The sequence below is a fragment of the Pseudomonas sp. A-RE-22 genome (assembly GCF_019956035.1).
GTDB lineage: Bacteria > Pseudomonadota > Gammaproteobacteria > Pseudomonadales > Pseudomonadaceae > Aquipseudomonas > Aquipseudomonas brassicacearum.
In genome coordinates this window covers 1-55,033 of sequence record NZ_JAHBCZ010000007.1, presented here as the reverse complement: position 1 = coordinate 55,033, position 55,033 = coordinate 1, and the positions used below count along the sequence as shown (strand labels likewise).

Here is a 55,033-nt window from a genome sequence, read left to right as displayed (position 1 = left end):
ACGATGAAGTCCTTGCTCACGCCATCGAGAATGGCCTTGGCGCGCTTCATGTCGCCGGTGGCTTCCTTGATACCGATGATGTTCGGCACCGTGGACAGACGGATCACGGTCTCGGCCAGCATGTCGCAGGAGGTACGACCGGGAACGTTATAGAGGATCTGCGGGATGTCGACGGCTTCGGCAATGTGCTTGAAGTGCTGGTACAAGCCTTCCTGGGTCGGCCTGTTGTAGTACGGGACAACCAGCAGGCAGGCGTCGGCACCGGCTTCCTTGGCGTTGCGGGTCAGCTCGACGGCCTCGCGGGTCGAGTTGGCGCCGGTGCCGGCGATGACGGGAATGCGACCGTTGACCTGCTTGACCACGGCACGGATGACTTCGATGTGCTCATTGACGTCGAGGGTTGCCGACTCGCCGGTGGTACCGACGGCGACAATGGCATGGGTGCCGTTCTCAAGGTGGAAGTCCACGAGTTTGCTGAGGCTGGCCCAGTCAAGATGCCCTTGTGCATCCATGGGTGTGACCAGTGCCACCATACTGCCCGCAATCATGAAACCGCTCCTGCCGGAAAAAGAGAGCGGTAATGGTACTGGCGCCAAGATGCTTGTACAAGCGAACTACCATTCCCCTTGGCGATGGTTTTCGCTACCCTTCAGGCTTTGATCGGTACCGACAAGCTCATACGCCGGTTTCCAGCCTCCGTTTTCGTCGCCGCAAGCCCCGATCCCGGGTTTGTCCTGGTGCGTTCCTGCTGTCGCGGAATGCAGCGCAACCCTGGGCACAAGGCTTGAGCCGTTCGTTTTTCCGGGCCTGGCGCTGTGTCGAGCGGCAAAAGTACCGACCGCTCATCGCTTTAGGAATGCTGCATGTCCACCCCCACAGTCCGCGAACAATTCCTTGTTATCAGTGCCCTTGGCGCCAACCCCATGGAGCTGACTAACGTCCTGTGCCGCGCCAGCCATGAAAATCGCTGCGCCGTCGTGACCTCACGCCTGACCCGTCATGGCGAATGCAGTGCGCTCGTGCTCGAGATCTCCGGCAGCTGGGACGCCCTGGCTCGCCTGGAAGGCAGCCTGCCGGTGCTGGCCAAGAAGCATGCCTTCACCGTCAACGTGGTGCGTAGCGCCGCGCTGGAGAACCGTCCCCAGGCCCTGCCCTACGTGGCCTATGTGAGCTCGGCCTACCGTCCGGACATCATCAACGAGCTGTGCCAGTTCTTCATGGACCACCACGTCGAGCTGGAAAACCTGACCTGCGACACCTACCAGGCCCCGCAGACCGGCGGCACCATGCTCAATGCCACGTTCACCGTGACCCTGCCCGCCGGCACCCAGATCAGTTGGCTGCGCGATCAGTTCCTGGATTTCGCCGATGCGATGAACCTGGATGCCCTGATCGAACCGTGGCGCCCACAAAACCCAATGTAAGGAAGCGTTCATGGCCGTTGCAGTCGACCAGCCGGTTACCGATTTCCAGGCACCCGCCACCAGCGGGCAGACCGTCAGCCTCGCCGCCCTCAAGGGCAAGCAGGTGGTGATCTACTTCTACCCCAAGGACAGCACCCCGGGCTGCACCACCGAAGGCCAGGGTTTTCGCGATCAGCATGCGCAGTTCCAGGCAGCCAACACCGAAGTGTTCGGCGTCTCCCGGGACAGCCTCAAGTCCCACGAGAACTTCAAGTGCAAACAGGAATTCCCGTTCGAGCTGATCAGTGACAAGGACGAGGCCGTCTGCCAGCTGTTCGACGTGATCAAGCTGAAAAAGCTCTATGGCAAGGAATACCTGGGCGTTGATCGCAGTACATTCCTGATCGACAAGAACGGCGTGCTGCGCCAGGAATGGCGTGGCGTGAAGGTGCCGGGGCATGTGGATGCGGTGTTGGCGGCGGCTCAGGCACTCAACAAGGCCTGAATCTTTCACTGCCTGTCCTGGCCCCATCGCGAGCAAGCTCGCTCCCACAGGGATTTGATTAACACCCTCAATCCAATGTGGGAGCGAGCTTGCTCCGGGCGGCGTTCCGACGATGGGGCCATAAGCCTCACCCTATTACTCAAACTACAACAATGGCGCCACAATCGGCTCCTTGCTCGGCCACGCATCCAGCACCGCCTTGAACAGCGTCGCCAGGGGAATCGCGAAGAACACCCCCCAGAACCCCCACAGCCCACCAAACAGCAGCACCGCACAGATGATCGCCACCGGATGCAGGTTCACCGCCTCGGAGAACAGCAGCGGGACCAGCACATTGCCGTCCAGCGTCTGGATGATCCCGTAGACCGCCATCAGATAGATGAACTGATCGCTCCAACCCCACTGGAACAGCGCAATCAAGGCCACCGGCACTGTCACCACCACGGTGCCGACATAAGGCACCACCACTGAGATGCCCACCAGTAGCGCCAGCAACGCGGCGTAATTGAGCCCCAGGGCGACGAAGCCGATGTAGGTCACGCCACCGCAGATGAAAATCTCGATGACTTTGCCGCGAATGTAGTTGGCGATCTGCCGATTCATCTCCTGGGCCACCCGGGTAATCAGCGCCCGCTCACGAGGCAGGTAGCCACGGACCCAACGACCGATCATTTCCCGGTCCTTGAGGAAGAAAAACACCAGGATCGGCACCAGCACCAGGTAGATCATGATGTTGACCAAAAGCGGCAGGCTGGACAGCGAAAACGTCAGCGCCCACTGGCCGAACTTGCCGATCTGGCCGCGTACGACTTCAATGGCTTGCAACACCTGCTCATCGGACACCAGGTGCGGATAACGCTCGGGCAACAGCAACAGCACGGACTGCCATTTGGCAAGCATCCCCGGCAACTCGTTGAAGAGTGTCACCAACTGGTGCCAGAGCAGCGGCACGATCACGATTATGAACACCAACAACAAGCCCATGAACAGGGCAAACACCAAGCCCACCGCCACCGCACCCGGCAACCGCAAGCGCTCCAGGGTCGTGACCAACCCTTGCATCAAGTACGCCAGCACCATCCCCGCCAGCACCGGCGCCAGCATGCCGCCCAGGGTGAGCACGGCGGTAAAGGCCAGGAATAGCAGCACTGCCAGGACCACAGCCTCTTCATCGGAGAAGTAGCGCTGGATCCAGTCGCGTAACACTTTGAACATTAAAAATCCTTAAGAGACGCTGTCGGTTTTCAGGCCTTTTTCAGCCAGTAACGGTAGACGCCGTTATCGTCTTCTTCACACAGCAGCGTATGACCGGCCAATCGGGCGAAGGTGCGGAAATCACGCTGGGAGCCTGCATCCGTGGCGATCACCTTGAGCACACTGCCGCTGGCCAGGCGATTGAGTTCCAGCTTGGCCTTGAGCAGCGGCAACGGACAGTTCAGGCCGCTGGCGTCCAGTTCGGCATCGTGGGCTACAGCATCAGTCATGGGTTCACTCCGCGGCAGATCGTTGAGCGGCCTAGAATATCTGGTCCCGGGCCCGGTGTCCGGCTACAGTAAGGTCTTTGTCGACTAAGGCTTCGTGCATGACATTTCTGCGCCCCACCCTGCTGACGCTCGCTTGCCTGCTTGCCTCACCGGGCTTCGCCGACGACCTGCCGTCACTTGGCGACGCCAGTTCTGCCATCGTCTCGCCAGAACAGGAGCACCAACTGGGCCGCGCCTGGCTGGCCCTGCTGCGCAGCCAGGTTTCACAGCTCAACGACCCACAGCTCAAGGACTACGTCGAATCCAGCGTCTATAAACTGGTGGAAACCAGCCAGGTCAACGACCGACGCCTGGAATTCATCCTGATCAACAGCCCGCAGCTCAACGCCTTCGCCGCACCTGGCGGAATCGTCGGGGTCAACGGCGGCCTGTTCCTCAATGCACAGACCGAAGGCGAATACGCCTCGGTCATGGCCCACGAACTGGCGCACTTGTCACAACGCCACTTCGCCCGTGGCGTCGAAGCCCAGCAGCGCATGCAGGTGCCAATGATGGCCGCGCTGCTGGCCGGCATCGTGATTGCCGCCGCCGGTGGCGGTGACGCCGGGATCGCGGCCATCGCCGGGACCCAGGCCGCGGCCATCCAGGAACAACGGCGTTTCTCGCGCCAGAACGAACAGGAAGCCGACCGCATCGGCATCCAGAACCTGGAAAAGGCCGGCTACGACCCGCGGTCCATGCCGACCATGTTCGAACGCCTGATGCGCCAATACCGGTTCGACGCCAAGCCTCCGGAATTCCTGCTGACTCACCCGGTGACCGAATCCCGGATCGCCGACACCCGCAACCGCGCCGAACAGGCCAAGCCGGGCGGTATCGAGGACAGTGTGCGCTATCAACTGATCCGCGCACGGGTCCAGTTGATCTATGAAGAAACCCCGGGCCTGGGCGCCAAGCGTTTCCGAGCACAGCTGGATGAGAATCCGAAGAACGACGTGGCGCGCTACGGCCTGGCGATCGCGCAGATCAAGGGTGGCCAGTTGAATGAAGCACGGGAGAACCTCAAGCCGTTGCTGGCCAAATCGCCCAACGAGATCATCTACAACCTCGCCCAGGTGGATCTGGACATCACCAGCAACAAACTGGCCGACACTCAATCGCGCGTCGACCGGATGCTGAGCCAATACCCGGGCAACTATCCGCTCAACCAGGTACGCGTCGACCTGCTGCTCAAGCAGAACCGCCCCGCCGATGCCGAGAAGGCCCTGGAGAACCTGCTCAAGACCCGCCCGGACGATCCGGACGTCTGGTACATGGTGGCCGAGACCCGCGGGCTGTCGGGCAACATCATCGGCCTGCATCAGGCTCGTGCCGAGTACTTCGCACTGGTGGGCGACTACCGTCAGGCCATTCAGCAGCTGGACTTCGCCAAACGGCGCGCCGGCACCAATTTCCCCCTGTCGTCACGCATCGATGCACGACAGCGGGAACTCATGGAGCAGGAACGCATGGTCAAGGACATGATGGGCTGAGTATTTGCCAGACAATAAAAAACCGCCTCTCTCGAGGCGGTTTTTTTTCAGCCGCTAACCGGTCATTCGGCCAGCTTGAAGGTGATGAAGCTTGCACGTCCCTGGCGCAGGACACGCATCGAGACCGAACGATTCTTCGGCAACGCCTTGGCGATGTCGGTGAACTCCTTGGCGGACCCGATGGCCTGGTTGTTCAGGTGCGTAATGATATCGCCCGGCTGAAGGCCGATCAGGGCGGCAGGACCATCCTGCACCTCCTTGATCACCACACCGCCCTGAAGCTCCAGGGTGCGCTTCTGCTCTTCGGTCAGCTCGGCCACAGCCACGCCCAGACGGTTGCTGCTGCGCTCGACGCCAGACTTGGGCAGCGAATCCAACTCCTTGCCTTCTTCAGGAATGGCGCCGACGGTCAATTCTACGTTCTTGCGCTTGCCCTCACGAATCACTTCCAGATTGGCCTTGGCACCAGCCTTGAGGGCACCCACCAAGTGCGGCAGGTCGGCGGACATCACGATCGGCTGACCATTCATGCTCAGGATCACGTCCCCCACTTGCAGGCCGCCCTTGGCAGCCGGGCCACCTTCCTGGATCTGCGCCACCAGCGCACCGGCTGGTTTTTCCAGCCCGAACGACTCGGCCAGGTCCTTGTTCACTTCCTGGATGACCACGCCCAACCAGCCACGGCTGACCTTGCCTTCGCTTTTCAGTTGGTTGGACACGTCCATGGCAACGTCGATCGGAATCGCGAAGGACACGCCCATGAAGCCGCCCGAACGGGTATAGATCTGGGAGTTGATGCCGACAACTTCACCCGCGAGGTTGAACAGCGGGCCACCGGAGTTACCCGGGTTGATCGGCACGTCGGTCTGGATGAACGGCACGTAGTTTTCGTTCGGCAGGCTGCGACCGATGGCGCTGACAATACCCTGGGTCACGGTGTGGTCGAAGCCGAACGGCGAACCGATGGCCACGACCCATTGGCCGGCTTTCAGGTCCTGGGATTTGCCCAGCTTGAGCACGGGCAGGTCCTTGCCTTCGATTTTCAACAGCGCCACGTCGGAACGTGGATCGGTGCCGATCAACTTGGCCTTGAGCTCGCTGCGATCGGCCAGGCGTACCAGGATTTCGTCGGCATCGGCGATCACATGGTTGTTGGTCAGAATGTAGCCATCAGGCGAAATGATGAAGCCCGAACCCAGGGATTGCGCTTCGCGCTGGCGACCGCCACCGGGCGAACGGGGTTGTTGCGGCATGCCACGCTCGAAGAACTCACGCAGCATCGGCGGCAAACCTTCCAGGTCCGGCATCTGCTGGTCCGAGACGCGGCGATCCGGCAGCTTCTGGGTCGTGCTGATGTTCACTACAGCGGGCGAAGCCTGCTCGACCAATTGCGTAAAGTCGGGCAACTCGACCGCCACGGCAGGAACGGCCTGGCCGAGCACAAGCACGGTGGCAAGGATAGAAAAATAGGTTTTCAAGCGTGGTATCGACATACGGCTCCCGTTACGACGAGCATGGTTAAGCGATATGGAACAAGGCATACCAGGAAAAGATACGCCGGTATTTTTGTTCCGGAAACAGACAAGGCCAGGGCCGAGCGGCTCTGACCTATAGAAAAAAAGCTGGGTTTTTGCAAATGAAAATACTGACAGGAAGTTTCGGCATTTCGATCAAGCCCTGGCATCATCAGCCTCTCGCGCAATCGAACCACCCATGCAGCCAGCAGGTTATTGAGTCGCCGTGACGTCGGAGCGCATGGAAAGCGCAATCCGTTCCGCCGTGCCTATAGGAATCTCACCAACCACCGTGACCATCATTTCGCCCTGGGGCGTCGTGAGCCTGCGGGAGACGGCAGCCGTCGGGCCGAGCTGAGTACGAGTATCGGTGGCATTGGCACCGTTCAGCGGCTCCAGGAACACCGAGAAGCGCGCCAGGCCATCGTCGTACATCAAGCTGTTGACCTGGACCTGGGTGTCCGGGTCCTTGCGCACGGCACTGCTGGACAGTTCGAAACCAGGCGGAAGCCAGTCCGAGTGCCAGGCGGCCTTCACCGCGACGACCTTGGCGGGATCCTGCGCGACAGCCTTGCATTCGGCGCTGGCTTGCAGATCACCGTCTGTCGGCGCGGCGACATTCAAGCGGGTGAACTGGAAACGTTCGAGCAACTGGCCCTTGTCGTTGAGCAACAGGGACTTGAGCGGCAAGCCGGTCTCTTTGTCCAGGTGCAGCTCAAAGCCATAGCGATGCTGGTCCTTGGGCGTCAACGCCACAATGACCGCTTGACGCCCGGCCACGCGCGACTTGCCAATGACGGCCAGGTCATACCAATTCTTGAGTTTTTGCGGATCGAGCGTACGTGAGGTGCCGTCAGGCGTATTGCCCAGCCCTGCGATCAAGGAGCCACTGACGCATTGAGTATGCCCATCAATGCGCAGGACTTCCTGTGCCGAGCCGTCGAGCTGGAGTAACCGCTCGCGGACTTTGCCATCCTGGACGCGATGCCAGATGTTATGGGTAGAAAAACTACCGTTGCGCTCGTAAACGAAAGTGCCCTGGAAGCTCTGCTGTTGCTCGGCTTGACTCAGGCGGTTCAACCAATCCTGAGCCTCATCGGCATGGGCTGGAATTGCACACCAGCCACCAAGCAGAAGCATGAATAGAGGTATGGCGCGCAATGGTTTTCCTTAATTAACGGTTTTCCATGCTGGCTGCACGGGCGTAAGGCAGCGCGCTTTCAGTACCTTTCAGGGCAGCTTGCTGAGCATGCTGACGCAGGTAGTTGGGCAGACGCTGATCATGCCAGCCAGGTTGGCCTTGCAGAACACCATTGACCATTGGGCCTGCGGTTTCCGAGCCTTCGCTGTAGCCGGCCAGTACCGCTGGACCCTTGACCTGTGGAGCGGTCAGGCCTGGCTGGTTGGACTGCTGCGCCATCTGCACGCCAGCAATCTCATCCTGGTTGTACAGGCGTACACCGGCCAGTACGGCCACGGTGACCGAAGCGGCTACTGCCAGGCGACCCAGGCTGCGCCATGGTCCGCGAGAAGCTTTTACCGGTACGGCTTCGTCAGCCAATGCAGCGGAAACGGCCGCAGCGATGTCCAGGCGTGGAAGCAACAAGTCCTTGTGCATCACGGCCCGGGCGATCTGGTAACGAGCCCAGGTCTCACGGGTTTCAACATCGTCGAAGGCATTCAATACCCGACGCAATTCCAGTTCGTCCGCTTCGTTATCCATCACTGCGGACAGCGATTCCTGCAGGGCTTCACGACTCATGGCGTTCCTCTCTTGGCTGTCGCCGCTGTCTCTAGTTTTCCTGCAACAAAGGTTGCAGGGCTTTATCAATGGCCTCCCGGGCGCGGAAGATCCGGGAGCGCACGGTGCCTACAGGACATTGCATGACGCTCGCAATGTCTTCGTAACTCAGACCGTCGAACTCACGTAAAGTTAAAGCCGTACGCAAATCTTCGGGCAGTTGCTGGATGGTTCGATGGACGGTGCCTTCAATCTCATCCCGCAGCAACGCACGTTCCGGTGATTCGAGATCCTTGAGGCCATGATCGCCATCATAGAACTCGGCATCTTCAGAACTTACATCGCTATCCGGCGGCCGACGGCCGCGTGAAACCAGATAGTTTTTCGCCGTGTTGATGGCGATGCGGTAAAGCCACGTATAAAACGCGCTGTCCCCGCGAAAATTTCCAAGTGCGCGGTAGGCCTTGATGAAGGCTTCCTGAGCGACATCCTGCGCTTCATGGGTGTCGTGCACGAAACGCACGATCAACCCGAGAATTTTGTGCTGGTATTTAAGCACTAGCAGATCGAAAGCTCGCTTGTCGCCGCGTTGGACGCGCTCGACCAGCTGCTGATCCTCTTCCTGGGTTAGCATGAACACTCCTCGATAAGCTCGAAGGAGGCTTGCATTACTAATTGACCGGGCTTGCAAACATAGACTCGGGCTTTTCGCAAAAGTTCTCCCCCTTCCAAGCAAGTTTCCGGCGCGCTCTGATCTCGGCACGCACGAAAAACGCAGCAGGAGATTCCCCGGCTGCGCGAATAATCTGTCACCGGGCCTGACGGCAGAGACTCCAATCGAAATCTTGCACCAACCCGACGCTGCTCCCTTTTGCAGACAACCGTCTATTGAACGTAGGCGCTTGGCAAAAGTTCCCACTATTTATAGCGCTGCACACTGAATACCAGGCAACCGTGACGAGATAAACAGCGTTCTGTCCTCGAAACGGCGGCCTTATCGACGTTGTACCAAAAACGGCGATCCGACGAAGCGTGTCGCTTTTCTGTCACGCTGGTTTCACATTGCCATGAATGCCCGGCTATTGTGCCGATCCCCCCCTCTATATACTAGTGGGCTGCGTGGCTGCCTGACCCGTTGAACCGGTGTCTTGCGCCAACCCCGACCCGGGTCGCCTTGAGCGGAAACCATTCGAATGAGCCAACAGTTTCAACACGATGTTCTGGTAATCGGCAGCGGAGCCGCCGGATTGAGCCTTGCACTGACTTTGCCTGCGCATTTGCGCATTGCAGTACTGAGCAAGGGCGACCTGGCCAACGGTTCGACCTTCTGGGCCCAGGGCGGTGTCGCAGCCGTGCTGGACGATACCGACACCATTGAATCCCATGTCGAGGACACCCTCAACGCCGGCGGTGGCCTTTGCAATCCAAAAGCGGTGCGTTTCACCGTGGAACACAGCAGGGAAGCCATCCAGTGGCTGATCGATCAGGGTGTACCGTTTACCCGTGACGAACAATCGGGCACCGAAGACGGCGGTTTCGAGTTCCACCTGACGCGCGAAGGCGGTCACAGCCATCGGCGCATCATCCATGCGGCCGACGCCACTGGTGCGGCGATCTTCAAGACCCTGCTCGCCCAGGCGCGACTGCGGCCGAACATCGAACTGCTGGAACAGCGCGTCGCGGTCGACCTGATCACCGAAAAACGCCTGGGCCTGGACGGTGATCGCTGCCTCGGTGCCTACGTGCTCAATCGCGGCACCGGTGAAGTCGACACCTACGGCGCACGTTTCGTCATCCTGGCGTCCGGCGGCGCAGCGAAAGTCTATCTGTATACCAGCAACCCCGACGGCGCCTGCGGCGATGGCATCGCCATGGCCTGGCGTTCGGGTTGCCGGGTGGCGAACCTGGAGTTCAACCAGTTCCACCCCACCTGCCTCTATCACCCGTTGGCCAAGAGTTTCCTGATCACCGAAGCCTTGCGTGGCGAAGGTGCCCACCTGAAGCTGCCCAACGGCGAACGCTTCATGCAGCGCTTCGATCCGCGCGCCGAACTGGCACCGCGCGACATCGTCGCCCGGGCCATCGACCACGAAATGAAGCGCCTGGGTATCGATTGCGTTTACCTGGACATCAGCCACAAGCCCGAAGCGTTCATCAAGAGTCACTTCCCGACGGTGTACGAACGCTGCCTGGAGTTTTCCATCGACATCACAAAGCAGCCGATCCCGGTGGTGCCGGCGGCGCATTACACCTGCGGCGGTGTGATGGTCGACCAACAGGGCCGTACCGACGTGCCTGGGCTGTATGCCATTGGCGAAACCAGCTTCACCGGCCTGCACGGCGCCAACCGCATGGCCAGCAACTCGCTGCTGGAATGCTTCGTCTACGCCCGCTCGGCGGCGGCAGACATCCTGGCGCAATTGCCGCAGATTGCCGTTCCTGCCGCCCTGCCCTCGTGGGACGCCAGCCAGGTCACCGATTCGGACGAAGACGTGATCATCGCGCACAACTGGGACGAACTGCGGCGATTCATGTGGGACTACGTGGGCATCGTGCGCACCAACAAGCGCCTGCAACGGGCACAACATCGGGTGCGCTTGCTGCTGGATGAAATCGACGAGTTCTACAGCAACTACAAAGTCAGCCGCGACCTGATCGAGTTGCGCAACCTGGCCCAGGTGGCCGAACTGATGATTCGCTCGGCCATGGAGCGCAAGGAAAGCCGGGGGCTGCATTACACGCTTGACTACCCGAACCTGCTGCCCGAGGCACTGGACACTATCCTGGTGCCGCCCACCTACGCCGACTGAACCTGAGCTGTACCCGCAGGCGCCGATGGATATCCGGCGCCAGCGCGTCGCGCGGCACACACAGCGAGCGGACCCGCCGTTCCCCCTGCACGCGAAAGCGCAGCACGACGATCATCGGCAGCGCCAGGCTATCGGGGCGCAGCTGCACAGCCCGCCACCCGTCGGCCCGACTCCAGAGTTGCCAGCCAGCGGCATTTCGACGCAACCGGGAAATGGCCCGGCGATGAGTCAGCAATAAATGTCGGGGAATCACCCAGGCGCCATGGGCTAGGCACAATGCGACGCCAAGCACCGCGACCCCGGAGGGGACGGACAACAGGAACAACGACCCCAGGGCGAACACCTGGGCCAGCAGATAGGCTGCCAGCAGTTGCCCGGAGGCCTGCCAGCGGCATTCGAAGCGATTACTTGGGTTGGACACGGTCCAGAATCATCCGGACCATGCGCTGCAACTCAGGGTCTTCGGATTCGCTGCGCTCCATGAACCAGCCGAACATGTCCTGATCCTCGCATTCGAGCAGGCGGACATAACACGCGCGGTCCACTTCATTGAGATGGGGATAAACCTCTTTGACGAATGGCACCAGCAACACGTCCAGCTCAAGCATGCCGCGGCGGCTGTGCCAGTAGAGGCGATTCAGTTCAACATCTTCGACCATGGAGCGCTCCTCAAATAGAGCGCAAGTATACAGGCCCCGCCGCAGCGGAACAGACAGCTTTGGCAGGGCACCATCGATCCTTTGTGAACTACCCATTTCAAGGGCGCCCCCTTATGATGTCTACCAGACCTTTTACCCTGCGATGACCCATGGCTGATTCCGCTTTTTTCTGCACCCTGTCCCACGAAGGCGTCCTTGCGGTCCGCGGCGTGGATGCCGGCAAATTCCTGCAAGGCCAATTGACCTGCAACCTCGACTACCTGAGTGACAGCCGGGCCAGCCTCGGCGCCCGCTGCACCCAGAAAGGCCGGATGCAATCGAGCTTCCGTATCCTGCTCGAAGGCGACGGCGTGTTGATGGCCATGGCCGCCGAACTGCTTGAGTCGCAACTGGCCGACCTGAAAAAATATGCCGTGTTCTCCAAATCCAAGCTCACCGACGAAAGCGCGGCCTGGGTTCGCTTCGGCCTGGAAAACGCCGACAAGGCGCTGGCCGGCCTGGGCCTCGAACTACCGGGGGACACCGACAGCGTGGCTCGCCATGAAGCCTTGATCGCCATCCGCGTATCTCCCGGCCGCGCTGAACTGTGGGCGCCCGCCGAACAGGCCCAGACACTGCGAACCCGCCTGGGCACAGAACTGGCCGAAGCGGATCTGAACCCCTGGCTGTTGGGCCAGGTCCGCGCCGGAATCGGCCAGGTCATGCCGGCCACCCGCGAGCTGTTCATCCCACAGATGCTCAACCTGCAAGCCATCGGCGGCGTCAGTTTCAAGAAAGGCTGCTACACCGGCCAGGAAATCGTCGCCCGCATGCAATACCTGGGCAAGCTCAAGCGACGCCTGTACCGCCTGCAGTTGGACGCCAGCGAACTGCCAGAGCCTGGCACCGCGCTGTTCTCCCCCACGCATGGCAGCTCCATCGGCGAAGTGGTTATTGCCGCCCGCGACGAGGGGAATATTGAACTGCTTGCGGTATTGCAGGCCGAAGCAGCAGAAGACGACAATTTGCACCTCGGTAGCCTGGAAGGCCCAAGCCTTCAATTGTTGGACCTGCCTTACGAACTGGATCGCGACCGCGAAATCCAGCGCTGATCGCAGCATTTGCCGCAATACCCTAGAGAACCGAAATGAGCGATTTGGCGGATAAGGTCCAACGGGATTTGGTGCAAGCCATCGATAACGATGACTTGGTTCTGCCAACATTACCGGAAGTGGCCCTGCAGATTCGCCGGGCCGCCGAAGACCCGGAAATCAGCGTCAGCAACCTGAGCAAAGTGATCGGCCGCGATACGGCTCTCTCGGCACGCCTGATAAAGGTGGTCAACAGCCCACTGCTGCGCGCCACACAGGAAGTCACCGACCTGCACACGGCCATCACTCGATTGGGCGTCAACTACAGCAGCAACCTGGCCATCGGCCTGGTCATGGAGCAGATTTTCCACGCCCGCTCCGAAGTAGTGGAGCTGAAGATGCGCGAAGTCTGGCGCAAGAGCCTGGAGATCGCCGGCGTCAGCTATGCGCTGTGTCGCGGTTACACCCAACTCAAGCCCGACCAGGCCGCGCTGGGTGGGCTGGTGCACCAGATCGGCGTGCTGCCGATCCTGACGTATGCGCAAGACAACAATGAATTGCTGTCGGACCCGGTCAGCCTCAACCACGTCATCGAAACGATTCACCCGGTGCTGGGGGACAAACTACTCAGCGTCTGGGAGTTTCCGGAGCGGTTGGTGAAACTGCCGGGGCTGTATCTGGATTTCACCCGGGACTCCAAGCAAATCGATTATGTCGACCTGGTGCAGGTCGCAGCGCTGTATTGCTACAAGGACACCGACCATCCCCTGAGCAAGGTTGACGTGTTCGGGGTTCCCGCCTTCAAGAAACTGGGCATCGACCCGGAGAACAAGGCACGGTGTGCGGATATCGAAGAAGCGCGGTCGATGTTCTATTAAGCAGGTCGGACACCTACGAACGCGTAGTCAAGCCTGAATTTGTGACCTGTGGCAACAGGATTTGTGGGAGCAAAGCTTGCTCGCGAAACAGGCGCCTCGTTTTATATAAAGACCGTGTCGCCATCATCGCGGGCAAGCCTTGCTCCCACAGGATCAGTCTGCGCCTGGGATAAAACTCACCCGCACCTTCAACCCGCGCTCCTGCCCGTCGTGCAAGGTGATCTGCGCCAGGTGCGCACGGCAGATTTCGCCGACGATCGCCAATCCCAGCCCCGAACCCGCCACTTGCTGGTTGCGTCGATAGAAGCGCTCGAACACCCGGTCCCGCTCGTGCAGCGGAATGCCGGGGCCATCGTCCTCGACCTCCAGCACGGCCGGCGCAGAAACCCGCAGGATTACATTGCCACCCGACGGGGTATGGGCCAGGGCGTTGTCCACCAGGTTGCTCAACAACTCGTTCAACAAGGTCGGCTCGCCCCGCAGCCATACCGGTTCGTCGGCTTCCAGGGCCAGCGCCACCCCTCGGGCATGGGCCAGCGGGGCCATGGCCATGCCCAACTCACGGGCCAACTGACTGAGATCAAGCAACTGCGCGCCGCCCTCGGCAATGGCCCGGGCGCCGTTTTCCACACGCGCCAAGGACAGCAGCTGGTTAGCCAGGTGGGTTAGCCGGTCCGTGCCTTGGGCCGCCGTTTCCAGGGTTTCACGCCAGGTCGCCGGTTCACTGGCACGCAAGCCCAGCTCAAGACGCGCCTTGAGCGCGGCCAAGGGCGTGCGCAGTTCATGGGCGGCATCGGCGATGAACTGCGCCTGACGCTCGAATTGCCCGCGCAGGCGCTCGGTGAAATGGTTGAGGGCCCGCACCAGCGGCCATAATTCGTGCTGCACTTCCACCAGCGGCAACGGCCGCAGATCGTCCGACTGGCGCTCCTCCACCGCCGTGCGCAAGCGCTCCAGCGGGCGCAACGCCGCGCTGACCGCAAACCACACTAACAGCAGCGCGCCCACGGCCAGCATGCCCAGGCGCAACAGCGTGTCGGCCATCAGCCCACGGGCCATGCTGACCCGCGCCTCTTCAGTCTCCGCCACACGAATTTCCGCCATGCCGTTCATGTTCGGCTCGCTCACGGCCTTGAGCAGGCTGACCACTCGTACATTCTGTCCCTGATAGCGAGCGTTGTAAAAACGTGCCAAGGCTGGGTAATCGTCCGTGCGCGGCGTGCCGGGCGGCGGGCCGGGGAGGTTTTCGTAGCCGGAAATCAGCTTCTTGTCGATGTCATTGACCTGATAATAAATGCGTCCGGCGCTGTCGTAGGCGAAAGTATCCAGGGCCACGTAGGGCACATCCGCGCTGAGGCTGCCGTCACGCGCCGAAAGGCCCGCGGCGATGGTCCGGGCCGAGGCCAGCAGGGTCCGATCGTAGGCGGTGTCTGCAGCCTCGCGACCGTTCCAGTAGGCGCTCAAGCCGCTGGCGAGCATCAATACCACCAGCAGCAGCGCGAGGTTGCGAAGCAGCCGCCAGCGCAGGCTGTCGGGCTTATGCATTGCGATTTTCCAGCAGGTAGCCCAGGCCGCGGAACGTTACGATCGCCACCGCATGACCATCGAGCTTCTTGCGCAGGCGATGGACGTAGATTTCGATAGCGTCGGGGCTGGCCTCTTCGTCCAGGCCGAACACTTGGGCCGCCAGTTGCTCCTTGCTCATCACCCGCCCCGGCCGGGCGATCAACGCCTCCAGCACGGCTTGCTCGCGGGACGTCAGGGTCAACAGTTCATCGTCGAGGGTAAAGCGGCGGGTGTCCAGGTCATAGACCAGCCCGCCACAGCGCTGCTGGCGTTCGCCGCCCAGCACGCTACGGCGCAACAGTGCCTTGACCCGGGCCTCCAGCTCAGTGAGCTCGAATGGCTTGGCCAGGTAATCGTCGGCGCCGAGGTTCAGGCCATGGACACGGTCCTTGACGTCGCTGCGAGCGGTCAGCATCAGCACCGGCAAGGTCTTGCCACGGGCCCGCAGACGCGCCAACACCTCGAAACCATCCATGCGCGGCAGCCCGACATCCAGGACCGCCACCGCGTATTCCTCGCTGCTCAAGGCCAGGTCAGCCGCGACGCCGTCGTGCAGCACGTCCACGGTCAAACCGGTGCTCTTGAGCGCCTGGGCAACGCTTTCGGCGAGCTGCAGATGGTCTTCGACGAGCAGGACACGCATGGGTTATTCCTCGATTCAGGGATGGCCGACACCATTCTTTGGCGCGGAGTTTACAGCCGCATCCGCCACTGTGAAGGCAAAAAACACGCTGAAAGCTTTTGAAAGGTTAGCGAAAGGTTGGGCCGTTAGAGTCCTCCCACGGACAGTTTCGGCTGCCGTCGCGACGCACATCGCGAACGAAAAACGCCTCGAAGCGTTTTCGCCAAATAAGAACAATAAAGCGGAGTACCACCATGCTGTCCATGCAGCTCCAGGCCCCAGCGCCTGCTCGCCTTTCCCGCTTCAACCAGACCGCCCTGGCCAGTGCCGCCGCCCTCGCCGGTTTTTCACCGATGAGCCAGGCTGCCTTCATCGAAGACAGTACGGCAACCTTCGAAACCCGCAACATGTATTTCAACCGCGACTTTCGCGACGGCACCAGCGCGCAGCAATCCAAGCGTGACGAATGGGCCCAGGGGTTCATGCTCAACCTGCAGTCGGGTTACACCGAAGGCACCGTGGGATTCGGCATCGATGCATTGGGGATGCTCGGGGTCAAGCTCGACTCCAGCCCGGACCGTACCGGCACCGGCTTGTTACCCACCCACGATGACGGTCGCGCCGCTGACGAATATTCCAAGCTGGGCCTGACCGGCAAGGTGAAGATCTCCGCCACCGAGCTGAAAATCGGCAGCCTGATTCCAGAACTGCCAACTCTCAAGCCCAACGATGGGCGCATCCTGCCGCAGACCTTCGAAGGCGGCTTGTTGACCTCCAACGAAATCAAGAACCTGACCTTCACCGGCGGTCGCTTGAACAACGCCAAGGATCGCGACGACACCAACTACGAGGACATCGCCCTCAACAACAAGAACGGCCGCTTCACCGGCAGCGTGGCCGGCGAACACTTCAATTTCGGCGGCCTTGACTACAAGTTCACCGACAAGATCACCGGCCGTTATCACTTCGCCCAGCTCAGCGAAGTCTACAACCAGCATTTCCTCGGCCTGGTCTCCTCCCATGCCATCGGCCCCGGTACGTTCAGCACCGACCTGCGCCTGGCGATCAGTGATGACCAGGGCGCGGCCCGCGGCGGCCAGATCGACAACAAGTCCCTCAATGGCTTGGTGAGCTACGCTTTGAGCGGCCACAAGATCAGCGCCGGTTACCAGCACATGTCCGGTGACAGTGCCTTCCCCTATGTCGATGGCAGCGACCCGTACCTGGTGAACTTCGTGCAGATCAACGATTTCGCCGAAGCCGACGAGCGTTCCTGGCAGGCGCGCTACGACTATGACTTCGGCAAGCTGGGGATCCCGGGACTGAGCTTCATGAGTCGCTACGTGAGCGGCGACAACATTTCGCTGCGCAATGGCGACAGCGGCAAGGAATGGGAACGCAACAGCGAGATCAAGTACGTGGTGCAAAGCGGCACGTTCAAAGACGTTGCCGTACGCCTGCGCAACGCGACCTACCGTTCCAATTATTCAGCCCGCGATGCCGATGAAATGCGTCTGCTGGTCAGCTATAGCGTCGCACTCTGGTAACCGAAGGCTGCCGGAGCCGCGAGGATCCGGCAGCACCCAACTGGCAACACACAACAACAACTCCTGTGGAGACGATAATGAACCTATCACTGCGTAAAGTAGCCCTGGCCGCCGGATGCCTGATGTTCGCCGGGCAGTTGCTCGCCGCTGATCCATCCAAAGAGCCCAAGCGCCCCGAATGCATCGCCCCGGCAGCACCGGGCGGCGGTTTCGACCTGACGTGCAAACTGGCGCAAAGCGCGCTGGTCAACCAGAAACTGCTGACCAAACCCATGCGGGTGACCTACATGCCCGGCGGTGTCGGCGCGGTGGCCTACAACGCAGTGGTCGCCCAGCGTCCGGCCGACGCCGGTACGCTGGTGGCCTGGTCCAGCGGTTCGCTGTTGAACCTGGCGCAAGGCAAGTTCGGTCGTTTCGATGAAAACGCCGTGCGCTGGCTAGCGGCCGTTGGTACCAGCTACGGCGCCATTGCAGTGAAGAGCGATTCGCCCTACAAGAACCTCGACGATCTGGTACAGGCCCTGAAGAAAGATCCAGGCTCGGTGGTGATCGGCTCCGGCGGCACCGTCGGCAGCCAGGACTGGATGCAAACCGCCCTGATCGCCAAGGCTGCCGGTATCGACCCGCGCAAACTGCGCTACGTGGCACTCGAAGGCGGCGGTGAAATCGCCACTGCCCTGCTCGGCGGTCATATTCAGGTCGGCAGTACGGACATTTCCGACTCCATGCCGCACATCCAGAGTGGTGACATGCGTCTGTTGGCGGTGTTCTCCGATAAACGCCTGGACGAGCCGGAAATGAAAGACATCCCGACCGCTCGCGAACAAGGCTACGACATCCTCTGGCCAGTGGTCCGTGGCTTCTACCTCGGGCCAAAGGTCAGCGACGAAGACTACGCCTGGTGGAAAGACGCGTTCGACAAACTGCTGGCTTCCGAAGAGTTCGCCAAGTTGCGCGACCAGCGCGAGTTGTTCCCGTTCGCCATGACCGGCCCGGAACTGGACGCCTATGTGAAGAAACAAGTGGCTGATTACAAGGTGCTGGCCAAAGAGTTCGGCCTGATCCAGTAACCGTCTCTGTTCTCGCGGCGGCGCTGGCACTGTCGGCGCCGCCCAGGAGTTAGTCATGCTCACCATCCAACGTATTTTTGCCGCGGTGCTGCTACTGGTCTGTATCGGCCTGGCGCTGATGGCTTGGCCCTATCAAGCCGCCTTTTCCTACGAACCGGTCGGCCCCCGCGCCTTTCCCTTGCTGATGCTCGGGCTGATGGGGCTGGCATTGCTGTACATGCTGTTTCGCCCTACGCCCATCGTGCACAGCGACGAAGACCCGCACCTGGACCGCGAAACCTTGCAGAAAATCGGTATCTGCGTGGTGCTGCTGCTGGTCTTCGCCGGGACCTTCGAACCCTTGGGCTTCATCCTTGCCAGCATCCTGATCGGCGTGCCGATGGCGCGCCTTTACGGCGGTCGCTGGGTGCCGAGCGTGGTGATCATCAGCCTGATGGCCATCGGTCTTTATCTGTTGTTCGACAAGCTGATGGACGTGCCGCTGCCCCTGGGCCTGCTCGACGTCCTGGAGAATTGATATGGATACCCTGAATTATCTCGGCCAGGGTTTTGGCGTTGCACTGACCCCCTACAACCTCGTCACGGCACTGACCGGCACCCTGATCGGCACCGTGGTCGGCCTGCTGCCGGGCCTGGGCCCGATCAACGGCGTGGCGCTACTGATCCCGATTGCCTTTGCCCTGGGGCTGCCGCCGGAATCGGCGCTGATCCTGCTGGCCGCGGTGTACCTGGGTTGCGAATACGGCGGACGTATCAGCTCGATCCTGCTCAACATCCCGGGTGAAGCCTCTACCGTGATGACCACCCTCGACGGCTACCCGATGGCCCGCCAAGGCCTGGCCGGCGTGGCGTTGTCGCTGTCGGCGTGGAGTTCGTTCATCGGCGCGTTCATCGCCACCTGCGGCATGGTGTTGTTCGCACCCTTGCTGGCCAAATGGGCGATTGCCTTCGGGCCGGCGGAATATTTCGTCCTGATGGTGTTTGCCATTGTCTGCCTCGGCGGCATGGCCGGCGACCGACCGCTCAAGACCTTCATCGCGGCGCTGATCGGCCTGTTCCTGTCCAGTGTCGGGATCGATGCCAACAGCGGCGTGTACCGCTTCACCGGTGACAACATCCACCTGACCGACGGCATCCAGTTCGTCGTGCTGGTGCTGGGCCTGTTCTCCATCAGCGAAATCCTGTTGCTGCTGGAAAAAACCCATCGCGGCCAGGAGGCAGTGAAAGCTACCGGGCGGATGATGTTCAACTTCAAGGAAGCCGCGTCGGTCTTCACCGTGAACCTGCGCTGCGGCGTACTCGGTTTCATCATGGGCGTGCTGCCGGGCGCTGGTGCGACCCTGGCCAGTGCCGTGGCCTACATGACGGAAAAACGCATTGCCGGCGCTGGTGGCACGTTCGGTCAGGGTGACAAGCGCGGCCTCGCCGCCCCGGAAACCGCCATTGGCGGCGCGGCTTGCGGTGCGTTGGTACCGATGCTGACCCTCGGCGTTCCCGGCTCGGGCACCACTGCGGTGATGATCGGTGCGTTGTCGCTGTACAACATCACCCCTGGCCCGCTGCTGTTCCAGCAACAACCGGACATCGTCTGGGGCCTGATCGCGTCGTTGTTCGTCGCCAACGTCATGCTGGTGATCCTCAACATCCCGATGATCCGCATCTTCACCCGCATCCTGGCCGTGCCGAACTGGGCGCTGGTGCCGGTCATCGCAATCATCACCGGCATCGGTGTCTATGCGGTGCATGCCACCACCTTCGACCTGTTCCTGATGATCGGTATCGGCATCTTCGGCTATATCCTGCGCAAGCTGGACTTCCCGCTGTCGCCGGTGCTGCTGGGCTTCATCCTCGGTGGCCTGATGGAGCAGAACCTGCGGCGTGCGCTGTCGATTTCCAACGGTGCACTGGAGATCCTCTGGTCGAGTCCGATCACCTTCGGCTGCTGGGTGCTGACGGCGATCATGCTGTTCATGCCACTGGTGCGGATCTGGCGTCGCCGCGCCGCACAACGTCGCGCCCTGGCCAATGTCTGAGGCGATATTCAGACAATGGTGGGGAACACCGCTGGTCGGCCTGGCCGGCGGTTACCTGGCCAGCCTGATCGGCTGGCCTTTGCCCTGGATGGTCGGCTCGTTGCTGGCGATCATCCTGGTGCGCTGTCTTACGCCGTGGCAACTGATGGAAATCCCCGGCGGCCGTAAATGCGGCCAATGGGTGGTGGGCATCGGTATCGGCCTGCACTTCACTCCGGTGGTGATGGAGCAGGTCCTGAGCCACTTCGGCCTGATCTTCTTCGGCGCGCTGATCACCAGCGTGTCCAGCGTGGTGAGTGTCTGGCTGATGCGTCGCACCGGCGAGGACCGCGCCACCGCGTTCTTCTCGAGCATGCCGGGCGGTTCCGGCGAAATGGTCAACCTCGGCGCCCGCAACGGCGCGGACCTCAGTCGTGTTGCGGCGGGCCAGAGCCTGCGGGTGCTGGTGGTGGTGCTGTGCGTGCCGGCGGCCTTCAAGTACCTGTTGGGTGAAGGCGCACCGGTGCAACACGCCACGACGGTGGACTGGCTGTGGCTGGCGGTGCTGTTCCCGGCGGGCGCGCTGCTCGCCTGGGTCTGGGAGCGCTTGCGCCAACCCAATCCCTGGTTGTTCGGACCATTGCTGGTGAGTGCGGCGGTGAGCGTCGGTTGGGACCTGCACATCGGCCTGCCCAACGGCGCCAGCCAGGTCGGCCAGTGGTTGATCGGCAGCGGATTGGGTTGTCATTTCAACCGGCAGTTCTTTCGTCGGGCGCCGTCGTTCATGGGGCGTACCCTGATCGGCACGGTGTTGACGATGCTGATCGCCACTCTCGCGGCGTTGGGCCTGAGCACCCTGACCCAGCTGGACCTGCGTTCACTGACCCTGGGCATGATGCCCGGAGGTATCGCGGAAATGAGCCTGACGGCCGAGACGTTGCAACTGTCGGTGCCATTGGTGACGGCGTTGCAGGTGATGCGGTTGTTGTTCGTGCTGTTTCTGGCGGAGCCGTTGTTCAGGTATTGGATGCGCAAGCCGGCTTCGGACTTGTAGACCGAGTTGCCCCCATCGCGAGCAAGCTCGCGATGGGGCCCTTATTGCCGACCATTTAAAGCGCCGGCAATCGCCAATCGATAGGCGCCTCGCCATGTTGTTCGAGGAACTTGTTGGCCCGACTGAAATGCCCGCACCCCAGAAAACCACGATAAGCCGACAACGGCGACGGGTGGACCGAGGTCAGCACCAGGTGCTTGGTGGCGTCGATCAGCTTCTGCTTGCCCTGGGCATGGGCGCCCCATAGCAGGAAGACCAGGTTCTGCTGGTGTTCGCTGACCACTTCGATGACTCGGTCGGTGAAGTGCTGCCAGCCCTTGCCTGCATGGGCGTTGGCGGTGGCGCGCTCCACGGTCATGGTAGTGTTGAGCAGCAACACGCCCTGGTCGGCCCAGCTTTGCAGATAGCCATGGTTGGGAATATCGATGTTCAGGTCGCGCTTCAATTCCTTGAAAATGTTCACCAGCGACGGCGGTGCTGGCACACCCGGCTGTACCGAGAAGCACAAGCCATGGGCCTGGCCCGGACCGTGGTACGGGTCCTGGCCGAGGATCACCACCTTGACCTTGTCCAGCGGCGTGGAATTGAGGGCATTGAAAATCAGCGGGGCCGGTGGATAAATCTCCTTGCCGGCGGCGTATTCCCGACGCAGGAATTCGCGCAACTCTGCCATGTAGGGCTGGTCGAACTCGGCACGCAGTGCCTGCTTCCAGCTCGGTTCGAGTTTGATACGGTCGTCGGCAGTCATGGTTGCATCCGGTAAAAACAATGGGCGCACCCTAGGAAAGCCTACATGGCTTGTCAATTGATCTGACGCAGAACCAGCACTTTCCTGCGTAGCGGTCATACTGATTATTCAAATTTCTGATCGAGGTCACGATGAATCTGCACTTCGAAGAGCTCACCGGCATCGACGGTGCCCGTATCGGCATCGCCACCCTGGACGCCGAAAAATCCCTGAACGCCTTGTCCCTGCCGATGATCAACGCCTTGCGTGATCGTCTCGATGCCTGGGCCCGGGAGTCGCAGGTCGTTTGTGTGTTATTGCGCGGCAATGGCGCCAAGGCATTTTGCGCCGGCGGTGAAGTGCGCAGCCTGGTGGAGGCCTGCCGTGCCCATCCCGGCGAAGTGCCGCCGCTGGCTGCGCAATTCTTCGCGGCGGAATACCGCTTGGACTTCAACCTGCACACCTACCCCAAACCCTTGCTGTGCTGGGGGCATGGCTATGTACTGGGTGGCGGCATGGGGCTGTTGCAAGGGGCGAGTATCCGCATCGTCACGCCAAGCAGTCGCCTGGCCATGCCGGAGATCAGCATCGGCCTGTACCCGGATGTCGGCGCCAGTTGGTTCCTGTCGCGCCTGCCCGGCAAGCTCGGCCTGTTTCTCGGCCTGACCGGCGCCCACATGAATGCCCGGGACGCCATCGACCTGGACCTGGCCGACCGCTTTTTGCTGGATGAACAACAGGACGACCTGATCGAAGGCCTGCTGCAACTCAATTGGCAGGAACAGACCGAGATGCAGCTCAACAGCCTGCTCAAGGCCCTGCAACAGGAAGCGGTCGGCCAAATGCCCGAAGCCCAATGGCTGCCACGTCGGCAGAAAATCGATGAATGGCTGGATGTCAGCGATGTGCGCTGTGCCTGGAAAGCCCTCAGCCTGCTGGTGGACCACTCGGACCCGCTGATCGCCCGCGCCGCCAAGACCATGACCGAAGGTTCGCCCTTGACCGCTTATCTGGTCTGGGAACAGATCGCCCGTGCCCGGCATTTGTCCTTGGCCGGCGTGTTCCGGATGGAATACACCTTGAGCCTCAACTGCTGTCGCCATCCGGAATTCAGCGAAGGCGTGCGCGCGCGGCTGATCGACAAGGACCACAAGCCCCGTTGGCACTGGCCGGACATCAACCATGTGCCCGAAGCGGCGGTCGAGGCGCACTTTCACAAGGCGTGGGAGGGGCGGCATCCGTTGGCGGATTTGTCCAACGAGTAAAGCCCTGGGTGACACCGTGGGAGTGACATTCTGTGAGAGTGACATCTGTGGGAGCAAAGCTTGCTCGCGATAGCGGTATGCCAGTCACCGGGAAGCTGTCTGATCCCCTGTCATCGCGAGCAAGCTCGCTCCCACAAAAGTTATCCCACAGGGTTTATTGCAGGCACAAAAAAAGCGGCGCTCAATGCGCCGCTTTTTGTTGCCCAAAGGTCAGCGGTGGCTGTTGCGTCCATCGCGATCGCCACGTCCACGATCGCGGTCGCCGCGTCCCCAATGATCACGTCCGCCTCGACCGCCTCGGTCGTCATTCCAGCCGCCCCGGTCATGGCCGTCCCAGCCACCCCGATTCGGATAAGACCGGTACGCCGCTCGCGGTGGCGAGTAGTAGCGTGGGCCTTGTTGATAGTAACGCGGTGCCGAGTAATAGCGCGGCGCCGGTTGGTAATACCGCGGTGCGTAATAGCCACGCGGAGCCGAATAATAACTCCCGCCACCGTAATAGACCGGCGCCGGTGAGGTGTAGACATCGGAACGGTAGTAGCTCGAGTCTCCGTCGTAATAAGGCACGCATGCCGAAAGAGTCAAACCGAGAAACGCAATGAGCAGCAGTCGTCGATACATGGCGGCCTCCTGGACCGCGAATGGGCCACATCAGCGACGCTGATGGGCGGCAGCCAACTTTGTGTGACTGACGCATATTCAGACAGCAAAATCGGAATCTGGTGCGACCTGGCAACAACTAGAAACATGTCGTTCGTCGCCCTCTTCCGGTGCGCGACGGCACCACAAGCAAGCACAAACCCGCCCTCAATCATCCCTCCTCAACAGCTGCCCTCTCTGGCTCGGGCTTTTGCCCGAATTGGCACGGCTCTCGCTTTAACAAATTCCGTGCAGGAGTCATCACAGGTTCGCGGCACCACAATTTGCAATGGCTGACTAGGGTTCCGGCTCGCTTCTGGCGAGTGGCTGGTCCGAGAGTTGGCGACCTCCAGTTGAGGTTACACGGCGGGACAAAAGCCCGGGAGACAAGCCACCGTTCGCGGTGCCGCGTTGCTCCTGTCCGCCCTTGATCAACTGGAGAACTACCATGCTCAAGCTTCGTCTGTCCGCCCTGCTCCTCGCCGCCCTCTCGGCCCTCGCGAGCTTCTCATCCGCCGCCGCCCAAAAAGACCACTTCAGCGTCTGCTGGACCATTTACGCCGGCTGGATGCCCTGGGAATACGCCGGTAGCCAAGGCATCGTCGATAAATGGGCAAAAAAATACGGCATCAAGATCGATGTCGTGCAGCTCAACGATTACGTCGAATCCATCAACCAGTACACCGCCGGTCAGTTCGACGGCTGCACCATGACCAACATGGACGCCCTGACCATTCCCGCCGCCGGTGGCGTGGACAGCACCGCGCTGATCGTCAGCGACTTCTCCAACGGCAACGACGGCATCGTCCTCAAGGGCGAAGGCAAGAAAGTCGCCGACCTCAAGGGCATGGACGTCAATCTGGTGGAACTGTCGGTGTCCCATTACCTGCTGGCCCGTGCCCTGGATTCGGTTGGCCTCGCCGAGAAAGACCTGAAAGTCGTCAACACCTCCGACGCTGATATCTCTGCCGCCTTCAACACCGACCAGGTCAAGGCCGTCACCACCTGGAACCCGATGCTCTCGGACATCAAGGCCCAGCCAGGCGTGAGCGAAGTATTCAATTCCAGCCAGGTTCCCGGCGAAATCATGGACATGATGGTGGTCAACACCCAGACCCTCCAGGACAACCCAGCCCTGGGCAAAGCGTTGACCGGCGCCTGGTTTGAAGTAGTGGCGCTGATGAACGCAAAAAACGCCGCGAGCAAGATGGCGCTGGAACACATGGCGAAAGCCTCGGGCACCGACCTGGCCGGCTTCCAGGCGCAACTGGACACCACCAAGCTGTTCGCCACCCCCAAGGAAGCCCTGAGTTTCGCCACCAGCGAGCAACTGCCCGCCACCATGGGCAAGGTGGCCGAGTTTTCGTTCCAGCACGGCTTGTTGGGCGAAGGCGCCAAGAGCACCGACGCGGTCGGCATGACGTTCGCCAATGGCGTGACCCGCGGCGACAAGGCCAACCTCAAGCTGCGCTTTGACCCGACCTACGTACAGCTGGCCGCCGACGCCAAGCTGTAAACCGGAGGACCTGGCATGCGCCTGATCAACCGCTACCCGGATCGTCCCAGCCGCTTGTTGCTGGTGATCCTGCCATTCGCGCTGGTGTTGTTCGCCTACTTCATGGGCTCGGCCGAACGGTTGACGGACAACCCCAACGACAAGCTCCTGCCCAGCGCCGTGCAGATGGCCGATGCGGTGAAACGCCTGGCCTTCACAGCCGACGCCCGCAGCGGCGAATACCTGCTCTGGCAAGACACCGCGTCGAGCCTGCGTCGGTTGGCCATCGGCCTGGGCATCAGCGCCCTGGCCGGGTTATGCCTGGGCATAGCCGCCGGTACGCTGCCACTGTTTGGCGCACCGCTGTCACCGTTGCTCACCGTGGTATCGATGGTACCGCCGCTGGCCATCCTGCCGATCCTGTTCATCGTCTTCGGCCTGGGCGAACTGTCGAAAGTGATGCTGATCGTGATTGGCATCACACCGTGCCTGGCTCGCGACCTGGAACAGCGCGCCCGGGAAATTCCGCCCGAACTGCTGATCAAGGCCCAGACCCTCGGTGCGTCGACCTGGACCCTGCTGCTGCGGGTGGTGCTGCCGCAACTGCTGCCGCGCCTGTTGATTTCCCTGCGGCTGATGCTCGGTTCGGCCTGGTTGTTTCTGATCGCCGCCGAAGCCATCGCCTCCACGGATGGACTGGGCTATCGGATTTTCCTGGTGCGTCGTTACCTGGCGATGGACGTGATCTTGCCGTACGTGGTGTGGATCACCCTGCTCGCCTGGCTGATGGACTGGGGCCTCAAACGCCTGACCCGGCAAGCGTTCCCCTGGTACGAGGGGGCGAAGGCATGAGCTTCATTACGGTGAACAACGTCTGGCAACAGTATGCCGACCAGGTGGTACTGGAGCGTTTGAACCTGAGCGTCTCTGAGGGTGAGTTCTGCACGTTGGTGGGCGCCTCGGGTTGTGGCAAGTCGACCTTCCTGCGCCTGTTGCTGGGCCAGGAACGCGCCAGCCGCGGACAGATTCTCCTGGATGGCGAACCCTTGGCCGGCGAGCCGGATGCCAGCCGGGGCGTGGTGTTCCAGCGCTATTCGGTGTTCCCGCACCTGAGCGTGCTGGACAACGTGGCCCTGGGCCTGGAGTTGCCGCGCTCGCCGCTGCTGGGACGGCTGTTCGGCAGCGCCAAGCGCCAGGCCCGCGAAGAAGCCGCGCAACTGCTGGACAAGGTCGGCCTCGGCCATGCGCTGGATAAATACCCGGCGCAACTGTCCGGGGGCATGCAACAGCGGCTGGCGATTGCCCAGGCACTGATCATGAAGCCGCGTGTCCTGCTGCTGGACGAGCCCTTCGGCGCCCTCGACCCGGGCATTCGCAAAGACATGCACGTCCTGTTGCTTGAGCTGTGGCGCGAAACCCGGCTGACGGTGTTCATGGTCACCCATGACCTGTCCGAAGGTTTCAGCCTCGGCACGCGCCTGCTGGTGTTCGACAAGGTCCGCAGCGACCCGCACGCCCCCGGCGCCTATGGCGCACGCATTACCTACGACATTCCATTGAACAGCGACCGCCGCACCGCCCGTGCCGCCGTCGACGCCCTGCCCGCCGAACTGGCCGGCACGTTGCGTATCGCTTGAAAGGAGCTCTCCCCATGACCGACTCGACCCAATTGTTTACACCCTTCGCCGAAGAACTGCTGCCCGGCGGCGGCCACCGTTCCTTCGTACTCAAGCGCGGCCAACTGCTGCGCCTGACCGACCTGCGCGGCGGGGCCAACGTGAGTCTGACGCTGCTCAACGCCAACGAAAAAACCGAACGCCTGAACCTGCCCGACAGCCTCAAATGCCAACACACCGCCAAGCTTACCGCCGGCCATTGCCTCTACTCCGACATGGGCCGGGTGCTGGCGGCCATCACCGCCGATACCTGCGGCTGGAGCGACAGCCTCGGCGGCGTGCTCTGCGCTGAGGAAGTCGCTGAAAAATACGGTCAGGGCCGCTACCAGGAACTGCGCAACGGCTTCTTTCGCAACGGCACCGACAACCTGCTGGTGGAGCTGGGTAAATGGGGTCTGGGCCTGTCCGACCTGCTGATGACCCTCAACCTGTTCAGCCGGGTCGATGTCGATGAGGCTGGCGGCTTTCACTTCGTTGAAGGCAACTCCCAGGCCGGCGACTACATCGAGCTGTACGCGCCGATGGACGCCCTGGTGGTGCTGACCGCGCTGCAACATCCGATGGACCCGAACCCGCAATACGCCCCGCAACCGCTCAAGCTCAGTTGGATGAATGCCGACGCCAGCGTCGCCGAGCACTGCCGCCATTCGCGCCCGGAAAACCAGCGCGGCTTCATCAACACCGACCGCCTGTTCGCCTGAGGATCGTAGCCATGTCACTCACCATCGCCACCGCACACAAGCAACCCGATACCGCCGTCTACCGCGCCACGATTCCCGCCGGGGAACCGTGGCTGACAGAGGTCAAGGCCGGCCAGACCCTGCGCATCCTCGACCTGGAAGGCAACCAGGCGGTCGACACGTTGTTCTACAGCCTGGCCAACCCCAAGGAACGCTACGACGTGCAGCGCACCCTGCGCCGGCAGAACAGCGTCTACCTGAGCACCGGCAGCGTGCTGTATTCCAACCTCGGCCACCCGATGCTGACCATCGTCGAAGACACTTGCGGACGCCACGACACCCTCGGCGGGGCCTGCGCCCAGGAAAGCAACACCGTGCGCTACGCCCTGGAAAAACGCTACATGCACAGCTGCCGCGACAACTACCTGCGAGCCTGCGCCCACGACGGTCGGCTGGGCAAGGGCGACATCGGACCGAACATCAACTTCTTCATGAACGTGCCGGTCACCGCCGATGGCGGCCTGACCTTCGAAGATGGGATCTCGGCGCCAGGCAAATACGTCGACCTGCGGGCCGAGATGGACGTGATCGTGTTGATCTCCAACGGCCCGCAACTGAACAACCCGTGCAACGCCTACAACCCTACGCCAGCGGAGCTCTTGATATGGAACTGAAACTCACCCGCCTGCGCCGCAGGTTGTTTGTGTTGTGCCAGAGCCGGTCGGGGCAGTGCATCAAATAACGCCCTGATCTCCTGTGGGAGCGAGCTTGCTCGCGATAGCGGTCTGTCAGTTACATCAAGGTTGGATGTACCGCCGCTATCGCGAGCAAGCTCGCTCCCACACGGGGAATCTGGGCTTTGGTTTCGCTCACGGGGACGACCCCGTTGGCCATCGAAAACTGCGGGACGGCCCGCATCCCAGTTCAGGCAGTACGCATGCCTGAGGGGGCAATGCCATGTTCGAAAAAATCCTGATCGCCAACCGTGGCGCCATCGCCTGCCGCATCTTGCGGACCTTGCGTGAGCTGAAGGTCGAAGGCGTCGCGGTGTATTCCCAGGCCGACGCCGCCAGCTTGCATATCTTGCAGGCCGATGAAGCCCACTGCCTGGGCGAAGGCGCGGCGGCCGGTACTTACCTGGCGGTGGACAAGCTTTTGGCGATTGCTAAAAGCAGCGGCGCGACCGCGATCCATCCCGGCTACGGCTTTCTCTCGGAAAACGCCGCCTTCGCGCAAGCGTGCGAGGCCGCTGGCATCGCCTTCATCGGTCCGACGCCAGAACAACTGCGCGTGTTCGGCCTCAAGCACACCGCCCGCGACCTGGCGCGCCGACATGGTGTGCCACTGCTCGAAGGCACCGAACTGCTCGACAGCCTCGATGCCGCGCTATTGGCGGGCACTCAGCTCGGCTATCCGGTGATGCTCAAAAGTACCGCGGGCGGTGGCGGCATCGGCATGCGTGTGTGCCGCAGCGCCGCCGACCTGAGCGAATCCTTCGAAACCGTGAAGCGCCTGGGCCAGAACAACTTCAGCGACGCCGGAGTGTTCATCGAGAAGTACATCGAACGTGCGCGGCATCTGGAAGTGCAGGTATTCGGCGATGGCCTGGGCCAGGTGATCGCCTTGGGCGTGCGCGACTGCTCGGTGCAACGGCGCAACCAGAAAGTCCTCGAAGAGACCCCGGCGCCGAACCTGCCCGAGGGCATGGCCGATGAACTCTGCGCAGCGGCGATCCAACTGGCCCAGGCCGTGAACTACCGCAGCGCCGGCACCGTGGAGTTCGTGTTCGACAGCGACGCGGGGCGCTTCTATTTCCTGGAAGTGAACACCCGCCTGCAAGTGGAGCACGGCGTCACCGAGCAGGTGTGGGGCGTGGACCTGGTGCGCTGGATGGTGCAACTGGCGGCCGGTGATTTGCCGCCACTGAGCGAACTGGGCCAAGGTTTGAAAGCCGAGGGCCACGCGATCCAGGCGCGCTTGTATGCCGAGGACCCAGGCCGGGATTTCCAGCCAAGCCCGGGGCTGCTGACTGCGGTGAGATTTCCCCAGGCCGACGGCAAGGCACTGCGCATCGACACCTGGGTCGAGGCCGGTTGCCAGATCCCGCCCTACTTCGACCCGATGATCGCCAAGGTCATCCGCTGGGCGCCAACCCGCGAGCAGGCACGCCTGGGCTTGCATCAAGCGCTGGACGAAAGCCTGCTGTACGGCGTCGAGAACAACCGCCACTACCTGCAACAGATTCTCCTCGACACACCGTTTGCCAGCGGCCAGCCCTGGACCCGCTGCCTGGAAGCGTTGGTCTATCGCGCCAACACCGTTGAAGTGCTCAGCCCCGGCACCCAGACCAGCGTCCAGGACTATCCCGGCCGCCTCGGTTATTGGGCGGTGGGGGTGCCGCCGTCGGGACCGATGGACAGCCGTTCGTTGCGCCTGGGCAATCGCCTCTTGGGCAACGCAGAAGGCGCGGCGGCCTTGGAAATCACCATGAACGGGCCGCTGCTGCGCTTCAACTGCGCCGCGCGGGTGGCGGTGACCGGTGCGGTGATTGCCCTCACGCTCGACGGTGAACCGGTGCCGATGAACACGCCGTTGTCGATTGCTGCCGGCGCCACCCTCGCCATCGGCAACATCTCTGGGGCCGGGGCGCGCAGCTACCTGTGCCTGCAAGGCGGCGTGCAAGTGCCGGATTACCTGGGCAGTAAAAGCACCTTCACCCTCGGCCAGTTCGGCGGCCATGGCGGACGGGCGTTGTGTACCGGTGACGTGTTGCACCTGGCACCGCTGGATGAGCACGCGATGCTGCCGCCAACGAGCGCGCCGATCCTGGAACTGCCAAGCGTGCGGCAGATCCGCGTGATCTACGGCCCGCACGGCGCGCCCGAATACTTCACCGAGCGCTACATCCAGACGTTCTTCGACACGGCCTGGGAAGTGCACTTCAACTCCAGCCGCACCGGCGTCCGCCTGATCGGGCCGAAACCCGAATGGGTCCGCGCCGACGGCGGCGAGGCTGGGCTGCACCCTTCCAATATCCATGACAACCCCTACGCCATCGGCGCCGTGGACTTCACCGGCGACATGCCCGTCATCCTCGGCCCCGACGGCCCGAGCCTGGGCGGTTTCGTCTGCCCGGTGACGGTGATCGAAGCGGACCTCTGGCAGTTGGGGCAGCTCAAGGCGGGGGACAAGGTGCGGTTTGTGCCGGTGGATGTATCGACCGCGCGCTCACTGGCCCTGCAATGGTCCCCCTGTGGGAGCGAGCTTGCTCGCGATAACGGTCTGTCAATCCCATCGATTCTGGATGTCCCGTCGCTATCGCGAGCAAGCTCGCTCCCACAGGGGATGGTGTCGCCCGTGGTGTTGGATATCGGTCAGGACGATACCCGCCTGGTCGCGCGCCTGGCCGGCGACACCCACCTGCTGCTGGAAATCGGCGCCCCCGAACTGGACCTGGTGCTGCGCTTTCGCGCTCATGCCTTGATGCAGGCGTTGGAACACAAACACCTGCCCGGCGTGATCGACCTGACGCCGGGCATTCGCTCGCTGCAAGTGCACTACCAACCCGAGCAAATGCCCCTGGCCGATCTGCTGAATATCGTCGCCGGTGAGTGGGACGCCGTGTGCGCCGCGCAGGACCTGCAAGTGCCGTCGCGCATCGTCCACCTGCCGCTGTCCTGGGATGATCCGGCCTGTCAGTTGGCCATCGAAAAATACATGACCACGGTGCGCAAGGACGCGCCCTGGTGCCCGAGCAACCTGGAGTTCATCCGGCGCATCAACGACCTGCCCAACCTCGATGAGGTGCAACGCACGGTGTTCGATGCGAGCTACCTGGTGATGGGCCTGGGGGACGTCTACCTCGGCGCGCCGGTCGCCACGCCGCTCGACCCACGGCATCGGTTGGTGACCACCAAATACAACCCGGCCCGCACCTGGACCGCGGAAAACTCGGTGGGCATCGGCGGCGCCTATATGTGCGTGTACGGCATGGAAGGGCCTGGCGGCTATCAGTTCGTCGGGCGCACGTTGCAGATGTGGAACCGTTATCGGGACGTCGCCGCCTTCGACGGCAAGCCCTGGCTGCTGCGGTTCTTCGACCAGATCCGCTTCTATCCGGTCAGCGCCGATGAACTGCTGCGCATCCGTCGGGACTTCCCCCTGGGCCGCTTCGATCTGGAGATCGAGCACAGCCAGCTCAACCTCGCTGACTACCAGCGTTTCCTGGTGCAGGAAGCCGACGGCATCGCCGCGTTCCGCCAACGGCAACAAAGCGCCTTCGACGCCGAGCGCGAGCGTTGGATCGCCAGTGGCCAGGCGCACTTCGACAGTGAAGAACCGGCCATCGCACCGAGCGAAGATTCGCCGCTGACTGACGGTCAACTGAGTGTCGACAGCCACATCGCCGGCAACCTCTGGCAGGTGCAGGTAGACGTTGGCGCACGGGTCGCCGCCGGTGATGTGCTGGTTATTCTCGAATCGATGAAAATGGAAATCCCGCTGCTTGCACCCTCGGCCGGCGTGGTGCGCGAGGTGCGCGTCCAGCCAGGTTCGGCAGTGCGCGCCGGACAGCGCGTCGTGGTGCTGGACCGTGACTGAACTCAATCAAAGGATTAACACCATGAACCTCTCTCTTCGCTTGGACGACCTGCGCACGACCTATCGCAACGGCGAACTGACGCCACGCCAATTGCTGCTGGGCCTGCGGGAAAAAGCCGCGGCGCTGAACCCGGACTATCACCTGTTCATTCACCTGCTGACGGCCGAAGAACTGGAACCCTACCTGACCGCATTGGAAAGCCGCGACCTGGAGAGCCTGCCGCTGTACGGCGTGCCGTTTGCCATCAAGGACAACATCGACCTGGCCGGCATTCCGACCACCGCCGCCTGCCCGGCATTTGCCTACGTACCGCCACGCTCGGCGACCATTGTCGAGCAGTTGCTGGCACTGGGCGCGATCCCCCTGGGCAAGACCAACCTCGACCAATTCGCCACCGGGCTCAATGGCACTCGCTCGCCCTACGGCGCCTGCCGCAACAGCGTGCTGCCCGACTATCCCGCAGGCGGTTCGAGCGCCGGCTCGTCGCTGGCCGTGGCCCTGGGCGTGGCAAGTTTTGCCTTGGGCACCGACACCGCCGGCTCCGGTCGAGTGCCCGCAGCCTTGAACAACCTGGTGGGATTGAAAGCCACCCTGGGGTTGATCTCCACGGCGGGCGTGGTCCCGGCCTGTCGCACGCTGGACTGCGTCACGACCTTCACGGCGACAGCAAAGGAAGCCAGCCAGCTCTTGGCGCTGACGGCCCGTCCAGACCCTCGTGACGACTACAGCCGCCACAACCCGCAGTGGAACGACGGCGCCGCGTTCGGCGTGCCCCGGCGCTTTCGCTTCGGTGTGCCGCGCCAGCAGGACCTGGCATTTTTCGGCTGCCAGGAAGGTCCGCAACTGTTTCTGGAAGCCATCGAGCGACTCGAACGCCTGGGCGGCGAAGCCGTGGAACTGGACTTGTCGCCGTTCCTGGAAGCAGCGCGGCTGCTTTATGAAGGCCCTTGGGTGGCCGAACGCTACAGCGTTGCCGGCCCCTTGATGGAGCGTGAGCCGGAGGCCGTACTGCCGGTCATCCGCGCCGTCCTGGCGAAAGCGCCTACGGTAGATGGCGTACAAACCTTCCGCGCCCGCTACCGTTTGCAAGCGCTCAAAGCCCAATGCGACCGGGCCATGGACGCGCTCGATTGCGTAATCACCCCGACCATCGGCCGACCGGTGACCCTCGCCGAACTGGCCTCCGAACCGGTGCTGCGCAACTCGGAACTGGGGTATTACACCAATTTCATGAACCTGCTGGACTACGCCGCCGTCGCGGTTCCCAGTGCGTTCATGGCCAACGGCTTGCCCTGGGGCGTGACGCTGTTCGGTCGAGCCTTCACCGACCAATACCTCTTGAGCGTGGCCGATGCCCTGCAGCGTCAACAGGACACGACTTTGCCAGCGCCCGCCAACCCGGCGCGCCACGACCTGGCACGGCTGGTGGTGTGTGGCGCACACCTGGACGGATTGGCGCTGAACTGTCAGCTCAAGCAACGCGGTGCGCGTCTGATCGAGGCCACCCAAAGCTCAGCGGATTACCGCCTCTATGCCTTGGCCGGCAGCCCTCTCCTGCGCCCCGGCATGCTTCGGGTCAGCGAGGGCGGCGTGGCAATCGAGGTGGAGATATGGGAACTGCCGAGCAGCGAACTGGGTTCATTCCTGACCGGCATCCCCGCACCGTTGGGGCTGGGCAAGGTGCAACTGGCCGATGGTCGCTGGGAAAGCGGATTCATCTGCGAGTCGTATGGCCTGGAAGGCGCACGGGACATCAGTCATCTGGGGGGATGGCGGGCTTATTTGCGTAGCCTGGAATAAAGCCGAATCTGTGGTGAGGGAGCCTGTTCCCTCACCATGGTCCTACAAACCTGCAAATCCGAATGTCTTTTCCCACAAGGCCACTAAACTGACTTCATTGGGTCTGCGCCAAGGGAATCGCCATGTCGTTCCGTTCGCCGTTGTATTCCCAGCGCAAGCCGCTCCTGGCCGTGGTGGCGCTGCTGGGTACTGGTTTCCTGATCATTGCGTTGCTGGGCTATTACGCAGCCCATGCCTCGGTACGCGATAACATCCTCAAGACGCTGTATCTGAACTTGCTGATCGGCATACTCGTGACGCTGGCGGTCCTGGCAATCCTTTATCGGTTGATCAACAGCTACCAACAACGCATCGACGCCCAGGCCACCCTCGACAGCCTGACCGAATTGCCGAATCGCCGTGGCTTCGACCTGCTGGCGGTGCAAGCCCTGCATGAAGCCCAGCGCGAGCCCAAACCCTTGACTGCGCTGCTGGTGGAACTGGACGAGTTCAAGCGGCTGGACAGCACCCATGGTCATATCGCCACCGAACAACTGCTGACCGGGTTCGCGCGCGACCTGACGCAAAGCCTGCGGCATTCGGACATCGTGTGTCGCTGGAGCACTGAAGCCTTTGCCGTCCTGCTCAAGGACACCGATGGACAGACCAGTCTGAAAATCGCAGAGAAAATTCGTCAGCACATCGAAAAGCAGCGCTATTTCTGCAGTGGAAAACAATTGCTGGTCACCGTCAGCCTCGGCCTCACCACCTTGCAGGACGAAGACACCTTGCACAGCCTGCTGTCGCGGACCGATCATGCGCTGCAACGCGCCCGACAGACCGGGTGCAACCGAACCTGCGTGGAAATGCCTCACTCCAGTTATGAATAAACCCGACCTTTGCCCGGCCTGCGGCGGTGCCAACGACTGCACCCTGGCCGACCCACGAACCGCCGACCGCGCCTGCTGGTGTTACGGCGTGAGCATCGACCCGGCCGTGCTCGAGGCATTGCCAACCGAGCTGCGCGATCAGTCCTGCCTGTGCCCACGCTGCGCCCAGGTCGAAGCCCAGTTGCGCGCCAAGCCCCAGCCGATCGCGTAAGATGCCCGCCCTCCGCTGCCTTGCCTGAACTGCCCATGCGCGTCGACCGTTTCCTCAGTAATCTGCCGCGATTCAATCGCCAACAAGTGCGCCTGCTACTGGTGGAACGCAGGGTGCGGATCGATGGCCAGACCGTCAGCGATCCCCATGCACAAGTCCGTGAATTCAGCCGTGTAGAAGTCGACCACGACGTGCTGCAAGCAGGCCGGCCGGCGCGCTACTTCATGCTGCACAAGCCACCCGGCTGTGTCAGCGCGACCCGCGATCCGCAACACCCCACGGTGCTCGACTGGCTGGACGAACCGGACAAGAACGACCTGCACATCGCCGGGCGCCTGGACTTCAACACCACAGGGCTGATGCTGATCACCAATGACGGCAGCTGGTCGCGGCGCCTGACCCAACCGCAGACCAAACTGCCCAAGGTCTACTACGTCGAAACCGAGCAAATCATCACGGCCGAATACGCCGATACCTTCGCCCGGGGCCTGTACTTTGCCTTCGAAGACCTCACCACCCAACCTGCAGAGCTGACGCTGCTGGGGCCCAGATCGGCGCGCTTGAGCATCGTTGAAGGGCGCTATCACCAGGTCAAGCGCATGTTCGGCCACTTCAACAACAAGGTGCTGCGCCTGCACCGCGAGCGCATGGGCCCGTTGACGTTGGACGCCCATCTCGAGCCGGGCCAGTACCGCGCCTTGAGCCCTGAAGAAGTCCATCTCATCTGAACCCGCTACCGCTGGGCAGAAGTGTCGAACAATTTTCCGATAGGTACTTGCGCAACGGTCGCCCCCCTGCTTGAATCAAACCGTCGGCCGAAATGTGACCGATGAGTCACAACATACTTCCAAGAAACCTTTTGCCGGCTGGAACCCTCAGGTTCCGCCTTGTCCCGCCGGCGAACTGCCCGCCTATAACAACACCCGTCGACCGTTTTTTTGGATCGACATGGGCCTTATCTTCCAGGCGAATGCCTACCTGTCACATTGCCCGTGCAATCTCATTGCGCGCATACCCGCTTGCCAGGAGTCTTATGACATGAGGCCAGAAATCGCTGTGCTGGATATACAGGGTCAGTATCGGGTTTACACGGAGTTCTATCGCGCAGACGCCGCACAAAAGACCATCATTCTGGTCAACGGCTCAATGGCCACTACCGCGTCGTTTGCACAGACCGCCAAAAACCTCTACCCGCAATTCAATGTTGTGCTGTACGACCAACCCTACGCGGGCAAGTCAAAAGCTCACAACCGACATGAGCAAATGTTGACGAAAGAGATCGAGGGCCAGATTCTCCTGGAACTGATCGACCACTTCGCCGCCGAACACGTGCTGTCGTTTTCCTGGGGCGGCGCCGCCACGCTGACCGCTTTGGCGCAGCGGCCACGGCGCATCGAAAAAGCCGTGATCAGTTCATTCTCGCCGGTGCTCAATGCGCCGATGCGCGACTACCTGGAACGCGGTGTGGATTACCTCGGCAGCCTGGACGGCGACCGTGTCGGGCACTTGGTCAACAGCACCATCGGCAAGCATTTGCCGCCGCTGTTCAAGCGTTTCAACTATCGCCATGTCAGCAGCCTGGCCGAGCATGAGTACGGGCAAATGCACTTCCACATCAGCGATGTCCTCCACAGCGACCAGCTGTGCTACGTCAACGCCGCGAAAAAAATCAACGTGCCGGTGTTGTTCCTGAACGGCGAATGGGACGAATACACCGCGGCCGACGACGCCAGGCTCTTTGCCGATCACGTGCAGCACAGCAGCTTCAGCACACTGCAAGCCACCGGGCACTTCCTGGACATGGAACACAAAGCCGCCTGCCGCGACAGCCGTAACGCCTTGCTGGGTTTCCTCACACCGGAACACCACGAAAGCCGTCCGCGCTATAGCTACGTGCAGGGCTACCATGCACTGGCTATCTGAAACCGAGTCCTGGCGAGCAACCCCCCGTCCTGCGCCTTCAGCAACGGGGCTTGCCCGCCAACGACCGCTCTGGTTTGAGGCTCGCATAGACGACTGACCGCACGCGGAGTGAAGAAAAACTTCAAATCCGTGTCCACATCTGGTACAAAGTCAGCCGCTCTGAGCGGGTGTCGTATAATGGCATTACTCCAGCTTCCCAAGCTGATAACGAGGGTTCGATTCCCTTCACCCGCTCCAATCGAATTCTGGTCCTGCGTCGTACGTTTTTGGCGGGGGATTAAAAAACCGGCTCTTGGTGGCCGGTTTTTTTTGGTCTGGAATCTGGTGGGATTGGCGCCCGAGTACCTATGAAGGAGAGCAAGGATGCACCTGATTGACTCATATCTGCCTACGTATCAGTTCAGTGAATTGCATACCGTGGACATCCCCGCAGACCCTTCCCATGCCATGGCGGCAATCCTCGCCCACCGCCCCGAAGACGACCGTTTTTTTCGGTATGCAATCAAGCTTCGCGAACTCCCCATGCGCCTGTTGGGTCGATCTCGGCACCCAGGCGCTGATCAACGCGCTTCATTCGGCATGGATAATTTCACGTTGCTTCAGCGCAACGGCGACATAGAAGTCGCCTACGGGCTCGCCGGCAAGCTGTGGAAAGCCGACTACGGCCAAGTCGTTGTCGCGGATGCCGAAGCGTTCGAGCTATTCAATGAACCGGGGAATGTGAAACTGGTCATCAGTTTCAGCTGCCAGTTGCTGCGACCGGGCCTGACGAGGGTCACCACGCAAACGCGGGTGCATTGCCTCGACGATGATGCCTTGCGAAGTTTTACGTCGTATTGGTATTTGATTCGTCCGGTCAGCGGGCTTATCCGTCGACGCATGCTGAAGGCTATTGCGAGGCGTTGCGCAGCAGGCGCTTTTTAAATTCTTCATCGCAATACAGATCTGTTGTCACCAAGAGACGCTCAAAGTGAAGCCATTGACTGAGGCGGATCTCTGCGTCATGTCATGTGACGCACATCTCGATTCATCACCTACTAGCTATGCGAAGCGCACCGGCCAATGGGGCCTTGCCACCTCTAGGTTAGAAACACTTGGACAAGGTAAGCACGGCGAATTACGTCGTAATTCCCCCTCCCAGCTGTCGCATGCGGTACGGTAAAGCCCGGAGCACAAACGGCAAATCCAGTCACACGAAGAGGGTCCGCATTCAGTGCAAGAAGACAAAAGGCTTGGAATGACGGGAGAAGAGCAGGCCATCTGGGATGACGCGATCAGGTTTTCCCGATCAAACAAGAAGGCTATTGGCAAGCGGCTCACGGATCAGACCAAGTATCCCCCCGAAAAAGAACCTGTTTCGGTTTTCATGGCGGGGGCGCCGGGCGCGGGTAAAACAGAAGCATCTTTAGCGCTGCTGAACCTTTTCTGTGATACGCCCATCCTACGAATTGATCCAGACGAGCTCAGAAACGAATTTGAAGCGTATCAGGGTGGCAATGCCTGGCTTTTCCAAGGTGCCGTTTCAATTCTTGTTGAGAAGCTGATTGACCTCGCCCTAGATCGAAAGCAGTCTTTTCTGCTGGATGGGACTCTTTCAAATATAGAGATTGCGAGGAAAAATGTGCAGCGGTGCCTCGACAAGGGGAGATTTGTACAAATACTCTACGTCTATCAAGATCCTAGGCTTGCTTGGGCCTTTGTAACGGCCCGTGAGGGAGCCGAAGGACGGAGGATTCGACCTGAGCATTTCGTCGACCAATACTTTGCAGCACGTGACGTGGTAAACACACTTAAGCTAGAGTTTGGCAAGAATCTACATGTCGATCTGCTTGTGAAGCACATTGATAATTCTGGGCGCCTTTACAAGGCTGGCGTTGACAAGATCGACTACCATATCCCCGAGAAGCATACGCGACACGAGCTGATGGCCATGCTTGGGATAAATGACGGAGCAACTCCATGTTTACCATGAAACTCGGATCCACAAAGGAGTCCACGAGCCCATTCGCAGACTTCATTCGTAATGCGAAATCGGAAGAAAAAAAACGCGTCTACAGTGAAGTGCTGACCGAAGCTACCAAAAAACAGAATGAAGTGATGTTGGCTGCACGTGCAAAACAAGCCTGATCACGTTACTGGATTCCAAAACTGCCCGGCCTAACGCCGGGCTTTTTCATTCTGTCGTTAACCTGCTTTTCACGCTCTGGCGCCTACGGGCTCGTCGGCAAGCTTTGGAAAGCTGACTACGGCCAACGAGACATTGCACAACCTCAACAACGGGACCGTTGAAGGAAAGATAGACAATAGTACTGAGAATAAATGAGTCCCGTGGCGAGGGAGCTTGCTCCCGCTTGAGTGCGAAGCGCTCACAAGAGGGGCTGCTGCGCAACCCAGCGGGAGCAAGCTCCCTCGCCACGTATCGCATGTCCCCGGGAGATTTGTAGGCAAAATCCGAAAACTGCGTAGGGGGTGCGCTTAATTGGCTTTTCGGCGAGTTTTCGCCTTGTTGCCCTTGTCCTTCGATGGCTACTCTCCCAGACGTCGCTGCAAATCAGGCGATCGGGCTTGGAAACCCGTGAGTCAAGCAACCGCGCTTCACGGGAGCTAGACAATGCGTACCTCGCAGCAAATCAAATCACATTCAAACCAGCCAACGCTCAGGCCTCGAACCTACTGTTTCTCGATCGACGGGGGCAGGCCATGAACGAAAACACTGAGCTAAAAACCATCGGCTACACCCCCTTCAACTATTCCGCTGATCGAGCACTGTTCCGTGTCAACGGCGGTGTCCCCATCCAAGAGGCATTGGAACGAGCGTCAGATCTTTTGCATCTCGCTCACCGGCTTGCCGAAGACGCGGCGTTTGAAAAGAGCACCGACCGCTACGCCTGGGCTGCGCACTTTTTGTTGGAGATGAGCAAGGCGGTGATTGATGACGTTGTGAAGGTCATTACGCCAAGGCCGGCGGCTGAGTCCAAGAAAAAATCCGAGGCGCAGTAGATCGACAGTAAGTCCTGAGAATGGGGACATAGGGAACCCCATCCGATAGACAGCGCTAAGCCCTGCTTCTTTCGCAGCGGGGCTTAGCAATACCGACGTCCCTAGAGGCTCAAGCATGGGAAGCGTTCGAAAAACTATAACCGTTGCCAATCAGCGCGCTCAGGAACGTAATGCCGAACTGAAGGATATCCGCTCGGCCCTTGAAGACGGTGAGTCCAGCGGCCCCCCTCGCCCATTCAATCCCGACGCATTCAAACAGCGAATGTTATTAGGACGTGGATAAATCCCCATCGTAAAAACTATTCAGCCCCAGGCAAATGCCCCAACGGCAACGCCCCCGGCGTCTTCACCGTATTGATCGCAAAGTTACTCCGGATATCGCTGATGCCGGGCAATTTCAACAAATGCCCCGTGACAAAACGGTCATAAGCCCGCAGGTCCGGCACCACGACTTGCAGTAGAAAATCCGACTCGCCCGATACCAGGAACGCCGAGATCACTTCGGGCAATGCCGTCACTGCCTGGCGAAATGCTTCGGCTCGCTCGTCGTTGTGCCGTTCGACCTTGACGCCGACGAAGATCGTCAGCCCGAGGCCCACTTCGTCGCGGTCCAGGACGGCTTGATAACCGCGAATGACACCGGCTTCTTCAAGCATCCGCACGCGGCGCAAGCAGGGCGACGGGGACAGGCCGATTTCTTCGGCCAGTTGCACGTTGCTCAGGCGGCCGTCTCGTTGCAGCGCGACGAGGATTTTACGGTCGAAGGCGTCCAGTTTCATAAGTTGGCATTTTCCGATTGGATGATGCAGATACGTGGCAGGTTATGCCAATTCGCGAAGCTTTAGAAGATGACTTCGCAACCACCTGCCCTGCCTCTCAGCCATAGACTGGGCACTTGCGAATCGTTGATGAAGGGGTGTGGCATGGCAGAGCTCGGGTTGTTTTTGATGGCGTTGACGGTGGCGTATCTGTTGCCCGGGCCGGACATGATTCTGCTGCTGCAAACCGGTGCCCGTCAGGGCAGGGGCGCGGCGCTGGCGACGGCGGTGGGCCTGGGGGTTGCTCGTGGGTGTCATGTTGCATTGGCGGCGTTGGGGCTTTCGGCCTTGTTCAAGACCGCGCCGTGGACGTTCGATGTCGTGCGTCTGGCCGGGGCGGCCTACTTGTTATGGATCGGTTTTCAATGCCTGCGGACCACCTTGTTGCCGAATTTTGAATACGCCGCTGTCGAGGCCGGAAAGCGGCGTTGGCACCAGGCGATTCGGCGTGGGCTCCTGACCAATCTGCTCAATCCAAAGGCCTTGCTGTTTTGCTCGGTGCTGTTGCCGCAGTTCATCGATCCACAAGGCGGACCAGTGCTAGGGCAATTCGCGACCCTGGGCGTGGTACTGGTCGGCGTCGGCCTGCTGTTCGATAGCGCTTATGCGTTGGTGGGTGTCGCACTCGGTCGCTGGCTTCAGCGTTCGCCTTCGGCCCAGCGCGTACAGCAGTGGCTGTTTGGCAGTCTTCTGATTGGTTTTGCGGTACGGCTGACGTTTGTGCAGCAGTCATAGCGACCGTAGTTTCGCGAAGTGGCTCCTGGTATTTGAGCTGTAAATCCAGGGCTGCTTCGCACCCCAGCGGGAGCAAGCTCCCTCGCCACACAAGCATTTTCGTCCGGTTTCACATCCCGAAATAAACCCACCCCGCCCCTCTGCCGCCCTTGTGCGACGCCGCTTCTAGACTTCGTTGCGATGACTGCGCATACCTGCCGAGGCCACCTTCGGTGGTTATAGTGTTGATCATTCATTTTCAGTAGGTATAGTACCCACCAAGCACACCACACGGAGGTGTTGTGAATAGCCGATTCTTGATAAGCCAAATCATTGCAGACGGTTGGTATCTGGTGCGGGTTCGGGGCAGCCACCATCACTTCAAGCACCCGACCAAGCCGGGATTGGTCACGGTTCCTCATCCGAAGAAGGACCTGCTCAAGAAAACGGCCATCAGTATTTTGCAACAGGCGCTGCTTCAGCCGGCCCGTTGCGCGACGTTCCCGGAGGACGATGAATATGCTTTACCCGATTGCGATTTCCATGGGCGATGACAAGCACGCCTGGGGTGTTGAAGTACCGGATATTCCCGGATGCTTTTCCGCAGGCGATGACCTGGACGAGGCCATGGCGATGGCGCGTGAGGCCATCGAGGGGCATTTCGAGGTTCTGGCTGAGGACGGCTCGCCGATTCCTTCGGCCAACACCGTCACCTTGCACGCCGCCAATCCGGCATATGCCGGCTGCACCTGGGCGCTGGTGGACATCGATGTGACCAAGTACCTGGGCAAGGCGCAGAAACTCAACATCACGTTGCCCGGCTATCTGCTCAATCGTATTGATGAATACGTGTTGCACCATCCTGAAGAGAAGAGCCGTTCCGGCTTCCTGGCTTCGGCAGCGCTCAAGGTGTTGCAGCAAGGGCGGTGAGCAATCAATGCTGGAGAAAAGAGCCTGTGGGAGCGAGCCTGCTCGCGATAGCGGTACGTCAACACCCTTGATGTTGCTGACCCGACGCCATCGCGAGCAGGCTCGCTCCCACAGGGTTTTGCGACAGCCCATTCGAGGGGTTGCGGGCTGCCTATTTCTTTTCCGCTCCAGACTCTTGCATCTGCACCGAGGACTTGGTGCCATCGGTGTTGTCCTTGGTCTCGTTACCCGAGTTGTCGAAGCAGCCTTGCAGGGCAAACAAACAGCAGGCAAGGCAAACAGTGCGTGCGAGGTTCATGGTGGACTCCGAAGCTGAGGGCCTTAAGGAGTGACCCGCCAACACGGCAATTGGTTGCGATGATTTTCAGGCTGCACGAAAAACCCTGCCGAACAGCGGCGCCTGAAAATGTAAGCAGAATTTTCACCGTTTCGTTGCTGTCACACCAGACAGGTGCATCCATAAGGAACACAGCAATGACCTTCGCAAAAATCGCGCAAAAACTGGCCCTTTGGGCGGGGAGCCCCAAGACGTTTCTGGGGGCCATCGTGTTGTTGGCGCTCTGGGCCCTCAGCGGACCGCTTTTCGACTTCAATGACACATGGCAACTGATCATCAATACATCAACGACGATCATTACCTTCCTGATGGTGTTCCTGATTCAAAACACGCAGAACCGCGATACCGACATCTTGCACCTCAAGGTCGATGAGTTATTGCGAGCGACCAAGGAGGCACAGAATGCAATGCTCGGCCTTGAGTCGCTGGACCTCAAGCAACTGGAGGCGCTGAGAAAGCATTACCAGGCCATGGGTCACGGCGAAGCCAAGAGTCTTGAAGGGCTGGAAGAAAAGAACAAAGTAGACCTGAACCAGTGCTGACGCAGACGCGCTGGAAGGTTCTCCTTTTGGCGGGCAAAAATCAGCCGGGACGCGAACGTCCCGGCCCTGAATACAAAAAAAGCAGCGGATCAGCGGCTGGCTTGCAGCGCCCTGGCCATTTCGAGATGGGTCTGCAGTTTAGGCAGGGTTTCATCGGCGAAGGCCTTGATCTCCGGCACTTCGGTGGTCTGGGCCTCCTGCTGGATCTGCGCGATGGCCTCCTCGGTGGCCTTGACCTGGGTGGCGGCATACGCAGCCTCGAACGACTCGCCTTCCTTGACCTGCGGCATCAGGGCCTTGGCCTTGTCCGCCACCTCTTCCCGGGGGGCGACAGGCAAGTCGAGCTTCTTGGCGATCTTCGCCAGGTGTTGATTGGCCGTGGTGCGGTCGTTGATCACCATGATGGTGTAGTCCTTGACCTCCCTGGATTCGGCTTTCCCGTGGGCCATGCGACTTGTCTCGATGTCGGCCATGCCTTTGGCTGAAGCATCGTTGATGAATTGGGCAGGCGATTGGGCCCAGGCACTGTTGGCGCCCAGGCCCATCAACACGACAACACTGGTGGTGCGAAAAAAGCTGGCCATACGGCTCATGGTCGCGCCCTCCTCTGATGAAAGTTCTGGTGGGTTATCCACCGTTGAATCAGAACCAGCCATGAATACTCAGCGAGATGTCCGACTCGGCTTTCGACGGTCGTGATGGTGGTTCTCCCACTTCTGCGACCCGCTTCGGACACCTTCGTTCGATCATGAGCAATGTTTGCCAGATAAATACCGCTTGGGCCGGGAATGATCCAACCCTCCCTATTCTCGAATGCAGGGCACGCAGAGCCCTTCTTGTATTCGAATTGGATATGGGCTGAAGGTTTGAGAAAGGTGCTTGTGCCACGACGAACGGTGGCACGCTATCAGATACCGAACACCCTGTGATTCTGGCGTTTGGCCGCATACATCGCCTCGTCGGCGTGGCGGAACAGGGCAACATCTTCAGTGCCATGGTCGGGGAAACAAGCCACGCCGATGCTCGGTTCGATGCTCAGGCAGTGCCCGTCCAGACGCAGCGGCTGGGCCAGTGCATGGCGGATTTTTTCCTGCACGCGTTGGGCATCCTCCAAGGCCTGGATGCTGTGCAGCAGCACCACGAACTCGTCCCCGCCAATACGTGCCACGGTGTCGGTGTCGCGGATACAGCCCTTGAGACGATTGGCCACCGCTTGTAACAGCATGTCGCCAACCCCGTGGCCATAGGTGTCGTTGATCTGCTTGAAACGGTCCAGGTCGATGTACAGCAAGGCCATGCGCCCGGACGCCGCACGAGCGCTCGCCAGTGCGCACTTGAACCGCTCCCGGAGCAATTCGCGGTTGGGCACCTGGGTCAATTGATCGTACTGAGCCATGTGCTGCAACCGGGCGTGCAATTGCTTGCGCTCGATGGCGACGGTGATCTGTGCGCAGACGTATTGCAGCAGTTCCTTGTCCTGCTCGGTGTAGCGCTCGTTGTGCGGCGCACTCTTGACGATCAGCGCGCCAATCGTGCCGCTCTGCGAGTTCAGCGGCACGCCCAGCCAACACGGCGCATCTGGCCGCGCTACAAGGTCGTCGAACCCCGGCGGCAAGTCGTTGCAACCAGGCGTCAGCAGGATTGGCTGGCCGCTGCGAATCACTTCGGCGCACAAACGCCCGGTGACCGTGCCCGGCAATTCCGGCTGCCCTTCCCGGTCGTCGACGTGATAGGGGAAGTTAAGTTGCGAACATTGTTCGTCATACAGCGCCACCGAAAAATTCAGCGCCGGCAGCCACTCGCCAATAATCAGGTGTATGCGCTTGAACAGCGCCAGCAGGTCTGCCGCGGCATGGGCCGCCTCGGAAATCGCATACAACGCCGCCTGCCGGGACTCGGCCTGCTTGCGTTCGGTGATGTCCCGGGCCACGGCAATGCGCAGTTGGTCCACCGGCGACCAGCGCGCCGACCACAGGATGTGCACCACCCGACCGTCCTTGCGCAGGTAACGGTTCTCGAAATTGAGCTTGGGCTCGCCGTCCATGATCTCCCGCGCCGCCTCAAGGGTCCGCTGACGGTCGGCGGGGTGCACCAGGTCGATCATCGGCTGGCCGATCAGCTCCTGCGGGGTGTAGCCAAAAATCTGTTCGCAGGCAGCACTGACAAACACGAAACGCCCTTGGCCGTCGACGGCACACACGGCGTCCAGCAGAAGGTCGATGTAGCTGGCCAGCGGCGCGGAACTTCGAGTGTCCATGGGGCTGGAGGTCATCCGGATAATGCAACGGTGAGCGAAGCGGGTGATCGTCAGTTCGTGACGCCGATACAACGAGCGAGACCGACGCGCCCCACCAATACCGATGAGGATAGCGCAGGGGATCGACTGTAGGGAGCGAAACGCCCGGGAGATGCAGCCACTCGCTTCAACGCAGCCCCTTCACTCCGTAAAAAACGCCATACCGGCATACGGTGCCTGCCGGCAGGCCTTCAACCGGGACGCCAGGTCGCCCACATGGACTTCGAGCTTGTGCCCGTCCGGGTCGAGAAAGTAGAACGAATCACCCTCGCTGCGATTGTCGCGCCACGATGACACCTGGGCCGCGTTCAGCCGCGCCACCAGCACTGGGAAACTCTCGGCATCGATGCTGAAAGCGTAATGGGTGTAGTCCGCCACCGGCTCAGGCCTGCGCAACGGGTCGAAAGCCAGGCACAACCACAAACCCGGCAGCGACAAATAGGCCCCATGGTCCCACTTGGCTTCGAGACGCAGCTGCAATAGCTCGCCATAAAAAACCACACTGCGATCCAGGTCGGTGACGGCAAGGGTCAGATGATTGAGGCCTGAGAGCATCAGCAAGCAACCTTCAGAAAAGAGTGATAACCCAGCGGGCTTGGGGCGAACCCAGGGTACTTCCAAGCTCCGACATCGCCGACGGATTCCCCGTCCAAGGCCCTAGGCAAAGTCCTACGCAGAACTCTCCAGTGACACTCAAGCACGCCGGAAACAGCCGATTCAAAGCCCTGCACAACAATCTGTAAAGTCTGGAAACACACCGCTATCGAAACACCCCACGGACAGCACCACTCATCAAGGAATGTAATCGCACCATGAACCAGACTGCTCAAGCGCCCCATCACTTCACTCACTACCGCAAGGTGATTTCCCTCGCAGACCAGAACTGGCAGGGCACCGAAGCCGGAAAAATCTCAGGGCTGAATGTCGAGGTCAAGACACCCAATGTGCTGGTCGACCAATACGGTCGCACCTTCCATCACTTCTGTACCACGTCCTACCTGGGCCTGGACTATCACCCCGCGTTGCTGGACGGCGCCATGACTGCCCTGTGGGAAACCGGAACCCTGCGGGTCGCCAACTCAAGGAATCGCTGCAAGCTGGCGATCCTGGACCAGTACGAAACCCAATTGTCGGAGCTGTTTGGCGCCAGTTGCCTCAGTGCTCTGTCGTGCAGTGCGGCAAGCGCCGGTATCCTGCCGCTGCTGGCCAGCGGCGCGTTCACCAACCAGTGTTCGCCGGTCATGGTGTTCGACAAACACGCCCATTACTCGATGAACCACAGCAAGGCCGCCTGCGCCGATGAAACCCAGGTCGTCACCTGCCCGCACAACGACATGGATTTCATCGAAGACCTGTGCAAACGCCAGCGCTGCGTGGCGTACGTGGCCGACAGCGCCTATAGCATGGGCGGATTGGCGGACCTGGACAGCCTGATGTATCTCAAGCAGCGCTATGGCCTGTTTCTCTATCTGGACGACTCCCACGCGCTGTCTGCGGTCGGGGAGTCCGGCGCAGGCCTGGTCCGTTCGCGCGTCCCTGCCGTGGATGAACGCACCCTGATCGTTGCTTCATTGGCCAAGTCATTCGGCGCCAGTGGCGGGCTGGTTATGTTTGGCAGTGAACGGCACAAGGCTCTGGTGCAGCGTTACGGTGGCCCGAGCAATTGGTCCCAGAGCCTGAACGCAGCGGCCATCGGCGCCGGCATGGCGTCGATCCGCCTGCACCGCAGTCGAGAATTCAGCGCCCTGCAGGAGCGTTTGCAAGCTAATATCCGCTTCTTCGACAGCCTCGTGCGCACTGAACAGCGCGGCAATCCCATGGCAATCCGCATGGTGCCCTGCGGTGAAGCGGCCCTGGCCAACAGCCTGGCCGTCGAACTGGCCGAACTGGGGTACTTCACTTCAGCGGTCTTTTTCCCCGTGGTGCCGCAAGGCAAGGCCGCCATTCGCATTACCCTGCGCGCCGATATGGAGCCGAACGTGATTCGCTCGTTTTGCGAAAAGATCACCGAACTGCTGCTGACCCACGGGCGTGACATCCGCCCTTGAGACAGGACGCTCGATGAAGAACCGTACAACCCTGATCGTCACCTGCACCACCGTTTTCCTGGCCCAACTGGGCATGAGCATCTACTTGCCGGCCCTGCCCGATATCGCCCGGGACCTGGGCGCCGATGCGTCCCGGGTTTCCTGGGGCTTGTCGGTGTACCTGATCGGCATGGCGCTGCCGATGTTGCTGTGGGGCAGCCTGGGCCAGCGGCTGGGGCGCAAGCCGGTCTTGCTGGCGGCCTTGGGGTTGTACGGTTTGGGCAACCTGGCCCTGCCGCTGGGCACAACCGTGGAGGCGTTCCTGACGCTCAGGTTGATCCAGGGCATCGGCGCCAGCGGTATCTCGGTGATGGCGCGGGTCTTGATTCGGGACAGTTTCAGCGGCGATCTGTTGGCCAAGGCGCTGTCCTGGATATCGATCGCCTTTGTGATTGCCCTCGGTATCGGCCAGTATCTGGGCTCGCTGATCCAGGCCGCTTTCGGCTGGGAGGCGATTTTCCAGGGCTTGGGCGCCGTCAGCCTGGCGATGGCAGCGGCGGTGTCCCGGGCCAGGTTCCCGGTGCTGGTGCAAGCCGGCAACGGGCAATCGGCGTGGAGCATCTACGGGCAGATCCTGCGTCGACGCGCGTTCCTGCTGCCGGCCTTGGCGGGTGGGCTGGGTTACGGCGTGATCGTCGCCTTCAACACCGCCGCGCCGCTGATCCTGCAGGGGAGCTTCCACTGGTCGCCCATTGAATACGGCCTGCTGGGCTGGCCGGTCAGTGCCGCGTACTTGCTTGGGGCGCTGGTGGTGAACGCTTTTGTACTGCGTACCGGTCAACGGCGAATGATGGGTTGGGGCATCGCCCTGGTGCTGGGCGGGAGCATGACCATGCTGGCAGGCAGCCTCACCCTGAGCAGCATCGCGCTGCTCTTCTGGCTGCCGTATTGCTTCGCGGTGTTTGGCCAGTCGTTGATCTACCCCATCAGCCTGTCCCTGGCCAACGAAGGCTCACCGGTGGCCGGCGCGTATGCCATGGCGTTGAGCGGATTCCTGCACCAACTGATGGCCTCGGTGATCGGTGCCATGGCCAGCCTGTTGTTGAGCCAACAGGCCTGGCCGCTGGCAGCGTTGTGCGCACTGTTGGGGGCGGCGGCGATGCTCTGTGTGAAGTTTGTGCCGCCCCGGGTCGCTTAGAACGCGCTGCGGAAAATCTCTTCGATCTGCCGCTGGTCCGCCGCCCGTGGGTTGGTCAGGCCGCAGGCGTCTTTCAAGGCGTTGGCGGCCAGCACCGGTACGTCATTGAGGCGTACGCCCAAATCACGCAAACCGGCCGGAATATCCACGTCAAGGGCCAGTTTACGGATCGCCGCAATGGCGTCGCGGGCGCCCTCTTCCGGGCTGAAGCCGCGCGTATCGGCGCCCATGGCATGGGCCACGTCGGTCAGGCGAACGGCGCACACCGAAGCGTTGAAGCTTTGCACATGAGGCAACAGCACTGCGTTGCAGACACCATGAGGCAGGTCGTAGAAGCCACCCAGCTGATGCGCCATCGCGTGCACGAAACCCAACGATGCATTGTTGAACGCCATCCCCGCGAGAAACTGCGCGTAGGCCATGTTCTCCCGCGCGACCAGGTCATTGCCGTCACGCACGGCCAGGCGCAGGTTGTTGCTGATCAGGGTGATGGCCTTCAGGGCGCAGGCATCGGTGATGGGGTTGGCCGCAGTGGAGACATAAGCCTCGATCGCGTGGGTCAGTGCATCCATGCCGGTGGCGGCTGTCAGGCCCTTGGGCATCGCCACCATCAGCGCCGGGTCGTTCACCGACATCAATGGGGTGACGTTGCGATCGACAATCGCCATTTTCACGTGGCGTGTCTCGTCGGTGATGATGCAAAAACGGGTCATTTCGCTGGCGGTGCCCGCCGTGGTGTTGATGGCGATCAGCGGCAACTGCGGCTTGCTCGAACGATCGACGCCTTCATAATCACGGATCTGCCCTCCGTTGGTGGCGCACAGGGCGATGCCCTTGGCGCAATCGTGAGGCGAACCGCCACCCAGCGATACGACGAAATCACACTGGCTCTCCTTCAGCAGCCCCAGCCCGAGCTCGACATTGGCGATGCTTGGGTTGGGCTTGGCGCCGTCGAAAATCACCGAGTCGATGTCCTGTATCGCCAACAACTCGGCCACCTTGGTGGCGACACCGGCCTTGGCCAGCCCCGCGTCGGTGACGATCAAAGCTTTGCGAAAGCCGTAGTTGCGAATAGCGGTCATCGCTTCATCGAGGCAGCCGAGCCCCATGATGTTCACGGCGGGAATGAAAAAAGTGCTGCTCATGGGGTCACGCTCCTGGTTGAGGCCGGATCGGCAGGGCCTACAGAATGACCGAGTAGTCATGACGCATCTTGATCTGGCTCAAGACTGGGTCGTGATAAAGTCGCGCCCTGCCTTTGCCACGTTTTGAGATGATCCTTGCGATGACCGATTTCCAGGAATACGACACCCGGCTCGAAGACTGGGAGGCCTTGCGCGCCGACACCGCCTTCAGCGGCCTGTTGGTGGGCAATGGGGCCAGCCGCGCAGTGTGGGATGATTTCGGCTATGACTCGCTGTTCGAAAATGCCCGCACCGTCGAGGAGAAACCCCTGAGCCCGTCGGAACTGAGCGTGTTCGATGCGATGCAGACGCGCAGCTTCGAACAGGTGCTCGCTGCGCTGAAAACCACCAGTCGGGTCAACAAGGCCCTGGCCGTCAGCTCCGCCGCCCCGCGTAACCGCTATTACGCGATCAAGGAAGCGCTGATCAACACCGTGCATGCGGTGCACATCCCATGGCGCCTGGTGCAACCGTCGACCCTGGCGACGCTCAACCAGGAGCTGAGCCGCTACCGCACGGTGTTCACCAGCAACTACGACCTGCTCAACTACTGGGCGATCCAGCAGGCACCCGAGAGTATCAGCGACCTGTTCTTCGGCGAAGACCACAGTTTCGACCTGAGCCGGGCGACCACGGACAAACCGCGCCTGCTGTACCTGCACGGCGGCCTGCACATGGTGCGCAACCAGGACGGCACGGCGCGCAAGCTCACGTCCACCGAAGGCACCCTGCTGGGCAGTTTCGCCATCAACAACACGATCAAGACCCTCGACGACGTACCGTTGTTCGTCAATGAAGGCCCAAGCCAGGACAAGCTCAAGACCATCCGCAGCAGCGATTACCTGTCGTTCTGCTACGACCAGTTGCTGCAGCACGGCGACAACCTGTGCCTGTTCGGCCATGCCCTGGGCGAGCAGGACAACCACATTGTGCAAGCCTTGCGCCTGGCCGCACCGAAAACCGTGGCGATTTCAATCTATCCCCGTAGCCAGGCGTTCATCCAGCATCAGAAGCGGCATTACGCCAAGGTGTTCCAGGGACTGGAAGTGCAATTGCGCTTCTTCGATGCCAAGAGCCATCCGCTGGGCGATCCGAAACTGTCGGTGCCGGTGGAGGTTTAAAACACGTGTGGAGAGGGGATCCATGTGTGGGAGCAAAGCTTGCTCGCGATGAACGATGACTCGGTTAGCCTGCACAACCGCAGCGCCTGCATCGCGAGCAAGCTTTGCCCCCACACATAATTCCCCCGCCACAGGCTAGGCGCCCTTGTTGCCGTCCCGTCAGAGCGCAGCCACGGTCTTGTCCTTGATGACAGTCGTCGGTCCGTTGGCCTTTACGCTGGCGATGCCCTTGTCCCGGGCGGCGTCCGATGAATAAGCTTCACTGCTGCCAATCACTTCATGGTTGGCAGCCTTGAGGTTGAAGTACGGATGGCCATCCTTGGTGTTCTTGAGTTCATAGCGCTCGGTCAACGGACTGTTTTTCTGCACCGAAGCAATGCCACCGTCGACACCGCTGCGGGTGGTGTACAGCTCACTGGTCAAGATTGTCTCGGCGTTGGCCGCCTTGAGCACAAACCGAAACTGGCCACTGCTGCTTTTGCTGATTTCGTACCATCCGGACATGATTTTTCTCCTGGCAATGAAGACATGCCCCGAGAGTAAAGACCCGCCGCGCTTGCCCCGCCAGTTCGCTGTGTAGCGTCATTACAAGGTAATGGCCGTGCCCAGCAGCGTCAGGAAACCCGCCAGCCAGCTCGGGTGCGCAGGCCAGGCCGGTGCGGTTGCGAGGTTGCCCTGGACATGGCTTTGGGTCACGGGAATGTCGATATAGGTCCCGCCCGCCAGCCGGACTTCCGGAGCACACGCCGGGTAGGCGCTGCATTCACGCCCTTCGAGAATACCCGCCGCCGCCAGCAACTGCGCACCGTGGCACACCGCAGCAATCGGCTTGCCCGCCAGATCGAAATCGCGCACCAGTTGCAGGACGGTTTCATTCAAGCGCAGATATTCCGGCGCTCGCCCACCCGGCACCAGCAGCGCGTCGTAGTCGGCGGCCTGGACGTTGGCGAAGTCATGGTTGAGGGCAAACAAGTGCCCCGGTTTTTCACTGTAGGTCTGGTCGCCGTCGAAATCGTGGATCGCCGTGCGCACCGTCTGCCCAGCGGTTTTGTCCGGGCACACGGCGTGCACGGTGTGGCCGACCATCTGCAGGGCCTGGAACGGCACCATGACTTCATAATCTTCGACGTAATCGCCGACCAGCATGAGGATTTTCTTGGCGGGCATGGGAAGGGCTCCTTTGGGAATGCGTGGGTGGTTAACGCATTAAAGGTAGTCCGGAGTGTTGGCAGGCGAGCGATAACCGCTCATTACCTGACGGGCTGCACCTCAGCCCCTTGTGGGAGCGAGTCCTGTGGGAGCAAAGCTTGCTCGCGATGAACGATGGCGCGGTTCTAGCAGTTAAACCGTGTCGTCCTCATCGCGAGCAAGCTTTGCTCCCACAGGGTTCGGTATAGCTGCTTCAGGCGAGGTAACCATCCGCACGCAGCAGCGTTTCGAGGCAATGCTCGGTAACGTGGTAGAAGGCCTTGAGTTCCTGGATCTTGGCCAGCAGCTCGGTGGGGTCCGCAGGTTCGGCGCGTTTGACGGCCAGGATCATCTTGTTCTTGTTAGTGTGGTCCAGGGAGATGAACTCGAAGACCTTGGTCTCGTAGCCGCAAGCTTCCAGGAACAGCGCTCGCAAGCTGTCGGTGACCATTTCCGCCTGCTGGCCCAGGTGCAGGCCGTATTGCAGCATCGGCTTGAGCAAGGCCGGGCTCTGGATCTGCAAGCGGATCTGCTTGTGGCAGCACGGCGAGCACATGATGATCGAGGCGCCCGAGCGAATGCCCATGTGGATCGCGTAGTCGGTGGCGATGTCGCAGGCGTGCAAGGCGATCATCACATCCACCGCGCTCGGCGCCACGCTGCGCACGTCACCGTGCTGGAAGCTCAGGCCCGGGTGTTCCAAGCCCGCGGCGGCTTCGTTGCACAGCTTGACCATGTCTTCGCGCAGCTCGACTCCGGTCACCAGGCCTTCAGCCTGCAAGGTGTTGCGCAGGTAATCGTGGATGGCGAACGTCAGGTAGCCTTTGCCCGAACCGAAATCCGAAACCCGCACCGGTTTGTCCAGGGCCAGCGGCGAAGACGTCAGCGCATGGCTGAAGACCTCGATGAACTTGTTGATCTGCTTCCACTTGCGCGACATCGCCGGAATCAGCTCGTGCTTGTGGTTGGTCACGCCCAGGTCGGCCAGAAATGGCCGGCTCAAGTCGAGGAAGCGATTTTTCTCACGGTTGTGCTCGGCAGATGGCACTTCCCGCAGTTGCTGGGGCTTGCTCTTGAACAGCGAACTCTTGCCCTTCTTGCTGTACTCCAGCTGGGCCTCGTCGGTGACCGCCAGCAAATGCGCGTTCTTGAACGATGCCGGCAACAGCGCAGCAATGGTTTGCACCCCTTCGGCCAGCGGGAAATTCTTGGTGATGTCGCGGGTCTTGTAGCGGTAGACGAAGGACAGGCACGGCTGGTCCTTGACCGTCAGCTGCTTGATGATCAGCCGCTGGAGCTCCGCTTCTTCACCCACGTACTTGGCCAGCACCAGTTTGATGAAAGCGTTTTGTTCAAGGCTGGTGCGCAACAGCTCGATGAACTGGGCGTGGTGATCCGGCGCGGGACGGACGGGCGTTGCGGTGGCAGACATGGACAAGCGGCCTCGGGGCGGGGCGAATCGGGAATGGCGGTATTTTAGGGGGGATGGGCAGCGAGGGCACGGAAAAGTTCGTGTGGCGAGCAGTAGCCTCGGTGGGAGCAAGGCTTGCCCGCGATAAATACACCGCGATCCAGCAGGCTAAACCGAGCTATCGTTCATCGCGAGCAAGCTTTGCTCCCACAGGCTTGTGCTGGCAGGAAATTTTCAGCCCAGCACCACCAGCCGATTCGGCAGTTCATTGCGTTCCTGGGTCACCGGCACGTGCTCCTTGAGCAATTCGCCGCAAGCTTCGATGCAGGTCACGAAACCCTGCAGGGTCTGTCCCTGGCGAACCTGCTGGGTGAACGCTGCGACGATGGCATCCCAGCATTTGTTGTCCAGGCGCTTGGAAATGCCTTCGTCCACCAGGATTTCCACGTACCGCTCAGCCTCGCAGACAAAGATCAGCATCCCCGTGCTGCCCACCGTGTGGTGCAGGTTCTGTTCGAGGAATTGCCGGCGCGCCAGGTTGGAGGCCCGCCAGTGACGCACGGAACGGGGGATCAGGTGCGTGGTGATCCTGGGGATGCGAAACACCAGGCACAGCACAATGAAACTGACCCACTGCACCAGCAACAGGCTGTGCATCGTCAGCCAGCCGGAGAGGTAATGGACCACGCCGGGCACCACCAGGGCCAGCAGGCTGGCCCACAGCAGCGGGATATAGGCGTAGTCGTCGGCGCGGGCGGCCAGCACCGTGACCAGCTCGGCGTCGGTATGCCGCTCGACCCGGGCGATGGCCTCGGCGACCTTGCGTTGTTCGTGTTCAGTCAGTAATGCCATGTTAAAAGTGCCTGCTCATTATTATTGTCACCAGCCGCCCGACGACGACTACGCCTATATCCC

General features: G+C 61.0%; 56 protein-coding genes, 1 tRNA gene, 2 pseudogenes and 1 riboswitch (1 of these 60 cut by a window edge). Of the genes and pseudogenes, 36 read left to right on the top strand and 23 right to left on the bottom strand.

Annotated elements, in window-relative coordinates:
- Positions 1-548: the 5' portion of a 4-hydroxy-tetrahydrodipicolinate synthase gene (gene dapA, locus KGA89_RS04385; RefSeq protein ID WP_003198806.1), read on the bottom strand. The gene continues 331 nt to the left of window position 1, outside the view; only the first 548 of its 879 coding nucleotides appear in the window; the start codon lies at positions 546-548; its stop codon lies beyond the left edge, outside the window.
- Positions 549-863: 315 nt separating this feature from the next.
- On the opposite strand from dapA, the gene KGA89_RS04380 reads away from it, so the two are divergent.
- Both KGA89_RS04380 and KGA89_RS04375 read left to right on the top strand, forming a co-directional pair.
- Positions 864-1,424 carry a glycine cleavage system protein R gene (locus tag KGA89_RS04380; RefSeq protein ID WP_003184325.1) on the top strand — a complete coding sequence of 187 codons (561 nt, stop codon included), beginning with the start codon at positions 864-866 and terminating at the stop codon, positions 1,422-1,424.
- A 10-nt stretch (positions 1,425-1,434) separates the two neighbouring features.
- Positions 1,435-1,908 carry a peroxiredoxin gene (locus KGA89_RS04375; RefSeq protein WP_223470708.1) on the top strand — a complete coding sequence of 158 codons (474 nt, stop codon included), beginning with the start codon at positions 1,435-1,437 and terminating at the stop codon, positions 1,906-1,908.
- Positions 1,909-2,052: 144 nt separating this feature from the next.
- Here KGA89_RS04375 and KGA89_RS04370 read toward each other — a convergent pair whose 3' ends face one another.
- Complete coding sequence (locus tag KGA89_RS04370) at positions 2,053-3,123, bottom strand: AI-2E family transporter (RefSeq protein WP_003198803.1); 1,071 nt, start codon at positions 3,121-3,123, stop codon at positions 2,053-2,055.
- 29 nt (positions 3,124-3,152) lie between these two features.
- Complete coding sequence (locus KGA89_RS04365; protein WP_223470707.1) at positions 3,153-3,392, bottom strand: sulfurtransferase TusA family protein; 240 nt, start codon at positions 3,390-3,392, stop codon at positions 3,153-3,155.
- A 98-nt stretch (positions 3,393-3,490) separates the two neighbouring features.
- On the opposite strand from KGA89_RS04365, the gene KGA89_RS04360 reads away from it, so the two are divergent.
- The gene (locus KGA89_RS04360; protein ID WP_223470705.1) at positions 3,491-4,924 is read left to right on the top strand and encodes a M48 family metalloprotease; all 1,434 of its coding nucleotides are present in this window, start codon (positions 3,491-3,493) and stop codon (positions 4,922-4,924) included.
- 62 nt (positions 4,925-4,986) lie between these two features.
- Here KGA89_RS04360 and KGA89_RS04355 read toward each other — a convergent pair whose 3' ends face one another.
- The 4 genes from KGA89_RS04355 to rpoE form a co-directional block, all read right to left on the bottom strand.
- A complete protein-coding gene (locus tag KGA89_RS04355) occupies positions 4,987-6,417 on the bottom strand; it encodes a DegQ family serine endoprotease (protein WP_003198797.1) in 1,431 nt (476 codons plus the stop codon).
- 234 nt (positions 6,418-6,651) lie between these two features.
- Positions 6,652-7,599 (bottom strand): MucB/RseB C-terminal domain-containing protein, encoded by a 948-nt coding sequence (locus KGA89_RS04350; protein ID WP_223470704.1) that lies wholly within the window; start codon positions 7,597-7,599, stop codon positions 6,652-6,654.
- A 13-nt stretch (positions 7,600-7,612) separates the two neighbouring features.
- On the bottom strand, positions 7,613-8,200 hold the full coding sequence (locus KGA89_RS04345) for a sigma-E factor negative regulatory protein (RefSeq protein ID WP_223470702.1): 588 nt from the start codon (positions 8,198-8,200) through the stop codon (positions 7,613-7,615).
- Between the two features lie 31 nt (positions 8,201-8,231).
- Positions 8,232-8,813, bottom strand: coding sequence for an RNA polymerase sigma factor RpoE (rpoE, locus tag KGA89_RS04340; protein WP_003172477.1), 582 nt, complete (start codon positions 8,811-8,813; stop codon positions 8,232-8,234).
- Between the two features lie 559 nt (positions 8,814-9,372).
- Between rpoE and nadB the strand changes: the two genes are divergently transcribed.
- The gene (gene nadB, locus KGA89_RS04335) at positions 9,373-10,989 is read left to right on the top strand and encodes an L-aspartate oxidase (RefSeq protein ID WP_003198791.1); all 1,617 of its coding nucleotides are present in this window, start codon (positions 9,373-9,375) and stop codon (positions 10,987-10,989) included.
- Here the strand turns inward: nadB and KGA89_RS04330 are convergent.
- Both KGA89_RS04330 and KGA89_RS04325 read right to left on the bottom strand, forming a co-directional pair.
- The gene (locus KGA89_RS04330) at positions 10,958-11,410 is read right to left on the bottom strand and encodes a protein YgfX (protein ID WP_223470700.1); all 453 of its coding nucleotides are present in this window, start codon (positions 11,408-11,410) and stop codon (positions 10,958-10,960) included. The genes nadB and KGA89_RS04330 overlap by 32 nt on opposite strands.
- Positions 11,394-11,648: a succinate dehydrogenase assembly factor 2 gene (locus tag KGA89_RS04325; RefSeq protein WP_003184348.1), complete on the bottom strand. Its 255-nt coding sequence runs from the start codon at positions 11,646-11,648 to the stop codon at positions 11,394-11,396. The genes KGA89_RS04330 and KGA89_RS04325 overlap by 17 nt, the downstream gene beginning before the upstream one ends.
- Positions 11,649-11,797: 149 nt before the next feature.
- Between KGA89_RS04325 and KGA89_RS04320 the strand changes: the two genes are divergently transcribed.
- Both KGA89_RS04320 and KGA89_RS04315 read left to right on the top strand, forming a co-directional pair.
- Positions 11,798-12,739: a YgfZ/GcvT domain-containing protein gene (locus tag KGA89_RS04320; protein ID WP_223470698.1), complete on the top strand. Its 942-nt coding sequence runs from the start codon at positions 11,798-11,800 to the stop codon at positions 12,737-12,739.
- A gap of 35 nt (positions 12,740-12,774) precedes the next feature.
- Positions 12,775-13,596, top strand: coding sequence for an HDOD domain-containing protein (locus KGA89_RS04315; RefSeq protein ID WP_003198785.1), 822 nt, complete (start codon positions 12,775-12,777; stop codon positions 13,594-13,596).
- 153 nt (positions 13,597-13,749) lie between these two features.
- Here the strand turns inward: KGA89_RS04315 and KGA89_RS04310 are convergent, their stop codons facing one another.
- Together KGA89_RS04310 and KGA89_RS04305 are read right to left on the bottom strand one after the other, a co-directional pair.
- Complete coding sequence (locus KGA89_RS04310) at positions 13,750-15,141, bottom strand: sensor histidine kinase (protein WP_013692481.1); 1,392 nt, start codon at positions 15,139-15,141, stop codon at positions 13,750-13,752.
- Positions 15,134-15,805: a response regulator gene (locus tag KGA89_RS04305; protein WP_003198779.1), complete on the bottom strand. Its 672-nt coding sequence runs from the start codon at positions 15,803-15,805 to the stop codon at positions 15,134-15,136. The genes KGA89_RS04310 and KGA89_RS04305 overlap by 8 nt, the downstream gene beginning before the upstream one ends.
- A 233-nt stretch (positions 15,806-16,038) precedes the next feature.
- Here KGA89_RS04305 and KGA89_RS04300 point away from each other — a divergent pair, with 233 nt between their 5' ends.
- The 5 genes from KGA89_RS04300 (at position 16,039) to KGA89_RS04280 (ending at position 21,467) form a co-directional block, all read left to right on the top strand.
- The gene (locus KGA89_RS04300; RefSeq protein ID WP_223470696.1) at positions 16,039-17,331 is read left to right on the top strand and encodes an OprD family porin; all 1,293 of its coding nucleotides are present in this window, start codon (positions 16,039-16,041) and stop codon (positions 17,329-17,331) included.
- 77 nt (positions 17,332-17,408) lie between these two features.
- Positions 17,409-18,401 (top strand): Bug family tripartite tricarboxylate transporter substrate binding protein, encoded by a 993-nt coding sequence (locus tag KGA89_RS04295; RefSeq protein ID WP_003198777.1) that lies wholly within the window; start codon positions 17,409-17,411, stop codon positions 18,399-18,401.
- Positions 18,402-18,456: 55 nt separating this feature from the next.
- The gene (locus KGA89_RS04290; RefSeq protein WP_003198775.1) at positions 18,457-18,918 is read left to right on the top strand and encodes a tripartite tricarboxylate transporter TctB family protein; all 462 of its coding nucleotides are present in this window, start codon (positions 18,457-18,459) and stop codon (positions 18,916-18,918) included.
- A 1-nt stretch (position 18,919) separates the two neighbouring features.
- Positions 18,920-20,434: a tripartite tricarboxylate transporter permease gene (locus KGA89_RS04285; protein WP_003198773.1), complete on the top strand. Its 1,515-nt coding sequence runs from the start codon at positions 18,920-18,922 to the stop codon at positions 20,432-20,434.
- Entirely contained in the window at positions 20,427-21,467 is a 1,041-nt protein-coding gene (locus KGA89_RS04280; RefSeq protein ID WP_027911674.1) for an AbrB family transcriptional regulator, read from the top strand. The genes KGA89_RS04285 and KGA89_RS04280 overlap by 8 nt, the downstream gene beginning before the upstream one ends.
- Positions 21,468-21,522: 55 nt before the next feature.
- Here KGA89_RS04280 and ung read toward each other — a convergent pair whose 3' ends face one another.
- Entirely contained in the window at positions 21,523-22,215 is a 693-nt protein-coding gene (gene ung / locus KGA89_RS04275) for a uracil-DNA glycosylase (RefSeq protein WP_223470694.1), read from the bottom strand.
- 131 nt (positions 22,216-22,346) lie between these two features.
- On the opposite strand from ung, the gene KGA89_RS04270 reads away from it, so the two are divergent.
- Positions 22,347-23,459, top strand: a complete 1,113-nt coding sequence (locus tag KGA89_RS04270) for an enoyl-CoA hydratase/isomerase family protein (protein WP_003198766.1) — start codon at positions 22,347-22,349, stop codon at positions 23,457-23,459.
- Between the two features lie 210 nt (positions 23,460-23,669).
- On the opposite strand, the gene KGA89_RS04265 is transcribed toward KGA89_RS04270, so the two are convergent.
- Complete coding sequence (locus tag KGA89_RS04265; RefSeq protein WP_223470692.1) at positions 23,670-24,080, bottom strand: hypothetical protein; 411 nt, start codon at positions 24,078-24,080, stop codon at positions 23,670-23,672.
- Positions 24,081-24,384: 304 nt separating this feature from the next.
- Positions 24,385-24,486: riboswitch (guanidine-I (ykkC/yxkD leader) on the top strand.
- A gap of 60 nt (positions 24,487-24,546) precedes the next feature.
- On the opposite strand from KGA89_RS04265, the gene KGA89_RS04260 reads away from it, so the two are divergent.
- The 17 genes and pseudogenes from KGA89_RS04260 (at position 24,547) to KGA89_RS04180 (ending at position 40,635) form a co-directional block, all read left to right on the top strand.
- Positions 24,547-25,614 carry a putative urea ABC transporter substrate-binding protein gene (locus tag KGA89_RS04260; protein ID WP_223470690.1) on the top strand — a complete coding sequence of 356 codons (1,068 nt, stop codon included), beginning with the start codon at positions 24,547-24,549 and terminating at the stop codon, positions 25,612-25,614.
- Positions 25,615-25,629: 15 nt separating this feature from the next.
- Positions 25,630-26,445: an ABC transporter permease gene (locus tag KGA89_RS04255; RefSeq protein ID WP_057449731.1), complete on the top strand. Its 816-nt coding sequence runs from the start codon at positions 25,630-25,632 to the stop codon at positions 26,443-26,445.
- The gene (locus tag KGA89_RS04250) at positions 26,442-27,230 is read left to right on the top strand and encodes an ABC transporter ATP-binding protein (RefSeq protein WP_003198758.1); all 789 of its coding nucleotides are present in this window, start codon (positions 26,442-26,444) and stop codon (positions 27,228-27,230) included. Before KGA89_RS04255 ends, KGA89_RS04250 begins: the two co-directional genes overlap by 4 nt.
- 14 nt (positions 27,231-27,244) lie before the next feature.
- On the top strand, positions 27,245-27,970 hold the full coding sequence (locus KGA89_RS04245) for an urea amidolyase associated protein UAAP1 (protein WP_223470688.1): 726 nt from the start codon (positions 27,245-27,247) through the stop codon (positions 27,968-27,970).
- Positions 27,971-27,981: 11 nt separating this feature from the next.
- Positions 27,982-28,623 (top strand): urea amidolyase associated protein UAAP2, encoded by a 642-nt coding sequence (locus KGA89_RS04240; RefSeq protein ID WP_223470686.1) that lies wholly within the window; start codon positions 27,982-27,984, stop codon positions 28,621-28,623.
- A 283-nt stretch (positions 28,624-28,906) separates the two neighbouring features.
- A complete protein-coding gene (uca, locus tag KGA89_RS04235; RefSeq protein ID WP_223470685.1) occupies positions 28,907-32,548 on the top strand; it encodes an urea carboxylase in 3,642 nt (1,213 codons plus the stop codon).
- Positions 32,549-32,570: 22 nt separating this feature from the next.
- Positions 32,571-34,349, top strand: coding sequence for an allophanate hydrolase (atzF, locus tag KGA89_RS04230; protein ID WP_223470684.1), 1,779 nt, complete (start codon positions 32,571-32,573; stop codon positions 34,347-34,349).
- 251 nt (positions 34,350-34,600) lie between these two features.
- Positions 34,601-35,218: pseudogene (locus KGA89_RS04225) on the top strand (GGDEF domain-containing protein); the annotation flags it as partial.
- Positions 35,211-35,429 (top strand): cysteine-rich CWC family protein, encoded by a 219-nt coding sequence (locus KGA89_RS04220; protein WP_003198746.1) that lies wholly within the window; start codon positions 35,211-35,213, stop codon positions 35,427-35,429. The pseudogene KGA89_RS04225 and the gene KGA89_RS04220, both read left to right, overlap by 8 nt.
- 35 nt (positions 35,430-35,464) lie before the next feature.
- Entirely contained in the window at positions 35,465-36,157 is a 693-nt protein-coding gene (locus KGA89_RS04215) for a pseudouridine synthase (RefSeq protein ID WP_223470683.1), read from the top strand.
- Positions 36,158-36,467: 310 nt separating this feature from the next.
- On the top strand, positions 36,468-37,352 hold the full coding sequence (locus tag KGA89_RS04210) for an alpha/beta fold hydrolase (protein WP_018606957.1): 885 nt from the start codon (positions 36,468-36,470) through the stop codon (positions 37,350-37,352).
- A 163-nt stretch (positions 37,353-37,515) separates the two neighbouring features.
- Positions 37,516-37,589, top strand: a tRNA-Gly gene (locus KGA89_RS04205).
- A gap of 126 nt (positions 37,590-37,715) precedes the next feature.
- Positions 37,716-38,276 (top strand): hypothetical protein, encoded by a 561-nt coding sequence (locus KGA89_RS04200; RefSeq protein ID WP_223470682.1) that lies wholly within the window; start codon positions 37,716-37,718, stop codon positions 38,274-38,276.
- A gap of 313 nt (positions 38,277-38,589) precedes the next feature.
- The gene (locus tag KGA89_RS04195) at positions 38,590-39,324 is read left to right on the top strand and encodes a zeta toxin family protein (protein ID WP_223470752.1); all 735 of its coding nucleotides are present in this window, start codon (positions 38,590-38,592) and stop codon (positions 39,322-39,324) included.
- Positions 39,312-39,479, top strand: coding sequence for a hypothetical protein (locus tag KGA89_RS04190; protein WP_003198738.1), 168 nt, complete (start codon positions 39,312-39,314; stop codon positions 39,477-39,479). The genes KGA89_RS04195 and KGA89_RS04190 overlap by 13 nt, the downstream gene beginning before the upstream one ends.
- 573 nt (positions 39,480-40,052) lie before the next feature.
- Positions 40,053-40,352 (top strand): DUF3077 domain-containing protein, encoded by a 300-nt coding sequence (locus KGA89_RS04185; protein ID WP_014337003.1) that lies wholly within the window; start codon positions 40,053-40,055, stop codon positions 40,350-40,352.
- A gap of 115 nt (positions 40,353-40,467) precedes the next feature.
- Complete coding sequence (locus KGA89_RS04180; protein WP_116643002.1) at positions 40,468-40,635, top strand: type II toxin-antitoxin system ParD family antitoxin; 168 nt, start codon at positions 40,468-40,470, stop codon at positions 40,633-40,635.
- A gap of 16 nt (positions 40,636-40,651) precedes the next feature.
- Here the strand turns inward: KGA89_RS04180 and KGA89_RS04175 are convergent, their stop codons facing one another.
- The gene (locus tag KGA89_RS04175; RefSeq protein WP_003198732.1) at positions 40,652-41,131 is read right to left on the bottom strand and encodes an Lrp/AsnC family transcriptional regulator; all 480 of its coding nucleotides are present in this window, start codon (positions 41,129-41,131) and stop codon (positions 40,652-40,654) included.
- A gap of 144 nt (positions 41,132-41,275) precedes the next feature.
- Between KGA89_RS04175 and KGA89_RS04170 the strand changes: the two genes are divergently transcribed.
- The 3 genes and pseudogenes from KGA89_RS04170 (at position 41,276) to KGA89_RS04160 (ending at position 42,814) form a co-directional block, all read left to right on the top strand.
- Positions 41,276-41,905: a LysE family translocator gene (locus tag KGA89_RS04170; protein WP_223470681.1), complete on the top strand. Its 630-nt coding sequence runs from the start codon at positions 41,276-41,278 to the stop codon at positions 41,903-41,905.
- A gap of 281 nt (positions 41,906-42,186) precedes the next feature.
- Positions 42,187-42,363: pseudogene (locus KGA89_RS04165) on the top strand (type II toxin-antitoxin system HicA family toxin); the annotation flags it as partial.
- A 40-nt stretch (positions 42,364-42,403) separates the two neighbouring features.
- Positions 42,404-42,814 carry a type II toxin-antitoxin system HicB family antitoxin gene (locus KGA89_RS04160; protein WP_003198726.1) on the top strand — a complete coding sequence of 137 codons (411 nt, stop codon included), beginning with the start codon at positions 42,404-42,406 and terminating at the stop codon, positions 42,812-42,814.
- A gap of 151 nt (positions 42,815-42,965) precedes the next feature.
- Here KGA89_RS04160 and KGA89_RS04155 read toward each other — a convergent pair whose 3' ends face one another.
- Complete coding sequence (locus KGA89_RS04155) at positions 42,966-43,112, bottom strand: hypothetical protein (protein WP_003198724.1); 147 nt, start codon at positions 43,110-43,112, stop codon at positions 42,966-42,968.
- 176 nt (positions 43,113-43,288) lie between these two features.
- On the opposite strand from KGA89_RS04155, the gene KGA89_RS04150 reads away from it, so the two are divergent.
- Positions 43,289-43,693, top strand: coding sequence for a low affinity iron permease family protein (locus tag KGA89_RS04150; protein ID WP_013692463.1), 405 nt, complete (start codon positions 43,289-43,291; stop codon positions 43,691-43,693).
- Between the two features lie 89 nt (positions 43,694-43,782).
- On the opposite strand, the gene KGA89_RS04145 is transcribed toward KGA89_RS04150, so the two are convergent.
- The 3 genes from KGA89_RS04145 to fos form a co-directional block, all read right to left on the bottom strand.
- Positions 43,783-44,286 carry a DUF4142 domain-containing protein gene (locus KGA89_RS04145; protein WP_223470680.1) on the bottom strand — a complete coding sequence of 168 codons (504 nt, stop codon included), beginning with the start codon at positions 44,284-44,286 and terminating at the stop codon, positions 43,783-43,785.
- 314 nt (positions 44,287-44,600) lie between these two features.
- A complete protein-coding gene (locus KGA89_RS04140) occupies positions 44,601-45,950 on the bottom strand; it encodes a GGDEF domain-containing protein (RefSeq protein ID WP_003198716.1) in 1,350 nt (449 codons plus the stop codon).
- A gap of 180 nt (positions 45,951-46,130) precedes the next feature.
- Positions 46,131-46,544 carry a fosfomycin resistance glutathione transferase gene (gene fos / locus KGA89_RS04135; RefSeq protein WP_003198713.1) on the bottom strand — a complete coding sequence of 138 codons (414 nt, stop codon included), beginning with the start codon at positions 46,542-46,544 and terminating at the stop codon, positions 46,131-46,133.
- Positions 46,545-46,801: 257 nt separating this feature from the next.
- On the opposite strand from fos, the gene KGA89_RS04130 reads away from it, so the two are divergent.
- Together KGA89_RS04130 and KGA89_RS04125 are read left to right on the top strand one after the other, a co-directional pair.
- Entirely contained in the window at positions 46,802-48,037 is a 1,236-nt protein-coding gene (locus tag KGA89_RS04130; protein WP_003198711.1) for an aminotransferase class I/II-fold pyridoxal phosphate-dependent enzyme, read from the top strand.
- Positions 48,038-48,050: 13 nt separating this feature from the next.
- Positions 48,051-49,214: an MFS transporter gene (locus KGA89_RS04125; RefSeq protein ID WP_013692462.1), complete on the top strand. Its 1,164-nt coding sequence runs from the start codon at positions 48,051-48,053 to the stop codon at positions 49,212-49,214.
- Here KGA89_RS04125 and yiaY read toward each other — a convergent pair.
- Complete coding sequence (gene yiaY, locus KGA89_RS04120; protein ID WP_003198706.1) at positions 49,211-50,359, bottom strand: L-threonine dehydrogenase; 1,149 nt, start codon at positions 50,357-50,359, stop codon at positions 49,211-49,213. The genes KGA89_RS04125 and yiaY overlap by 4 nt on opposite strands.
- A gap of 140 nt (positions 50,360-50,499) precedes the next feature.
- On the opposite strand from yiaY, the gene KGA89_RS04115 reads away from it, so the two are divergent.
- The gene (locus KGA89_RS04115) at positions 50,500-51,519 is read left to right on the top strand and encodes a DUF4917 family protein (protein ID WP_003198704.1); all 1,020 of its coding nucleotides are present in this window, start codon (positions 50,500-50,502) and stop codon (positions 51,517-51,519) included.
- 159 nt (positions 51,520-51,678) lie between these two features.
- Here KGA89_RS04115 and KGA89_RS04110 read toward each other — a convergent pair whose 3' ends face one another.
- From KGA89_RS04110 to KGA89_RS04095, 4 genes are all read right to left on the bottom strand, one after another.
- Positions 51,679-52,023 (bottom strand): YegP family protein, encoded by a 345-nt coding sequence (locus KGA89_RS04110; RefSeq protein WP_003198702.1) that lies wholly within the window; start codon positions 52,021-52,023, stop codon positions 51,679-51,681.
- Positions 52,024-52,104: 81 nt separating this feature from the next.
- Positions 52,105-52,686 carry a DJ-1/PfpI family protein gene (locus KGA89_RS04105; RefSeq protein ID WP_223470678.1) on the bottom strand — a complete coding sequence of 194 codons (582 nt, stop codon included), beginning with the start codon at positions 52,684-52,686 and terminating at the stop codon, positions 52,105-52,107.
- 235 nt (positions 52,687-52,921) lie between these two features.
- On the bottom strand, positions 52,922-54,139 hold the full coding sequence (locus KGA89_RS04100; protein ID WP_223470676.1) for a class I SAM-dependent methyltransferase: 1,218 nt from the start codon (positions 54,137-54,139) through the stop codon (positions 52,922-52,924).
- Between the two features lie 213 nt (positions 54,140-54,352).
- Entirely contained in the window at positions 54,353-54,970 is a 618-nt protein-coding gene (locus tag KGA89_RS04095) for a TPM domain-containing protein (RefSeq protein ID WP_003198695.1), read from the bottom strand.
- Positions 54,971-55,033: the final 63 nt, after the last annotated feature.

What these genes read in the sequence shown, in the direction of transcription:
- KGA89_RS04380 (WP_003184325.1), top strand. Translation starts at nt 864, where the DNA reads ATGTCCACCCCCACAGTCCGCGAACAATTCCTTGTTATCAGTGCCCTT.
- KGA89_RS04375 (WP_223470708.1), top strand. Translation starts at nt 1,435, where the DNA reads ATGGCCGTTGCAGTCGACCAGCCGGTTACCGATTTCCAGGCACCCGCC.
- KGA89_RS04370 (WP_003198803.1), bottom strand. Translation starts at nt 3,123, where the DNA reads ATGTTCAAAGTGTTACGCGACTGGATCCAGCGCTACTTCTCCGATGAA.
- KGA89_RS04365 (WP_223470707.1), bottom strand. Translation starts at nt 3,392, where the DNA reads ATGACTGATGCTGTAGCCCACGATGCCGAACTGGACGCCAGCGGCCTG.
- KGA89_RS04360 (WP_223470705.1), top strand. Translation starts at nt 3,491, where the DNA reads ATGACATTTCTGCGCCCCACCCTGCTGACGCTCGCTTGCCTGCTTGCC.
- KGA89_RS04355 (WP_003198797.1), bottom strand. Translation starts at nt 6,417, where the DNA reads ATGTCGATACCACGCTTGAAAACCTATTTTTCTATCCTTGCCACCGTG.
- KGA89_RS04345 (WP_223470702.1), bottom strand. Translation starts at nt 8,200, where the DNA reads ATGAGTCGTGAAGCCCTGCAGGAATCGCTGTCCGCAGTGATGGATAAC.
- rpoE (WP_003172477.1), bottom strand. Translation starts at nt 8,813, where the DNA reads ATGCTAACCCAGGAAGAGGATCAGCAGCTGGTCGAGCGCGTCCAACGC.
- nadB (WP_003198791.1), top strand. Translation starts at nt 9,373, where the DNA reads ATGAGCCAACAGTTTCAACACGATGTTCTGGTAATCGGCAGCGGAGCC.
- KGA89_RS04325 (WP_003184348.1), bottom strand. Translation starts at nt 11,648, where the DNA reads ATGGTCGAAGATGTTGAACTGAATCGCCTCTACTGGCACAGCCGCCGC.
- KGA89_RS04320 (WP_223470698.1), top strand. Translation starts at nt 11,798, where the DNA reads ATGGCTGATTCCGCTTTTTTCTGCACCCTGTCCCACGAAGGCGTCCTT.
- KGA89_RS04315 (WP_003198785.1), top strand. Translation starts at nt 12,775, where the DNA reads ATGAGCGATTTGGCGGATAAGGTCCAACGGGATTTGGTGCAAGCCATC.
- KGA89_RS04310 (WP_013692481.1), bottom strand. Translation starts at nt 15,141, where the DNA reads ATGCATAAGCCCGACAGCCTGCGCTGGCGGCTGCTTCGCAACCTCGCG.
- KGA89_RS04305 (WP_003198779.1), bottom strand. Translation starts at nt 15,805, where the DNA reads ATGCGTGTCCTGCTCGTCGAAGACCATCTGCAGCTCGCCGAAAGCGTT.
- KGA89_RS04300 (WP_223470696.1), top strand. Translation starts at nt 16,039, where the DNA reads ATGCTGTCCATGCAGCTCCAGGCCCCAGCGCCTGCTCGCCTTTCCCGC.
- KGA89_RS04295 (WP_003198777.1), top strand. Translation starts at nt 17,409, where the DNA reads ATGAACCTATCACTGCGTAAAGTAGCCCTGGCCGCCGGATGCCTGATG.
- KGA89_RS04290 (WP_003198775.1), top strand. Translation starts at nt 18,457, where the DNA reads ATGCTCACCATCCAACGTATTTTTGCCGCGGTGCTGCTACTGGTCTGT.
- KGA89_RS04285 (WP_003198773.1), top strand. Translation starts at nt 18,920, where the DNA reads ATGGATACCCTGAATTATCTCGGCCAGGGTTTTGGCGTTGCACTGACC.
- KGA89_RS04280 (WP_027911674.1), top strand. Translation starts at nt 20,427, where the DNA reads ATGTCTGAGGCGATATTCAGACAATGGTGGGGAACACCGCTGGTCGGC.
- ung (WP_223470694.1), bottom strand. Translation starts at nt 22,215, where the DNA reads ATGACTGCCGACGACCGTATCAAACTCGAACCGAGCTGGAAGCAGGCA.
- KGA89_RS04270 (WP_003198766.1), top strand. Translation starts at nt 22,347, where the DNA reads ATGAATCTGCACTTCGAAGAGCTCACCGGCATCGACGGTGCCCGTATC.
- KGA89_RS04265 (WP_223470692.1), bottom strand. Translation starts at nt 24,080, where the DNA reads ATGTATCGACGACTGCTGCTCATTGCGTTTCTCGGTTTGACTCTTTCG.
- KGA89_RS04260 (WP_223470690.1), top strand. Translation starts at nt 24,547, where the DNA reads ATGCTCAAGCTTCGTCTGTCCGCCCTGCTCCTCGCCGCCCTCTCGGCC.
- KGA89_RS04255 (WP_057449731.1), top strand. Translation starts at nt 25,630, where the DNA reads ATGCGCCTGATCAACCGCTACCCGGATCGTCCCAGCCGCTTGTTGCTG.
- KGA89_RS04250 (WP_003198758.1), top strand. Translation starts at nt 26,442, where the DNA reads ATGAGCTTCATTACGGTGAACAACGTCTGGCAACAGTATGCCGACCAG.
- KGA89_RS04245 (WP_223470688.1), top strand. Translation starts at nt 27,245, where the DNA reads ATGACCGACTCGACCCAATTGTTTACACCCTTCGCCGAAGAACTGCTG.
- KGA89_RS04240 (WP_223470686.1), top strand. Translation starts at nt 27,982, where the DNA reads ATGTCACTCACCATCGCCACCGCACACAAGCAACCCGATACCGCCGTC.
- uca (WP_223470685.1), top strand. Translation starts at nt 28,907, where the DNA reads ATGTTCGAAAAAATCCTGATCGCCAACCGTGGCGCCATCGCCTGCCGC.
- atzF (WP_223470684.1), top strand. Translation starts at nt 32,571, where the DNA reads ATGAACCTCTCTCTTCGCTTGGACGACCTGCGCACGACCTATCGCAAC.
- KGA89_RS04220 (WP_003198746.1), top strand. Translation starts at nt 35,211, where the DNA reads ATGAATAAACCCGACCTTTGCCCGGCCTGCGGCGGTGCCAACGACTGC.
- KGA89_RS04215 (WP_223470683.1), top strand. Translation starts at nt 35,465, where the DNA reads ATGCGCGTCGACCGTTTCCTCAGTAATCTGCCGCGATTCAATCGCCAA.
- KGA89_RS04210 (WP_018606957.1), top strand. Translation starts at nt 36,468, where the DNA reads ATGAGGCCAGAAATCGCTGTGCTGGATATACAGGGTCAGTATCGGGTT.
- KGA89_RS04200 (WP_223470682.1), top strand. Translation starts at nt 37,716, where the DNA reads ATGCACCTGATTGACTCATATCTGCCTACGTATCAGTTCAGTGAATTG.
- KGA89_RS04195 (WP_223470752.1), top strand. Translation starts at nt 38,590, where the DNA reads ATGACGGGAGAAGAGCAGGCCATCTGGGATGACGCGATCAGGTTTTCC.
- KGA89_RS04190 (WP_003198738.1), top strand. Translation starts at nt 39,312, where the DNA reads ATGTTTACCATGAAACTCGGATCCACAAAGGAGTCCACGAGCCCATTC.
- KGA89_RS04185 (WP_014337003.1), top strand. Translation starts at nt 40,053, where the DNA reads ATGAACGAAAACACTGAGCTAAAAACCATCGGCTACACCCCCTTCAAC.
- KGA89_RS04180 (WP_116643002.1), top strand. Translation starts at nt 40,468, where the DNA reads ATGGGAAGCGTTCGAAAAACTATAACCGTTGCCAATCAGCGCGCTCAG.
- KGA89_RS04175 (WP_003198732.1), bottom strand. Translation starts at nt 41,131, where the DNA reads ATGAAACTGGACGCCTTCGACCGTAAAATCCTCGTCGCGCTGCAACGA.
- KGA89_RS04170 (WP_223470681.1), top strand. Translation starts at nt 41,276, where the DNA reads ATGGCAGAGCTCGGGTTGTTTTTGATGGCGTTGACGGTGGCGTATCTG.
- KGA89_RS04160 (WP_003198726.1), top strand. Translation starts at nt 42,404, where the DNA reads ATGCTTTACCCGATTGCGATTTCCATGGGCGATGACAAGCACGCCTGG.
- KGA89_RS04155 (WP_003198724.1), bottom strand. Translation starts at nt 43,112, where the DNA reads ATGAACCTCGCACGCACTGTTTGCCTTGCCTGCTGTTTGTTTGCCCTG.
- KGA89_RS04150 (WP_013692463.1), top strand. Translation starts at nt 43,289, where the DNA reads ATGACCTTCGCAAAAATCGCGCAAAAACTGGCCCTTTGGGCGGGGAGC.
- KGA89_RS04145 (WP_223470680.1), bottom strand. Translation starts at nt 44,286, where the DNA reads ATGAGCCGTATGGCCAGCTTTTTTCGCACCACCAGTGTTGTCGTGTTG.
- KGA89_RS04140 (WP_003198716.1), bottom strand. Translation starts at nt 45,950, where the DNA reads ATGGACACTCGAAGTTCCGCGCCGCTGGCCAGCTACATCGACCTTCTG.
- fos (WP_003198713.1), bottom strand. Translation starts at nt 46,544, where the DNA reads ATGCTCTCAGGCCTCAATCATCTGACCCTTGCCGTCACCGACCTGGAT.
- KGA89_RS04130 (WP_003198711.1), top strand. Translation starts at nt 46,802, where the DNA reads ATGAACCAGACTGCTCAAGCGCCCCATCACTTCACTCACTACCGCAAG.
- KGA89_RS04125 (WP_013692462.1), top strand. Translation starts at nt 48,051, where the DNA reads ATGAAGAACCGTACAACCCTGATCGTCACCTGCACCACCGTTTTCCTG.
- yiaY (WP_003198706.1), bottom strand. Translation starts at nt 50,359, where the DNA reads ATGAGCAGCACTTTTTTCATTCCCGCCGTGAACATCATGGGGCTCGGC.
- KGA89_RS04115 (WP_003198704.1), top strand. Translation starts at nt 50,500, where the DNA reads ATGACCGATTTCCAGGAATACGACACCCGGCTCGAAGACTGGGAGGCC.
- KGA89_RS04110 (WP_003198702.1), bottom strand. Translation starts at nt 52,023, where the DNA reads ATGTCCGGATGGTACGAAATCAGCAAAAGCAGCAGTGGCCAGTTTCGG.
- KGA89_RS04105 (WP_223470678.1), bottom strand. Translation starts at nt 52,686, where the DNA reads ATGCCCGCCAAGAAAATCCTCATGCTGGTCGGCGATTACGTCGAAGAT.
- KGA89_RS04100 (WP_223470676.1), bottom strand. Translation starts at nt 54,139, where the DNA reads ATGTCTGCCACCGCAACGCCCGTCCGTCCCGCGCCGGATCACCACGCC.
- KGA89_RS04095 (WP_003198695.1), bottom strand. Translation starts at nt 54,970, where the DNA reads ATGGCATTACTGACTGAACACGAACAACGCAAGGTCGCCGAGGCCATC.